Below are 57671 nucleotides of genomic sequence, written 5' to 3' on the forward strand. Positions count from 1 at the left end.
CTGGTTGTCGATCCAGAGCCCGGACTGGAACGTGGAGTGGGCCAGCCAGCTGCCGCTGCCCATCGTCGGTGAGGTGAGGAAGGCGCTGCGCGAGCCGAAGCCGGCGGCGGCCAACCGCCCCGTACCGGCGTCGAGTGCCGCACCGACCTGCGGCGCGAACTCCGGGTCCTCGACCGCGTCCCGCCCGTAGCTCTCGACGAAGACCAGCAGGACGTCCTTGCCGCGCAGGCCGGTGAGCAACTGGTCGCCGGGGACGTCCCGGAAGGCGTCCACGGTGGCCAGCCGCTCGAACTCCTGCTGGCTGTGCAGGCCGTTGCGGATCTGGTGCGCGCGCCCGTGTGCCAGGCCCGCCGTGTTCCGGGCCGCCACCGGTATGCCGGGGACGATCTGCACGCCGAGTACCGCACAGGCGAGCCAGGCCGCGCCGAGCACCACGACGGTACGCGTCGCGGCGACACTGTGCCGGGCCACCAGGCGGGTCAGCCGAAGCACCGCCAGGGTCATCAGCACGAGTACCGCGACGACGAGCAGCACGGCCACGATCGCCGTACCGATCGCGCCGACCCGGCCGAACGAGTCGGTGAGGAACGAGATCGCGTCGTCCAGCAGTACCCAGTCGAGGACCGGGTCGAACTGCCGGGCGAGTACGGCGTAGAAGCCCAGATCCACGACCTTGAGCAGGCCCAGCAGACCAAGGCCGACGCCACCGAGTACGGCCGCAGCCAGTCGCGCCCCCGGTCGCAGCACGAGGACGAGGCCGACGCCGAGGAGTGCCTCCAGCGGAATGCGGGCGAAGGTGCCGAGGGTGAGCTGGGCCGGTTTGTTCCCGGCGGTGAGGGCGACCAGCACGAGCAGGGCCGCCAGTACCGTCGTCGCCTGCGCCGCGATCCGCCGAGCGGTCGAACGCTCCGGCTCTCCGGCCACCCGCACACCGGTACCGTCGCCGTGACCTCCACCGTCGCTGTCGCTGTCGGTGTCGGTGTCGGTGTCGACGGCGGAGGCGGTGTCGCTGTCGGTGTCGGTGTCGGTGTCGACGGCGGGGGCGGGGGCGGGGGCGGTCGGGGCGTCTTCGGGGTGTCCGTCCGGCAGCGGGTCGTCCCTCGTGGTCGTCTGTTCCTGGCCCGACACCTGACGGAGGCGTGTGAAGAGTGACAACCCGAAGATCCTCTCCTGGAGGCCGTGTTGGCGAGGCGGGCCGGGCGCGCAGGGCGTGGCCGCACGTGAGCTAGAACGGGATTCCGACGCCTACGGTTCAACGAGCCTCTCCGAACACCCCTTGCGGTCCGTCGTGCCGGCAGGTGACGCGCGGGCGCGACCGCCACGCGGTCCAGGTGGGAAAGGGCTCGACCACCGCGCCGGACCTCGACCAACGGGTTGACCAACGGGTCGGCCGGCGGGGCCAACGGGTCGGCCGGCGGATTGGCCGGCGGATTGGCCGGCGGATTGGCCGGCGAGCGCTCTGGGCAGCGCGGTTGCGCAATCACGCAACCAATCGACATGGTGATCTTGTCGGCCCGAGACATCGGTGCCGTCCTGTGTTTGTATCACGACGTACCGATTCCCGGGGGGAGGGAGTTGTCCATGGCGGGCAGGGGCACGGGGGTACTGGCCGTCGGGCGGGCGGTACCGCTACTGGTCCGCTGGGGAGTCTCCGCCGATGCCGATCTGGTCTACCGCTGCCTGGTCACCTTCGGTGCCCGGAGCGCCGGCGGCATCGCGGCCAGCCTCGGTCTCGCCGTACGCCGGGTCCGGGCCGCGCTGGACGAGTTGGAGGACGCCGGCGTGGTCGAGCCGACCGCCGCGCCGTCCGGCTTCGGTGTCGACGCGGCGACCTGGCAGGCGGCCGAGGTGGACGTGGCGGTGACGACTCTGCAACGCCGCGCCCTCCGGCGGCCCGCCCCGGTGACCGAGGCCACGGCCGGCCTGTTGCGGCCGGGTATGGTCCGCCCGTTTCCGGCCCGGCGGCTGCCGGACCGCGAGGCGACCCGTCGGCGCATCGCCGAACTGGTGGCGCTGGAGCGGGTCGAGCACCTGGCGATGAATCCGGAAGCGGTCTTCAGCACCGACGCCCTGGCGATCGCCGCCCCGATGGACATCGCGCTGCTCCGGCGCCGGATCCGGCTGCGGTCGCTGGGCCGCGCACCGGCCGACGGCGACCGGTCGTCGCGGCACGCGACGGAGTTCGCCCGGTTGGGCGGGGAATACCGCGAGGCGCCCCGGCTGCCACACAAGCTGATGATCTTCGACCGCCGCGTCGCGCTGGTCGCCGTCGACCCGCACGGCCTGCACCACGGTACGTGGGAGGTCGTCGAACCCGGGGCGGTCGAGTCGTTCGTCTCGCTGTTCGTCCGGCACTGGACGGACGCGACAGATCCACGGCGGAACGGAGTACCCGAGGTCGTGCTCACACCACGAGAGAAGGCACTCGTCGGACTGCTCGCCGAGGGTCACACCGACACCAGCGCCGCGAAGGAACTCGGCATCTCCACCCGCTCGGTCACCTACGCGCTGCGGTCGCTGATGGACCGGCTCGGCGTGGAGAACCGCTTCCAACTCGGCCTCGCCCTCGGCGCGATGCAGGCGGCGAGCCCACCGAGGAACACACCGCCTGTCGAGGGAGACCATCGATGAAACGCCTGGTGGCGGCGCTGGCCGCCGCTGTGATGACCGTACTCACCGCCGGGCCGGCGATGGCCGCCGTGCCGGTGTGGGAGCGGATTGACTGCACCTCCGGCACGATCGACGTGGCGGCACTGGACGCGACGAAGGAGGGTGACTTCCTCACCCTCGCGGGTCGGCTCGACTGCGTCGAGGTGAAGACGGGCGCCGCCTTCGGGTACGCCGTCTACGAGCCCGGTTTCTCGCAGGGCATCGTGTACGGGTCGCACCTGCGGCCGTACGCGCCGGCCGGGGTCAGCCCGTTCTCGGACCGGAAGCAGGTGCCGGCCGGGCCGGTGGACTTCGCGATCTGCGTGGTCACCGACTACCTGGTCCGGATCGAGTGCGTCCGAGTGGTGTGGGACCTGTTGGACCACGAACTCGACGCCCGACCGCTGGACACCAGCGACCCGCTGGTCGACCGCATGGTCCGACTCGTCGCGCCGGACTGGGGACCCCGTCCGGTCTGCGGGACCTGCTGGTAGCGCGCTCAGCACGCTCGTGCCCGCCCCGGGTCGGACGGGGAGCATCAGCAGGCTGGCGTGGTCCTCCGGGGCGAGGAGGTTCCGGTCAGCGGGGTACCTCGTCGAAGTCGCGGATGACCTGGTCCAGGATCTGGAAGGTGTCCCTGAGCGGCGCGGCCTCGACGAACAGCCGGTTCACCGCCTCGAAGTAGCAGTCGACGTCCTCCCGCTTGTCGAGGTAGAGCGCGCTGGTCAACTGCTCGATGTAGACCAGGTCGGCCAGCTCCTGCTGCGGGAAACGCAGGATGGTGAAGGCGCCACCGGCCGCGGCGTGCCCGCCGGCGGCAAGCGGGATCACCTGTAGCTTCACGTTCGGCATCTTCGTGATGATGCCGATCAGCGCCTCGATCTGATCGCGCATCACCTGCGGGCCACCGACCGGGCGACGCAGCGCGGCCTCGTCCACCACCGCCCACAGCATCGGCGGATCCGGACGGCTGAGCAGCTGCTGTCGCTCCATCCGCAGCCGTACCCGGCGCGCGACCTCGGCCTCCCGGGCGGAACCGTGGCCGAGTCGCACCACCGCCCGGGCGTAGTCCTCCGTCTGGAGCAGCCCCGGGACGAACTGGACCTCGTAGGTCCGGATCAGCGTCGCCGTCGCCTCCAGTCCCAGATACCGCTGGAACCAGTTCGGCGTCACGTCGGCGTACGGATGCCACCAGCTCGACGTGTTGGCCTCGCGTACCCGCGCCAGCAGCGTCGCCCGCTCCTGCTCGTCGTGTACCCCGTAGAGGGACAGCAGGTCGAGCACGTCGCGTTCCTTGAAGCCGACCCGGCCCAGCTCCATCCGGCTGATCTTCGACTCGGAGGCGCGGATCGGGTCGCCCGCTTCGGCCCTGGTCAGTCCCCGTTCTTCGCGCAGTCGTCGTAGTTGGGCCCCCACCAGGATCCGTACGGCCATCGGGCCGTCGCCGGGTCCGTCCGGCTGTGCTGATCCGGTCATTCCCACACCTCCGGGTTGCTTCCCGACGCCAAGCATGCCATTGGGTCTTGGCCAGAGCTACCGGTCGGCCACTCTAGGCGATAAGGTGCCGGACGGGCTGATCTTGGGTCACCTCGGCCATTTCTCGATCTTCCGCAGGTCACGCCGTTGCCGCCGGGAGCCTGCCCGTCGCGGATGACGGGGCGGCACGGATCGAAACTTTTTCGGCGGCGGTGTCGCCATCGAGCCCGCTCCCGGTGCGTCGCAACCTAGGGGCTGTCTCGCGGATCTCTGGCGGGCTGCGGCGGGCCCAGACGGCGCCCGGCGGCGTTGGAGGTTCGTCCGGATACAACACCGGTATCCGGACAAACCTCCGCCTTGCCGGATCACCGCCTGGACTCCGCCTCGCTCCACCGAGATCCACGAGACAGCCCCCATCCCGCTCTCCGGTACCAGGTGCCGCTGCACGCCGCCCCGGTGCCATCACCGGCACGGGTCACACGGTCAGCACGATCTTGCCGCGGGCGTGCACGGTCTCGACGAGTTCGATCGCCTCGGCGGTCTCCCGCAGCGGGTACGTCCGCTCGATCACCGGCGTGATCTCTCCCGCCGCGACGAGTCGGGCGAGCTGGTCCAGGTCGTCGGCTCGGGTGGTCGCGGTCAGCACGCGCAACCGCTGGCGTACGAACGGTGCGGTCGCCACGACGGCGACGAGCAGGGGCAGCGGACCCAGCAGCGGCCCGCCGGTACCGGTCGAGCAGACGTACGTCCCGGTCGGGGTGAGCAGCCGGCGGGTGGCGGAGAGGCGCCGGCCGCCCGCGAGGTCGACGACGACGTCGAAGCGGTCCGGTCCCCGGGTGACGTCCTGGCGGGTGTAGTCGACCACGTGGTCGGCACCGAGCGAGCGGACCAGTTCGACGTTCCGGGTGCCGCACACGGCGGTCACCACCGCGCCGTGCCGCTTCGCCAGTTGCACGGTGAAGGTGCCCACGCCGCCGGAGGCGCCGTTGACCAGTATGGACTGGCCGGGGCGCAGGTCGGCCCGGCGCATCGCCTGGAGTGCGGTGGTCGCCGCGATCGGCAGCGTGGCGGCCTGCTCGTCGGTCACCCCGGCGGGTCGCCGGGCCAGCCGGTCCACGGCAACCGCCGCGTACTCGGCGAATCCGCGCTGGTTCACCTCGCCGAAGACGGCGTCGCCGACCGCGAGGCGGGTCACGCCCGGCCCGACCGCCTGGACGGTCCCGGAGATGGCCCGGCCCAGCACCGTCCGGTTCGGGCGCCGGAGCCCGGTCGCGAGGCGGGCGGCGCGGGGCAGACCGTGCAGCCAGACCCGGTCACCGTGGTTGATCGATGCCGCGTGGACCCGGACGAGTACCTCACCCTCGCCGGCGGCCGGCATGTCGACGTCGCCGTACCGCAGCACGCCGGGCGGGCCGTACTCGTCGTGGATGATCGCCTTCATGATGTCTCCCCGGTCGTCGGAGGGGTTTGCGGGCAGGGTTTGCGGGCAGGGTGCGGGTACGCGCGGGTGCGCGTGTCGAGGGTGGCGGGCGGCGGCGTACCCGATCGGTCGGAGCGCTCGCGGCGGTGTGCCGGCGGTTGCCGGTGGTGCGGGCGGTCAGCGGCGGCGGGCTTGGCCGGCGGCCTCGCCGATGGTGTGCAGGATCGTGAGGACGGCGGCGACGACGAGGCCGGTGTTGATCCATCGGGGAGCGCCGGTCGACCAGCCGGCCGCCTCGACGAAGGCCGGACTGAGTACCCGGTCGGTGCTGGCCAGCCAGATCAGCATGGCCGGGCTGGCGAGGTTGACCAGGGCTCCGGTGATGCCCAGGGCGAGGTTCCACCGCAGGTAGTACTTCACGTACGCGAAGCCGAGGCTGACGACCGCGACCGCCAGGAAGGCGTACACGACGCCGGTCTCCCACAGCCAGGGCGAGAGGATGCCGACGGGTCGGCCGGCGGCGTCCCGCTCGATGCTCAGTGCTGGCGACAGCAGGATGAAGCTGGTGAAGAGTACCAGCGCCGCGGTCTCGCCGATCAGCTCGACGTACCGGATGCGGCGGCTGGGTGGCTCCGGCAGCGCGGCGGGGGTCCACCGACCGGCCCGCCACCCGGCCGGGTGTCGCCGGTAGGCGACGCGTTCCACGATCGCGAAGGCGAGCGTCGTCCAGCAGGCGATGTGGACCGCGACGGTGACCGCCGTCCCGGCGGCGGTGCCGAGCACGCCGGCGACGGTGTCGCCCTGGACCGTCCGGAGCAGCGCCACGCCCACCACGGCGGCCGGCAGCACGGTGGCGAGCAGGATCCGCAGCAGCCGGGTGTAGTCCACGAACAGCCCGGGCCCGATCAGGTACGCCGGGCGGTCCGCGTAACCGGCGGCCAGCCGGGCCGGGTCGCCGAGTGCGGTGAGGACCGCGACCTCCGCCTCGGCCGGGTCGGCTCCGGACTCGAGCCGCTCGTCGATCGCGTCGGCGATCGAGGTACGCAGTTCCCGTTCGATGTCGGCGCGTTGCCGCCCGGGCAGCCGGCCGAGGGCCGCCGCCACGTAGCGGTCGGTGAGGGTACCGGGAGCGGTCGTGGTCATAGCTCATCTCTCAGGGTGCGGAAGGCGGCGTCCAGCGTTTCCCAGTCCTGGCTCAGCAGCTCGGCGACGTCGAGCCCCTCGCCGCTGGTGCGGTAGAACTTGCGCGGCCGGGACTCCTCGGTGTTCCAGTCGCTGGTCAGCAGTCCCTGCTTCTCCAGGCGGCGCAGCAGCGGATAGAGCGTGTTGGCGTCGACGGCGAACCCTCGCCGGCCGAGCAGTTCCAGCAGGGCGTAGCCGTAGTTGGGCTTCTTGAGGATCAGCAGGCAGGCCAGCACGACGGTGCCCCGTCGTAGCTCCTGTAGATGCGTCGAGAGAAGCTCGTCGTCCGGCATGGTTCACACGATACTGTGTGCCGCACACTAATGCTAGGCCATACAACATCGCGTGGCCGGCACCCATTACCGGCCGGGCCGACGGGTACGCGAGAATGCTCGGCGTGGGGGTATCGAGTGCGCGGTTCCTGCGGATGGTGGAGAGGCTCGCCGAGGTCGAGAGCGCCCAGACACGGGACTACACCTCGTACAGCGTCCGGGGCCGGCGCTTCGGCTACCACTGGCCCCGCACCAGCACGGTCGGGCTGAAGCAGACCCTGTCGGAGCAGGCGGCGCTGGTCGCCGAGCGGCCGGACGTCTTCGAGGTGCAGTTCACCTCCGGCGGCTTCGGCTGGGTCGTCGTGCACCTGGCCGGGATCGACGCCGACGAACTCGCCGAACTGGTCTACGAAGGCTGGTGCCTCTCCGCGCCCGAGGAACTCGTCGACCGGCATCCGCTCACCCCGGCGCCGCCACCCGGAGCGGGCCGGTAGCCGGCGACCGGCGGCTGCCCGGGGGTCAGCCCCGGCCGGGGCGCTTGCCGACCAGGGTGGTGAGCGAGCGGGGCGGAAGCTCGACCGTGGTGTGCCGGCCCCACTCCGAGACGATGTCCGGAGACTTCTCCAGGTTGTGCGTGGAGTCGGTGAGGTAGGCCGTCGGCCGCTTCAGGTCGACTCCGGTACTGACGGTCGCGTTCGTGGTGTTGAGGATCTCCACGACCTCGGTGCCGTCGGCGTTCCGGTAGGCCGACACCTTCACCCCCTCCGGTGCGCCGTCGATGCCGAGCCGGACCGCGCCGGGCCGGACGAACCGGCTGTACGCGGCGAAGGCGTAGAGCCGCGACGACACCCGGTACGCGTCGTTGGCGTCGTCGACCTGCATCAGCGCCGCCGTGCCGCCCCGGGACGAGCCGAGCCAGAAGATGAAGGCACTGCTGTTGGCGAGGGCCAGGGTGTCGTGGATGCGCTCGGCGATCGCGATGCCGTCGGTACCCTTGCCGCTGTCCCACGCCTCGTTCCAGCCGTCCGCGACGCTCGACGGGGCCCACTCCGACATCCAGGTGGTCGCCTTGGTCGGCAGCGGGCGGTCCGAGGGGCTCGCGTAGCCGTGACCGGTGAAGAGGTCGACGTAGCGGCGGGCCACCGGATCCGCCTCGATCGCCTCGACGTAGGCGTCCGACTGCTGCCAGCCGAACGAGTCGCAGCAGGCCACGTCCACGCCGGCCCGCCTGGCGATCGGGCCGAGCACCTTCACGAACTCGGCGGCCTGGGCCGGGGTGAACCGCATCGAGGCGTAGGACGCCGTCCAGTCCGGCTCGTTGGTGAAGCCCAGCTCGTCGAGCCTGATCCCCTCCTGCCGGTAGAACTTGGCGTACTGGACGAGATAGCGCGCGTACGCCTCGCGCCAGTCACCGCTGGCGCAGGTGACACCCTGTAGACCGCAGAGGGCGCCGCCGTTGGTGTCGGTGCCGTTGTCCTTCATGTAGGCCGGCGCGCTCCAGGCGTCGGCGTAGAACCGGTCGACGCCGCGCTTGCGCGCCTCCTTGGCGTACCACACCTGGGCGCCGTCCCAGCCGTCCCAGCGGTAGTTCGGGGTGGCGTCCGGCCCGCCCGGGTCGGTCGGCTGGATGGAGAGCATCGAGTCGTACTGGTCGGTCGCCGAGGAGCCGATGCCGAGCCGCAGGATGCTCGGCGCCGCGCCGGTCTCCCGGTCGAGGAGCAGGTCGAGGGCCTCCTCGCGCTTCTGCGCGGAGAGGTTGTGCACCAGCGACGAGCGCTGGAAGGCGATGGAGTAGCCGAAGCCGTCGATGACCTGGTGCCGCTCGGTCCGGTCGACGCCGATCTCGGATCGTGGGCCGGCCGCCTGCGCCGGTGCACTCGTCAGGACGGTTGCCGCCACGACGGCGGTGACCAGGGTGGTGGATCGAAGCACGAGACTCTCCTTGGCACGGTCGCGCCGCTCGCCGGCCGCCCGGACTGCCCGTCCACTCGATCGCGTCCGGCCTGAAACATTTAGCAGTATGAGTCGAAAAGGTTCGGGTGACAAGCCCATCGGCGCATCGGCCGGCTTCGGCATCCAATCGTCACGACGAATGCGGCCCTCTTGCCGTGTCCGCCAGTTCTGCGACGATCCGGCCACCACGACTCCGGCGACGTGGCAGCCCATTGGCGTATGCCGACGCGTGTGGAGCAATTCGTGGAGCTATTTGCGTCAGTCAAGGAGCCAGTTTCCGCTAGCCTGGCTCCATGTCGGACCCCTCCTCGCGGCGGCGCGCCCGTGGCGAAGTCGAGCGGCTGCCCAGCGGGTCGCTGCGGGTGCGGGTCTACGCCGGGCTCGACCCGGTCAGCAAGAAGCGGCGCTACCTGGTGGAGACGGTTCCCGCCGGGCCGACCGCCGAGCGGGACGCCGAGGCGGTCCGGGTCCGACTGCTCGCCGAGGTCGACGAACGTCGCGGCCAGCAGGGGCGGAGCAACCTCGACGGGTTCGCCGCCCAGCGGGTGGCCGCCGAGGTCGGCGGCACCGGGCGTACCGTCGCGGCTGCACCGGGCGGGCCGGCGCCCGGACGGCAGCGCGGGCGCCGGCAGGGCGAGTTGACGGTCGCCGCCATCGCGGCGCTCGCCGGGGTCTCGGCGCCCACCGTGTCGAAGGTGCTCAACGGCCGTCGGGACGTCGCGCCGGCCACCCGGGCGCGGGTGGAGACGGTACTGCGCGAGCACCCCTACCGCCGCCCGGAGAGCGCCGTCCGGGGCGCCAGCATCGAGGTGCTCTTCTACGGCATGCAGAGCCACCTGGCGGTGCAGATCATGCAGGGTGTCGAGGAGGTGGCCGGCGAACACAAGCTGGCCGTCGTCTTCGGCGACGTGTTCCACCAGGTGTCGACCGGCCGCCCCTGGGCACAGGACCTGCTGGCCCGACGCCCGACCGGCGTGATCGCCGTACACCTGGGATTCACCCCCGAACACCACGCCACGCTGGCCGCCAGCGGGATCCCGCTGGTGGCCCTCGACCCGACCGGCGAGCCGGAGCACCCGGTCCCGTCGGTCGGGGCGACCAACTGGAGCGGAGGCATCGCCGCCACCCGGCACCTGCTCGACCTCGGCCACCGGCGCATCGCCGTGATCACCGGGCCGACCGAACGCCTCTCCGCCCGGGCCCGCCTGGAAGGTGCCCGGGCCGCGACGGACGCGGCCGGGGTACCGCTGGACAGCCGGCTGATCCGCACCGGCCAGTGGTTCGCCTTCGAGGACGGGCTCAACCACGGTCGCGAACTGCTGCGGCTGCCCGAGCGACCCACCGCCATCCTCTGCGGAAACGACCTACAGGCCCTCGGCGTCTACGAGGCGGCCCGCCAGGCTCGGATCCGCATCCCGGACGACCTCAGCGTCGTCGGCTTCGACGACATCTCCTACACCCGATGGTGCGGCCCACCCATGACCACCGTCCGGCAGCCACTCGCCGAGATGGGCGCCGCCGCTGCCCGACTCGTCCTGGCGCTGGCCTCGGGCGGCGCACCGCCCGCCCAGACCCGTCTCGAACTGGCGACCACCCTCATCGTCCGGGACAGCACCGCCGCGCCGCCACGACCCTGACCACCACGTCCCTGACCGGCCCCGGTCTCCGGTCAACTGGTCGAGTTCGGCGGCCGGATCCGGGAGGCTGAGCAACCGTAGGTGTACCGTCCGAAGTGGGTGGCCCGGGGTCACGGCCCGGGCCTCCACCACCCCAGCCGTAACCTGGGAGGCCCAGATGGCCCCGACCGATGACCGCGATGCCCACGCCGCCACCCTTGGCGACAACGTCGCCCGCATCCGCCGACAGCGGCAGCTCACGCAGGAGCAGCTTGCCGAGCAAGCGGCCGTCAGTGTGGAGACGATCAGCAAGCTGGAGCGGAACCGGCGCACCACCGCGCGGATCCAGACCATCAACGCGTTGGCCCGGGCACTCGGCGTCTCCACGAGCAGCCTGTTCGGTGACGCGTCCAGCGGTGCCGCGCGAGCCGAGCCCGACCACGAGCCGCTCTCGCTGATGGACCTCCGGCGGGCGCTCACCCCGATTCGCGGCGTCGACAGCACCCCGTCCGGCGACCCGCCTACCCTGGCCCAGATCGCCGCCGAGTTGCGGGCCGTCGACCGGGCGTACCACGCCAACGAGTTCGCGGTCGCCCTCGCCGGCCTACCCCGGCTGATCGCCGACGTCCGCGCCGCCGCCAGCATGGCCACCGAGCTGGACCGGGCGGGCGCCTACGCCCTGGTCGCCCGAACGCACCACCTGACCGGGAACTTGTTGATCCAGCTTCGCGCCCTCGACCTTGCGTACTGCGCGCTGACGGGTGCCGTCGACGCCGCCGAGGATGCCGGCTCGCCGGTCATCGGGGCGGCGGCAATGCAGGGCATGACATGGCTGCTGCTGCGGCAGGGCCGGCTGGCCGACGCGGAGCGGGCCGCAGTGACGACGGCTGACCGGATCGAGCCGCGTTTCAGTCGGGCACGACCGGACGAGTTGGCGGCGTGGGGTTGGCTGCTGCTCGGTGCCGCTGCCGCTGCCGCCCGGGACAACCGGCCGGACGACGCCACCCAGATGATCGATGCCGCTGCGGCTGCCGCCGCGCGGATCGGTGAGCGTGCACCTGATCCGGGGCATCTGATGATGGTCGGCGGGTTCGGTACGGGCCAGGTGGAGAAGCAGAGGATCGAGTCGGCGGCGGTCGCCGGGGACGCGCGTCGGGTACTGACGTTGTCGGAGCGGATGCCACCCGGGCCGCGCGGCGGTGTGTCATCGGGCTACAACCGGCATCTGCTCGACGTGGCATGGGCGCACACGGACCTCGGCCAGTACTCCGACGCGAAGAGCATCCTATTCGGAATCCGGCACACCGCTCCGGCGTGGCTGCGGCACCAACGGTATGCGACGGACATCGTGGAGACGATCAACGCCGCGCGACGCCGGGCGATGTCTCAGGAGGAGGCCGAGCTGGCGGCCCTGGTCGGAGCCGACACCTGACCCGTACACAGCGTACGGGCGCACGTACGGACTGACAACAACCCGTACACCATGCACCTTCACTCACAGTGACCTCAGGCGCACGCTGAAGTCGGAACGCCGGTCGGTTGTACGACCAGGCCAGCGTCCCGGCCGGCCGGGCCGAGCCTCCCCGTGGTGTGGGCCCGGCCGGCACCGATTCGCCCACTGAGCGGCGCTCCGTGACCTGTGCTCCGGGGCGTCGTGGCGCATCAGCCGGAGGTGACCGTGTGCTGACGAATCTGCGAGGCCGGGTCCGGCGAGTCCGCGACGAATGGCGGTTGTTCCGCCAGGAGTGGCGCGAGGCCCGCCGGCCCCAGGTCCGCGACTACCGACGGGACGGCGACCGGTGGCTCTCGGTCGGCGGACCAGATCGATGAGCGTCCCGGAGAGCGCGCCCGGCCTGGCCGCCGACTGGGCGTGGGCCACGATCACCAACCACGCCGAGTCAGGCCACTGCGGCGGCTGTCGGGGCACCTGGTGCCCGACCGCCGAGTGGGCGCTGTGGGTCGTCATCACCGACCGGATCGTGCCCAAGGATCGCCGCCAGGCCGTCACGGTAGTGGCCCGGCAGGTGATGCTCGCGCACTGGCCCCGGACCGTCGACGGCTGCCGGCCATGCGGGCTGCCGGACTGCGGCCGAGTCCAACTCGCCGGGACATGGCTGGAAGTCCACGACCCGGGATGGATACCACCGTCGGTGGCAATCCTGATGCGATCGGCGACACCAACGGACGAAGAACTACGCCGGATCACGGGCATCGATCCTTGATCAGCCCATGCCCCACCAGAACCCCCGATCGGCGAACAGCGCCGGTCGGACGCTTACCGACCGAAGGAGTTAGGTGCATGTCCCTCCACGCTAACCCGCTCGCCCCGAGGCAGATCGCGGTCAACGCGGGCCCCCGCACCGTCCCGGCCACGGCGGAGATCCCGCCGCCCGTCAGCTTCGGCTTCGCCCGGACCGTGTCCGGAGGCAACCGTCAGGTCCTCGACGGCATCGCCTACGACCCGGCCCGGCAGATCGCCACCATCGGCGGCCAGCCGGCCACCGAGTCCGCGCACCCTGCGGCCACCCACTACGACACCGAGCACGACGGGCACAGCTTCCCCGACAAGGACTAGGACAACGGCCGGGGCCGGCCGCGAGACCGGCCCCGGCCGCCCCCGACAGGAGAGATCCGTGACCGTCCTCATCCTCACCCACCCACTCGACCTGACCACGGACCTCGTCGTCGCCGCACTGGTCGAGCGGGGCACGCCGGTGGCACGCTTCGACCTGGCTCAGTTCCCGCAGGATCTGACCCTCGACGCCAGGCTCGTCCACGGGCAATGGACCGGCTCCCTGGCCGACAGTCACCGACGTGTCGACCTCGATGGGGTCACTGCGGTGTACTACCGCCGGCCGTCTCCGTTCGTCCTGCCGGCCATGTCGGACCCGGAGCGGGTGTGGGCTGCCGACGAGGCCCGACACGGCATCGGCGGGGTACTGGCGTCGCTGCCCTGCCGGTGGGTGAACCACCCCGGCCGCAACGCCGCCGCATCGTACAAGCCGGTCCAGCTCACCACCGCGGTCGAGTGTGGCCTCGACGTGCCTGCCACCCTGATCACCAACGACCAAGCCGCGGCGCGGCAGTTCGTCACCGCGACGGCCGACGGCGCGGTCTACAAACCGCTCTACGGATCGCCTGCCGAGCCGGGCTGGGCCCTGTTCACCAGCCGTGTCACGGCCGATCAACTGGGTCCGTCGGTGGCAGCCACCGCCCACACCTTCCAGGCGTACGTGCCGAAGAGTCACGAGGTGCGACTGACCTTCGTCGGTGATCGGCTGTTCCCGACGCGGATCGACGCCGGGTCGGCAGCGGCCGAACTGGACTGGCGTACCGACTACGACGCACTGACCTACGAGCGGACCGAGGTCCCGCCCGATGTCGCCGCTGCCGTACGCCGACTCATGGCGGCACTCGGCCTGCGTTTCGGTGCCCTGGACTTCGTCGTTACACCGGAGAACCGGTGGATCTTCCTGGAGATCAACGCAAATGGCCAGTGGGCCTGGATCGAGCGAGCCACCGGGCTCCCCATCGCTGCGGCTGTCGCTGCGGAACTGTCAACGCCAGGAGTATCCCCATGACCGACGTCGTACGCCGCCGCGCACTCGTCGCGGACCTCGCAACCGCCGGAGCACTCACCGACCCTGCATGGACCGACGCCTTCCTCACCGTGCCCAGGCACGCCTTCACACCACGGTTCCGGGTCCATCGAGACGGAGCCGAACCCGACCGACTCAGTAGCGCAGACGGTGACGCCTGGTTGGCTGCCGTGTACTCGGACATGCCCCTGATCACGCAGGTCGACGCCGGATCCACCGCCACCAGCGCGTCATCACAGCCAATGCTGATGGCTCGCATGCTGGAGGCCCTGGACGTAGCCGACGGGCACCGCGTGCTGGAGATCGGCACCGGCACCGGCTACAACGCCGCCCTGCTCGCGCACCGGCTCGGCTCCGCCCAGGTGGTCAGCCTCGACATCGACGAGCCGATCGTCAACGCCGCCAAGAAGGCGCTCGCGGAGGCTGGCTACTCGCCCACCGTCGTAACCACCGACGGCCTCGCAGGATATCCACCAAAGGCCCCGTACGACCGGATCATCGCCACCTGTTCGGTGCCCACGGTGCCTGCGGCGTGGGTCGACCAGCTTGTCGACGGCGGTGTCCTGGTCGTCAACCTCGGGTACGCCCTGGCCAGGTTGCGTAAGCAGGGCGGCGAGTTGGCCGGCCCGTTCCTGCCCGGGTTCGCGGCGTTCATGGGCGCCCGCGGCGGCAACGAGGAGGCGGCCTTCACCTACCGCGACGCGATGGCCCTGACCGGTGCCGACAGTGGGGCGACTCGGCCGGTCCACATCCCCGGTGACATCGACGATCTCAACCTGAGAGCCTTCACCCGTCTCTTCCTGCCCGAGCTGGTCCGGTTCACCCGCACCAGCGAGGAGACCGTCGAGCACGGTGTGGCGGATCCGGTCACGCGGTCGTGGGCGCTCGCCACCGAGGGCACTGTCACCGAGGCCGGCAGCCGCCGGCTCTGGGCCGAACTAGAGCGGGTGTACGCACGCTGGCGCGCGGCGGGCCGGCCCGACCCCGGACGCCTACGGCTGGCCATCGACCGCACCGGCCAGCACATCGTCCACCCGGAAAGTGGCCACTCACGGTGGCCAATTAATTAATCAGGTCAGACTCTCGGCCGTGGCCGAGTCCTGATACCGCAATAGCGCGGATTCCATCCCCGACTGATTGGAGCTGTCGATGAAACGCGCCCTCATTCGCTTGCTGATGGTGCGTCCGCTCACGCGGGCGAGGTGCCCCCAATGCCAGGGCTCCGGCATCTACCACGGCAAGGTGTGCCCGACCTGCGGCGGCAAGGGCACCGTCTGATCTGAACCGGGACGGCACAGCAAGGCGCGGCCCCGATCTCCAAGATGGCGATCGGGGCCCTGCCACACCTGACGCATGATCAGGCCGGCGGCGTTCGGGGCGGCCCTGATCTTCGTCTCAGCCTGCGGCGCGTACGCCGGGGTGGTGTCGTACTCGGACATGCTGCTACGCGCTGACCACGAGCTCCCCGAAGAGTCGCGCCGGTTAGCCGGTTAGCCGGTTCGTCGGTCCGGCGGCAGACCGGCGCCGGCTCGGGAGTCCGGTCGTTCGACCCGTACGGGGTTGCCGCGGACGAGTTCGTCGTGGATCCGCCAGCGGGCGCTGGTGACGGCCCGACCCGCCGCCTGATCGTCATCCGCGATGCGCTGCCGGATCAGCTCCAGGGCGATCCGGCGGTTCTGGCTGAACTGCCGTTCGGTGTCGACCACCACGACGATCCCGGATGGACGGTGGGTGGCCCGCACGGCGGTACTGGCCTTGTTCCGGTGCTGCCCGCCCGGGCCACCGGTACGGCAGCCGACGATGTCGACATCCGTCTCCGTGAACGGCGTCTGCGGGGCGTCGAGCTGGCAGGAGCGGGCGATGACGTACCAGTTCTTGCGGCCGGTGCTCGCCCGGTAGGGGCTCGGCGCCTGCCAGCAGAGGGTGCCGGTCCACGAGCCGGCGAACTCCTCGGCAGCGTCCCCGGAGATCTCCACCAGGACCGACCGGTAGGTGCCGGACCGGTCGCCGGGAACGGTCTCGACCCGCGACGTGGTCAGCCTCCGCCGCCGGGCGTCCGCTTCCAACCGGTGCAGGAGTTGGGCGACCGCCCAGGCGCACTCCTGCGGGCCGCGTCCGGCCGAGATCAGCAGGTGCTGCCGGTGCCGCGCCGCACTCACGATCGCCCCCGGCCGCGACGGTGGTCCGGGCGGTCCCGTCGGCTCGCCGTCCGCGCGTTACCACCACGGTCGATCGTCTTGTACGTGACCAGCGGAACCGTCGTGGCGGCCGGCGTGGCGAGGCCGTGCTCGACCAGGTCCGCGATCACCTGCTCGATCCGCTTGTACGCCGTCGGCGCCTCCTCGAACAGCAGTTGGCGGTCGCCGCACACCACCAGCGACCCCACCGGGGTACGCCGGAGTTCCTCGACGGTGTGCTTGGCCCGGCCCCGGCGCAGCGCGTCGGCCCGGGACATCTTGCGGCCGGCGCCGTGCGCGACGGAGAAGTTGGCCTGCGGCCCGGCGTGCGCGGCCACCAGATAGGAGCAGGTGCCCCGGGTACCGGCGATCAGCACGTCCCGGCCGTCGCCCGGCGCGGCCCCCTTGCGGTGCAGGTACGCCCCGTCGCGGACCTCGACCAGGTTGTGGCACTGGTCGACGATCGGCTCGGTCGGCCTGGCGCCCAGCGCGTGCAGCACCCTGGCGGCGAGAAGTCGACGGTTGAGGGATCCCCAGCGTACGGCGGCGTCGTGCAGTGCGAGGTAGCCGGCCGGATCGGCGGCGGGGCCGGCGCCGTGCCGCTCGGTGTGTGCCCGCAGGATCCGCTCGCCCAGCCCCCGGGAGCCGCTGTGCACGATGAGGACGAGGTCGTCGGCGGCGAGCCCGAGCCGGGCGGTGTGGGCCGGGTCGAGGACGGTCTGGATCCGCGCCAGCTCCACGAAGTGGTTGCCCCGGCCCACCGTTCCCAGGCCGTCGAGGTGACCGGCCGGAATCTCGCCGTCCACCACGGCCCAGGCCGGGTCGTCGGCATCCCGGTCCGGGTCCAGGGCGATGTCGAGGTCGGGGAACCGGCGGGCGACCTGCTCGGGTACGACCCGCTTCAGCTCGACGGGGAACACCGCGATGCCGCAGCCGATGTCGGAGCCGACCAGGAACGGGTAGAGCACGGTCGACGTCATGGCGGCGCCGATCGGGGCACCCTTGCCGGGGTGCAGGTCGGGCATGCCGGCGACCGAGACCATGCCGTCGAGGGCGGCCACCTGGTGGCACTGGTCGACGGCGTTGGACTCGATCCAACTGCGGTCGGAGGCGAAGACGGTGACAGTGGCGGACCCGGCGGTCGGAGCGGACTCCGGCCGGGACATCTGCTGCGACAAGGACGCTCTCTTCTGGAAAGGTGGGACGGACGGCGCTACGGCTCACCCCCGAGCGCGACGGCGCGGCGTAGGGGCTTCGGCTCAACTGGGGTAGTGCCCGTCAGAACGTCATAGCCCCACTCTGCGGGAACCCGGCAGGTGCGGCAACCGGTTTTCGGCGCCCGAGTGGCGCTTCGACCTCGTCGACGTCCCGGCCGCCCCACTGCCGGAGCGGGTCTCCCTCGTCCGGCAGACCGTTCGCGGCCGAGCCCCTGTGCGGCAGACCGACCTGGCACAGTCGTGGTTCGACCCCGCCGCACCACGATGTCGCGAGCCCGTACGACGATGACGCGAGGCCGTAGAACGATGGGGCGGGGCCGTACGACGATGGGGCGAGCGCGCCGTCCGGCCGTCACCCGAAGAGTCGGTGGGCGTTCCGCAGCGCGTGCGCGGCGACCGTACGGCCGAGCACGACCCCGACCTCGTCGGCGGTCCGGGTGTGGATTCCGGACCAGACCCGGGCGTCGAGGTTCTCGTCGGTCAGTGGTCGCCACCGGTCGTAGCTGCGGGTGGCGCCGGGCTGGCTGGGACTGGTGATGGTGAACGGTCGCCGGGAGCGAGGTCCGATCAGGGTCGTCAACACCTGCTCGGCGGCACCGGAGTAGGTGTTGTGGCCGCTCGGGTAGTCCGGGTGGGCCGGAGTCGGGTGCAGCGGCGTCCAGGCCGGGTCGGCACCGGCCTGGATCGCGGTGACCGGCCGCCAGCGCAGGTAGGCGTACTTGGTGTCCGAGGTGGCGATCTGGGTGTCGACGAGGGCGACGTGGAACAGGGCCACGAGTCGGGCCCGCCAGGCGGCCGGTTCGGGCGACTGGGCCAGCGCCGCCCGTAGTACTCCGGTGTAGAGGATCAGGGAGGAGCCGAGCCAGAAGGTCGCGGTGTCGGTCTGCTCCTGGGTGCGTACCGTGCTGTCGGCACCGCCGTAGGCCCGGACCTCGGTGAGGTCGGCGCGGTAGCGCGCGGAGCGGAGCGCGGGCGGCGGAGCCGGCCGGTACTGGTCGGCCCGGTCCAGCAGGAACGGGGTGGCGTACCGGCTACCGGCCTGCTGTCCGGCGGTGAACGTCGGCGGGGTGGGCTGCCAGATCCCGGGTCCGGGCTCGGGGCTCGGGAACGGCGGGTTGACCGACACCGGGTCGAGCCCGTCGCCGGCCCGCCGGGCCAGCAGCGCGGTCGCCTCCCGCCGGCCGGCGGCGACACCCCGGTCCCGCTCCGCCCCGGCCGGGATCCGGGCCAGCGTGGTCGCCAGCGCGGCGTCGAGCGCCGACGCGTTCCCCGGAACCAGCGCGCTCAGCGCGGCGTGTACGCCGGACGCCAGCGCGGCGTCCTGGTACGCCCCGGCCCGGGCGGCGGGGGTGTGCCGGAGCGCGCGGGCGGCGGCCAGCCAACTGATCGCCCAGGCGCGGCTGCTGGTGACCTGCGGCAGAGAGCCGGTCGCGATCGTGGCGGCGGTGACGTCGTACCACTCCAGTGCGGTGTCCACTCTGGACCGGGCGGCGGCCGGGCCGGCGACCGTGCTGGTGACGACGAGGCCGGCAGCGGTGGCGGTGGCGGTGAGGAGATGACGTCGGGAGAGCCGAGAACTCGGCCAGTTTCGATGCATGGCCGTAAGTTAGCCAGCCGTCCCGGGCGAGGTCCATACCAAACCTATAGACTTAATAGATTTAACGGTACGGCAAGAGCCGCGGGAACGAGCGGCCAACGCCCGGCAGGGCTGCTACCTCCCGACTCAGCTCGCGTCCGCCGGCGCTCCCCTCCAGTCCTCCGCCCGGGTGTGCGGGACCGGTACCGGCCGCTCCACCGACGTCGTCAGCTCGATCCGCCGGCCCTCGGCGGCCGACCGGAGCAGCGCGGTCATCGTCTCCAGCACGTGCAGCGCGAACTCGCCGCCAGCACGCGGCGGGCGCCGATCGTCGGCCCTGACCAGGTCGACCAGGCCGAGGCCCCGGGAGCCGTCGGCATAACCCGCCTGCGGTTCGCGCGCACGCCACCCGGTACCGCCGAGCGGGAAGAGCCGGACCTCGCCGTCGAAGCGGTTCGGGTCGGGTACGGCGAGACTGCCCGTCTCGCCGTGCACCTCGATCGGCGCGGCCGTGGTCGCCACGCTGTCGAAGCTCGTCGTGATGGTGGAGAGTGCGCCGTCGACGTGTTCGAGTACACCGGTCACGTGGCTGTCCACCTCGACCGGGATCCGCTGGCCGCTGCGCGGGCCGGAGCCGATGACGCGCTCGGCGCGCAGCCGGCTGGCGGCACCGACCACCGCGCGTACCGGCCCGAGCAGGTGGACCAGGGCCGAGATGTAGTACGGCCCCATGTCCAGCAGTGGACCGCCGCCCGGGGCGTAGTAGAAGTCGGGGTGGGGATGCCAGCGCTCGTGCCCCGGCGTGACCATCACGGCCGACGCGGAGATCGGGCGCCCGATGAGGCCCCCGTCGACCGCCGCGCGGGCGGTCTGGGTACCCGTGCCCAGCACCGTGTCCGGCGCGCAGCCCAGCCGGACGCCGGCCGACGCGGCCCGGTCGACGATCGAGCGGCCCTCCGGAAACGTGACGGCGAGCGGCTTCTCGACGTAGACGTTCCGGCCCGCGTCGATCGCGGCGAGCGAGATCTCGGCGTGCGCGGCGGGGATCGTCAGGTTGAGTACCGTCCGCACCTCGGGATGGTCAAGCAGGCGATCCACACTCAGCGCCTCGGCGCCGGGCAGCGCGGCGGCGACCGCCGCCGACCGGGTGGCGTCGAGGTCGGCCACCGCGACGATGCGCAGCTCGGGATGGTCGGCCAGCGTGGCCAGGTACGCCCGGGAGATGACCCCGAGCCCTACGATGCCGACGCCGTGCGGCTCGCCCACAGCATCCCCCTCTCGATCACGGTACGCACGCTCGGATGTGCCAACACGTCGAGGCTGTGCCCCGGAGTCGTCACGACGACCCGCCCGGCACCCCAGCGACGGGTCCAGATCGCCGGCGAGGTGACCGGCCGGTGCCACGGCTGCCACTCCCTGGTCGGGTGTGTCGTGGTGGCCAGCACGTCGATCAGGTCGTCGTGCAGCACCCAGTACTGTTCGGTGACCAGGTCGAAGTCCTCGATCCCCGCGGTGATCGGATGCTCCCGGCCCAGTTCGGTGACGTGCACGGTGTGCGGCAGGAAGTTGTCCTGCTCCCCGCCGTGCCGCTCGCACGGCTCCTTGCCCGGATGGGTCGCGAACTGGCCACCCACCAGGTGCAGATAGTCGGACGAGGCCCGGAACGAGTCCGCGATACCACCGTGCCAGCCGGTGAAGCCGGTACCGGCGACGACGGCGGCACCGAGCCCGCTCACCTGCTCCCGGGTGATCTGCGACATCGTCACGCACTGCACGACGAGGTCGGTGTCGGCCAGTTCGGCGGCCTCGGCGTAGACCTCCGTCGACTCCTCGACCCGTACGGCGTAGCCGTTGCGTTCGAGGAACGGGATGAACAACTCCGTCGCCCTGACCGGCTGGTGCCCCGGCCACCCGCCGCGAACCACCAGTGCCCTGCGCTGCGCCACGCTCACTCCCTCTCCCGCCCGTCGCCGAGGCAGGCCCACGCCGACCCCGAGGCGACGTGCCGCCGACGCCCGTACTTGTCGATCACTGAAACCGTAGCCCTCGGGCGTGCGGAGGTCACGGTGATCTACGCCGGCGTACGGGAGGGTGGTGCTGGCCTACCTCGGCGGCTGACCGGTCCCGCCGGGGCACGCCGGTCGCGAGTGCACACACGTATAGTCGGGCGCCGATTGACAAAGTTTGGCATCCAAACTTAATGTCGGCTCTCCGGGGGCACCGCCGCGCCCTCGTCCGCGACGCGCCCCATCACCTTCCCGCGTGCCGGAATCCAGGCAGGAATCCAGGCAAGGAGTCCCATTGTGAGTTCGCAGAGCACGGTGCGAAGAGCCCGCTGGCGGGTCGGTCTGGTCGCGGCGAGCGCCGCCGTACTGCTGGTCTCGGGGGTGACGGTGGCGGTCAGCGCCCAGGCGGCGGCGGGCTGCCGGGTGGCCTACGCGACCTCGGCGCAGTGGTCGGGTGGCTTCACCGCCAACGTCGACATCACCAACCTCGGTGACCCGGTCAGCGGCTGGAGCCTGGTCTGGACGTTCCCGTCCGGCCAGCGGGTCACCCAGGCGTGGAACGCGAACGTCACCTCCTCGGGCAGCCAGGTGACCGCGACCAACGTCAGCTACAACGGCACGATCGCGACCAACGCGACGGTGTCGTTCGGCTTCAACGGCTCCTGGACCGGCACGAACACCGCGCCCACCTCGTTCGCGCTCAACGGTGTCGCCTGCACCGGCAACGTCGGCGGTACCCCGACCACCCGGCCGCCGACCAGCGCACCGCCGACCACTCCCCCGCCGACCACACCGCCGCCGGCCGGCAACGCGATGGCGGCGGTGGCCGCGATGCAGCCGGGCTGGAACCTCGGCAACTCGTTCGACGCGGTCGGCGCCGACGAGACCGCCTGGGGCAACCCCCGGGTCACCGAGGCGCTGCTGGACAACGTCCGGGCACAGGGCTTCAACAGCATCCGGATCCCGGTCACCTGGAGCAACCACCACGGCGCGGCCTCGAGTTACACCATCGACGCGGCCTGGCTGAACCGGGTACGCGAGGTGGTCAACTGGGCGCTCGCCGACGGCTTCTACGTGATGGTCAACATCCACCACGACTCGTGGCAGTGGATCAACACGATGCCGACCGACCGGACCAACGTGCTCAACCGGTACAACGCGCTCTGGACGCAGATCGCCGCCGCGTTCCGGGACGCCTCACCCCGGCTGACCTTGGAGAGCGTCAACGAGCCGCAGTTCACCGGCAGCTCCGGCGACGCCCAGAACGCGACCCTGCTGCACGAGCTGAACACGTCGTTCCACCGGATCGTCCGGCAGTCCGGCGGCGGCAACGCCACCCGGCTGCTGGTGCTGCCCACCCTGCACACCTCGGCCGACCAGCCCCGGGTGGACGAGCTGGTGAGCACCTTCACCACGTTGAACGACCCCAACCTGATCGCCACCGTGCACTTCTACGGGTACTGGCCGTTCAGCGTGAACGTCGCCGGCGGCACCCGGTTCGACGCCACCGTGCAGCAGGACCTGACCGGCGTCTTCGACCGGGTCTACAACGCCTTCGTGTCCCGCAACATCCCGGTGATCATCGGCGAGTACGGGCTGCTCGGCTTCGACCGGCACACCGGCACGGTCGAGCAGGGCGAGAAACTGAAGTTCTTCGAGTACCTCGGCTACTACGCCCGTGACCGGCGGATCACCACCCAACTCTGGGACAACGGGCAGCACTTCGGGCGTACCTCGTTCCAGTGGAGCGACCCGGAGCTGTCCGCGCAGATCAGGTCGAGCTGGACCACCCGCTCCGGTACCGCGTCGAGCGACCAGGTCTACGTGCCGCGTACCGGGTCGATCACCGCCAAGAGCCTGACGCTCAACCTGAACGGCAGCACCTTCCAGGGGCTGCGGCAGGGCAACACCGACCTGGCCAACGGCGCCGACTACACGGTCTCCGGCAACACGCTCACGCTCACCGCCGCCGCCGTCACCCGGCTGGTCGGCAACCGGGCGTACGGCGTCAACGCCACCATCCAGGCCCGGTTCTCCCAGGGCGTGCCGTGGCGGATCAGCATCATCACGTACGACCCGCCGGTGCTCGCCGGCGCGACCGGCGCGACCGGCTCGTTCGCCGTGCCCACCCAGTTCCGGGGCGACCAACTCGCCACCATGGAGGCGAAGTACGCCGACGGCAGCAACGCGGGTCCGCACAACTGGACCTCGTTCAAGGAGTTCGACATCGCCTTCGCCCCGAACTACGGCGCGAACTCCATCACCCTCAAGCCTGAGTTCTTCGCCGAGGTGAACGACGGGCAGCGGGTCACCCTGACCTTCCACTTCTGGAGCGGCACGACCGTCACCTACCACGTCACCGAGTCGGGTGGCAACGTCACCGGCACGACGTCCTGACCAGTGCGCAGGGTTGCCGGGGCCCGGACGGATCGAGTGACGGCTGAAAACCGTTACTTGCCGGGCTCCGGCCCCGGACCGCCGACGACGGCGGATTCCCGGCCCTCGGCCCTGCCCTCGTCCCGGGCGCGGGCGAGGAGTGCCGCCAGCCGCCGACGGCGTCGCCGGAGGACGATCCGGAACGCGATGGCGACGGCTCCGAGGACGGCGGCGAGGGCCAGTTGCGGCCAGGGCAACGTCCACACCGTCACGGTCGCCGAGGCGGGCCGGATCTCGGCGCCGGCCGGGCCGTCGCCGAGGACGGCCGGGGTCACCTCGACGGTCGTACGCAGCGGTCCCAGCGCCCAGACCCCGGCGACCCGGACGTCGACCTCGCGGGCGCCGCCCGGCAGCGTCTCCTCGGCGTCGGCCCGGACCTCGTGGTCGAGCAGGCCGAACAATTCGGTGGTGGTCACCCGGCCGGTGCCGGTCACCGCGACGTTGCCGTCGTTCGTCGTGGTGTACCTGACCCGGACGGTGCCGGCCGAGAAGGGATTCCAGGAGTGCCGGTAGCCGGCGGTGAGGTCGTCGATCGCCAGGCTCGCCGCGACCGTGCCGCTGACCCGCATCATCACCCGGAACCCGACCCGGCTCTCCACGGCCACCGTGCCGCCGGTGCTGGTGACCGTCGCCGCGATTCCGGCCGGGTGGTCGCCGGGGGTGGCGTCGCGCGGCACGGTGACGGTGAACGGCACCACCTTGGTCGCCTTGGCCCCGACGGTGACCTGTTCCTGCACCCCGATCCAGGTGCCGCCGTCCACCGACGGCTGGTGGGAGGGGAGCATGTTGAACCGACCCTTGTCGGTGAGGTAGCCGTCGGCCGCCTTCAGGGAGAAGACCACGGGGGCGTCGCTGAAGTTCCGCACCGCCAGGTGCTCGGTCACCACCTGGCCGGGGTCGAGGGTGTGCTCGATCCACCGGCGGCCGTCCGGACCCTGCTGGTTCGCCGGCTGCACCGCCCAGGTGAGCGCCGGGGTGGTCGGCTCCGCCCCGGCACCGGCGGGCGCGAACGGCACGGTGCCGAGCACCACGGCCAGCACGGCGAGCAGCCGGGGCAACGTTCGGATCATGGCGGAGCCCTTCGGTGCGGGGTGTGGTGGGAGCCGCCGGCCCGCGGCTCCCACCCGTGCGTCTATTCGAACAGGGACAGGGTCAGGGTCGAGGCGTACTCGCCGGCGGCGACGTCGGCCGGGGTGCGCAGGAAGAGGTCGGCGTCGACGGAGTACGAACCGCCGGCGACGGCACCGGACTCGAACGTCGACACCAGCAACTCCTGGTCGACCAGGCCGACGTTGTTGCCGGGCTGGGTCGGCTCGTCGAGGACCGTCACCACCTCCTCACCCTCGCTGACCAGGCCGGTCTCGCCGCCGTCGAGCAGCCTCGGCTTCCAGCCGAAGTGGTCGGCACCGATCGGCGCCTGCCCGGCGCTGCCGACGAAGTCGGTGGCGCTGCCGAGTACGGCCCAGGCGGCATCCGCGGGCACCTCCTCCGGGGTACGGGTGTCGGTGACCGTCACCGTTGGCAGGGTACCGGCGAACTGGCGGACCAGCAGGGTCGAGCCGTCCTCGGCGAGCGCGACCGAGTTGGCGGCGATCGACAGGGCGAGTACGCCCGGCTCCTCGATCTCCTCGATCTCGACCGTCACCTCGACGTCGGCGCTGTCGCCCGGCTCGGCCAGGGCCGGCGACGACAACGCCATGGCTCCGGCCAGCACGACACTGGCCGCGCCGGCCGCGACCAGCCGGCTGCGATTCGATGTGCTCATGGGATTCTCCGTTGTTCTTCGTGGTTGGTGGGGATGGCGGAGAGTTGTGGGGAGTGGCGGAGATCAGTCGGTGCAGGCGATGGCAGGGTGTTCGGCGGAGTGGACGGTGGTCACCTCCTCGCCGTGCACCGTCCCGGTGGCGCGCACGGTCACCGGACCGGCCGCGACCGAGGCCGCCCGGGTGGCGAACGACTGGTAGGCGTTGGCGCCCGGCGCGACGGCCGGGACGGACCGCTCGCCGTACGCGGTCTCCAGCACGATGCGTACCGGCGCGTCGTGGTCGTTGCGGGCCTGCACGGCGACGTACGCCTTGCCGGCGAGGCAGCGCGGCGCGACGGTGACGGTGACCGGCACCTCGGGCGGTACGCCCGGGTCGTCGGCGTTGACCCGCCACTCGGTGATCGCGACCGCGGAGTAGGTGCTGCCGTTGCCGTTGGCCCGGACCGTGGCCCGGACCCGGGGTGTGCTGACGGGGTCGAAGGTGACGGTGTTGAACGCGGTGGTGCTGGTGCCGTAGCCGGACGCCCCGGTGACGTCGCGCCAGGCGGAACCCGCCTCGTCCCAGTACTGCAACACCCAGCCGTCGGGCTCGGCGACGCCGTCGCCACTGCCCTGGTTGGCGTCCCGCCAGAACTTCAGCTCGGTGCCGGTGATCCGGATCGGGCGGGCCCAGTCGTACTGGACCCACTGGGTCGCCGGGCGGGTGCCGGACCAGGTACCCCAGAGCTGTGCTTGGGCCGGGCTGGGCGGGTCGGCGTTGTCGTTGAGCGCGGTGACGCTGTTCCAACCCGCGGTGTAGGAGGCGGTCGGGGTGCCGACCGGCCCGATGTTGCCGGTGAGCGGGCCGGACAGGTCGGCCGGGATGGTGAGGTTCTTGGCGGTCTCCAGGTTTCCGGCCGCGTCGAGCGCCCGGAACGAGACGGTGTGCTTGTTCCCGTCGGGTGCCACGATCGCACCCGTGTAGGCGGTCCACGGCCCGGTGTCGACGGCGTACTCGATCCGCGCGACCCCGGAGGTGGCGTCGCTCGCGGTCACCGTGACCTTCCGGGTGGTGCCGTCCAGGGTGCCGGTGCTGACCGGTGCCGTCGCGTCGATGCGTACCGCGAGGTCCGCCGGGGTGGAGACGTTGCCGGCGCGGTCGGTCGCGGTCGCCGTGACGGTGTGCCGGCCGTCGCCGGAGACCGTGACGTCGACCTGGCGTACGTCGGTGGCGACGCTCGGCTCGCCGTCGTCGACCCGGGACTCGATGGTCAGCCGGCCACCACGGTCGTCGACCCCGGCGGCCCGCACCCGCACCGCGGACCGGAACCAGCCGGCGGTACCGGCGCTGCCGCTCGGGGTGAGCGTCAGGGTCGGCGCGGTCTCGTCGCCCTCGGTGTCGTCCGGTGAGATGACGGTGACCTGCCCGGAGACCCGGCCGGCGGCGTAGCCGAGCACGCTGCCCTGGACGGTGAACGTGCCGGGCCGGGCGACCTGCTCCGGGGTGACCGGGTCCCAGAAGACCGGCACCCGCAGCGTCTCGGCGCCGAACGACACCGGAACGGTGCCGGGAAGTTCGGCCTCGCCGACCTCGACCGTCATCGGCGGCGCGGTGACGGAATCCGGCTGCGCGGCCAGGACCTTCCACTCCTCCACCGCGACCGCCGAATAGGTGCTGCCGTTGGTCGACGCGTCGAAGGTGGCTCGGACCTGCGTGGTGGTCACCGGGTCGAAGGTGGTGTTCTGGAAGCCCTGCGTGCCGGTCGGATAGCCGCTCGGGTTCGGTACGTCGGCCCACTGCCCGGCGCCGAGGTCCCAGTACTGGATGCGCCAGCGGGCCGGTGCGGCCACGCCCACCCCGCTGCCCTGCGGCTGGTCGTTCCAGAAGTCGATCTGCGAACCGGCGATCCGCATCGGCTGGTCCCAGGTGTACTGCACCCACTGCTGGGGCGGGTTGTTGCCGGTCCAGGTGCCCCACATGTCCGGGGGCAGCGGGTTCGACCGGACGATCTCGTCGTTGAGCGCCTTCACCCAGTACTGGGTGGGTACGGGCTCGTTGGAGACGCTGACCTTCGCCTCCTGCGCGATGTTCGGCCGGGGTGTCAGGTCGCGTCCCCGGACCGGCGTCGGCGTGACCGGCTTCATCCGGGGCGGGGTCTGGGTGTCGTCCCACTCCAGCGGGTCGATCGCCACCGACCGGCGGAAGTGGCCGCCGCCCACCGCGTCGGCGGTGTGGTAGGCGAGATACCACTGACCGTTGAACTCCAGGATGCCGGGATGGCTCGTGGTCGAGGAGACCGGCTTGAGGATGGTCCCCCGGTAGGTCCACGGTCCGGCCGGGGAGGACGCCGTCGCGTAGCCGATGCAGGCGTGGTAGTTCGCCGGGGTGCACTGCGAGGTCGGGCCGGCGTTGTTCCCGGCGTACGCGAAGTAGTAGGTGCCGTCGCGCTGGAAGATCCAGGGCGCCTCGAAGAAGCCGGTCAATCCGGTGACGGTGCGCGGAGTGCCGATCGGGGTCTTCATGTCCTGCTGGAACTCCAGCATCCGGAGCTGGCTGAACGAGCCCCAGTAGACGTACACCCGCTGGTTGGGGGCCTGGCCGTCGACCAGGATCGTCGGGTCGATGTTGTGGATGGTGTTGGCCGTCGGTACCCGCTGGGAGATGATCGGGCCGCCCGCGTGGTCGGTCCACGGGCCGGTCGGGCTCTCCGAGACGGCCACCCCGATCGCGAACTTGTCGGACGCCGGGCTGTCCCGTTCGTGGATCGGGACATACCAGTAGTAGCGCCCGTCGACGCCCCGGATCACCTGACCGGCGTACGCCCGGCCCGGCGTCGCCCAGCCGAAGACCTGCTCCGGCCGCATCAGCGACGGGTAGTGGGTCCACTGCCCCGCCGCGACGTCGGTGGTCCGGAACGCGCCCCACTCGTTCATGATGAAGTCGTTTGTGGACGGTCCGGCCTCGTCGTGACCGGTGTAGATGTAGAGCTGGTCGCGGTCGCTGTCGTTGCCGGGGGCGCCGGCCGGCACCACCATCGGGGCCGGGTCGGCCGAATAGTAGCTGCCGTCGCCGAGGATCGGGTTGACGGTGTTGGTGAAGGTGGTCGGCTCGGCGGCCTGGGCCGGCGCGCCGACCCCGACCAGGCCGCCGGCGAGGAGCCCGGCGACCACCAGCGCGGCGGCGGTGCTGCGGATCCGGCGTGCCCGCCGGAGGGGTGGTGGAGCGGTGCCGCGCCCCACGGTGCTGTTCACGGTGTCGATCTCCTCGTTCTCGGGGCGGGGGTGGTGGTGGCTTCCGAGCTGAGCGGAGTGATAGCTCTCCGAGGGTGAGCGGGGTGGCGGCGCCGGTACGGGCGCCGCCACCCCTGCGGGGCTAGCCGCAGTCGAGCGCGCCGAACGGCGCCGGGAACTGCGCGGTCACCGGTTGGCCGTCGACCGTTCCGGTGGCCTTCACCGTCGCCGTCCCGGCCTGCACCGCCGTGGTGCGGGTGTTGAACGCCTGGTAGGCGGCCTTTCCGGGCGCCACGTCGGCAACCGTGCGCGAGCCGTACGGGGTGACCAGCTCGATCGTCAGCGGCACCTGCTCGGCGTTGACGGCGTTGACCGAGACGTAGACGTTGCGGCCGATGCACTGGGTGCGGGTCTGCACCCGGACGTCCCACGCCGGCTCCTCCGGGGGGTCGCCCACGGTGAGGGTCAGGGTGGTCCGGGTGGTACCGGCCTCGCTGACGTAGTCCGGCAGGACCAGGTTTCCGATCACGGTGTACCGGCCGGGGGTGTCGACGATGCTCTCGTCGAAGTCCCAGTCGACCCCGATCGCCTGGTTGTCCCGCGATCCGTCGTTGTAGGAGACCTCCACCCTGCCCGGCAGGTAGGGCAGTTCGCCCACCTCGACGCTCTGCTGGAACGTCTCGGCACCCTGGATCGAGATGCCGCCCGGTGCCGTCTCCGGCCGTACGTAGACCCGGGCCTCGGCGATCAGCCCGTACGCGTCGTTCGTGCCGTAGACCACGAACGGCTCGACGTTGGTCTCGGCGACCATCTCCGGGGTGATCTGCTGCCAGGTGAACCCGACCGTGCCGCGGGCACCACTGGCGTAGATCCCGTCGAGTTCGGCCGGCAGGGTCGGTACCTGGCCGACGGGGGTCCGGATCAGCACCGGCGACCGTACCGACTCGACCGTCTCGCCGTTGGCGCGCCAGCGCAGCACGCCGGTACCGGCCCCGCTGCCCTGCACGCCCCAGATGCGGATCCGCAACTGGCTGGTGGTGATCGGCGCGAAGTCGAGGTGGTTGTAGGCGTTGGTGGCCAGCGCGCCGGCGTACGTGGACCCGTTGGTGAGGGTGACCGGGGTCCAGGTCGTGCCGTCGGTGGACGACTCGACCGCGTACGTGGTGGCGTTGGGCCGGCGGGTGCCGCCGTTGTCGTCGTACCAGTAGATGTCGGTCGAGGAGAGCCGGACCGGCGAGGTCCACCGGTACTGGATCCACGCCGCCCGCTCGACGCTGGTGCCGTTCTGCGGCTGGCCCCAGTTGCCCCAGCCGTTCCCGGCACCCGGGTTCGAGTTGGCCGGCGTGCTGGCCTCGCTGACCCGCTGGTGGTTCTCCCACGACGCGGTACCGCTGGTGGTGATCGCCGCCGACGCGCCGAACTCCGCGGTGACCTCCCGCTCGGTGAGCGTCACCGCCACCGTCGCCGTCGACCGCTGCTCGCCGTCGTCGGCGAAGAACCGGAACACGTAGTCCCCCGCGACCGTGCCGGTGACCCGGGTCGCCAGCGCCTTCGAGTCGGCGAAGATGACGCCCGCGCCCTGCGGCGCCGAGACGGTCTCCCAGCCGAAGGTCAGCTCGTCGTCGTACGGGATGCCGTCGTCGGAGGCCGTGCCGACCAGCCGGGTGGAGAGGTTCCCGTCCGCCGATCCGTCCCGGGCGGCGGTGACCACCGGCGCCTGGTTGGTCACGTCCGGCACGTCCCGCCCCGAGTCGAAGACCTGGATCTCGGAGATCGCGGTGAAGAACGTCGGGTTGTTGGTGAACGCGATGCGCAGCTTGTTCGAGGTCACGGTCTCGAAGAGCGCCTCGTTGAACTTCGCCGAGGGTACCGTCGGGTTCTTGAACTGGCCCGGCACCTCGCGCCACCCGCCGTTGCCGTCGGGCACCTGGATCCACCAGCGCGCCGGCTCGCGATAGCCGCCGGCCTGCCGGTCGCTGACGAAGAACACCTGCACGTTGTCGAAGGACTTCGCCGACCCCAGGTCGAGTTCGACGTAGCCGTTCTTGTCGGTGCTGCCGTAGTTGCCCCAGTACGGCTCGTTCGCGGTGACGCCGTCGGTCACCGCGGCCAGCGACACCGGCCGCTCGGTCTCCTTGATCGCCCCCGGGGTGTGGTTCATCGAGGTGCTGCTCCAGCCGGGCGTGTGGAACTGCCGCCACGGCGTCGGCCGGACACCCTGCTGGGTGTACGAGGAGCCGAGCTGGGCGCCCGAGGCCAGGTTCGGCGCGTCCTCGGTGAGGTCGATGCCGGCCGTCTTGAGGTAACCGACGACCCGGTCGTCCTGCACCGGAGTCTCCACCGCGCTCGGGAAGTCGGTCCCGGTGCTGGCGGTGAAGGTGACGCTCACGCCCTCCTCGGCCTGCACCTGGTTGGTGTTCGGGTCGTAGGTCAGCTTGCCGAGCTTGTCGGTGCTGACCTTCTTCTCGCCGTTCAGGAACAGGCTGTAGCCGGCGCCGAGGCCGTACTTCGTGCCGTCCGGGTCCCAGACGACCGTGACGTCCTGCCCGTGGTAGCGCAGGTTGTTGACCATGAAGTGGTCGTAGCCGAACTTGATCGGCCACAGCTCGATCTTGTCGTCGGAGCGCGGCTGGAGCCCCGCCATGTCCTCGACGAAGATGTAGCTCATGTTGCCGAGCATCACGTGGTTCGGGTTGTTCCGGTTGTAGGTCTTCGCGGTCGGGTTCCAGTTGGAGTAGTACTCGGCCTGGTTCGGCGCGCGTACGTCCGCGCCGGGGTAGATGCTCCAGGCCATCCAGTCCAGCAGCCGCTTGGCGTACTCCGGGGTGATGTACTTCTGCTCCGGGTCGTAGTGCCGAAGCGCGGAGCGGACACCGCGATACTGCACGGTGAAGTTGATGTTCGAGAAGTTGTTGGAGCCGCCGATCCCGTACGCCGCCCGGTCGTACTGGTTGGCGGTGTAGAACGGGAAGATCGGGAAGTTGTCGCCGTAGGTGAGGAAGCGGTACCCGTCGACGTACTTCTGCCACTGGTCGAACGGGATGAGGTTCTCGGCGTAGACGTCGTAGAGGTTCGACTCCTTCGCCGGGATCAGGGTGCGGGCCGACTCCGGCAGCGGATTGGGCCTGCCGTTGGAGCTGGCCGCGCTGGTGGCGCCGTGCGACGTGCCGGCCAGGAACATCCGCATGTCCGGGCTCCAGAGCCGGTTCAGGATCGCGTCCCGGACCGCGTCCGCGCTGCCTGCCATCTCGTCGACCTTGGCCTGGTCGCTGCCGGCGATCTGGTGCAGTTGCCGGGCCGCGTCGAGCGCACCCCAGACGTACGCCGACTCGGGACGCTCGATCGTGCGCGCTCCGGGTGCCCCGGCGTTCGTCTTCGGGAAGCCGAAGGAGATCGCGTCGGCGTCGTTGCCCGGCATGTAGTTGGTGTCGTAGGCGATCAGCTTGTCGTCGTTGCCGTCGTAGTGTTCGAGCTGCCCGACGCCGTCGCCCTCGAAGTAGCCCGCGAACTTCCGGGCGATCTCCGGGCCGCCGCCGTGCACGTTGTACGCCTCCAGCCCGGCGGTCCCGAGATACTGCGAGTAGTGGTTGTTCCAGCTCGTGTGGCCGGGGCTGTCCAGGAACGCCGAGGAGCCGGAGAGTTCACCGATGTTGAGGATCTGCCCGTACGGCAGATAGGGGGTACGCAGCCACTTGGTGTCCTGGAGGTGCATCGGCTGGGTCAGCGCCACCGAGTTCTGGTAGAGGTTCACCCCCTCGATCGTCGTCGGGTACTGGTAGACGTGGCCGGGGGCGTTCGCGTCCAGGCTGTTGTAGCGCTCGCCCCACCACCGGTAGACGATCGCCTTCTCCAGGGCCGGATCGGGGACGTCGACGTACGGGACGTCCTGGGCCCAGCGCCGGTTGAACTCGGTGATCCCGGTCCGGACGGCCTCCGCCGACAGCATCGCGGCGTACTGGCGGTAGCTGGCGACGGTCTCCGGCAGGGTCGCCGAGGAGACCGCGCCGACGACCGAGAGCGAGACCCGGCCGCCGGCCGGCACCGTGACCTCCCGGTCGAGGTTGCTGCCGCTGCGGGTGAACCCGGCACCGGTGAGACCGACCCGGACGGTGTTCCAGGCGGTGTCGACGAGGCCGTTGTTGGAGCCGCTGGTGATCGTGCGGGTACCGGTGAGTTCGGCGCTCCCCTCGCCGGCCTGGGTCGCCAACGGCGAGGCGGCGCGGACGGTGAAGGTGGCCGCCTCCCCACCCGGGTTGTCCAGCTCGATCGCGGTGACCGCGACGTTGTCGTAGGTGATGAACTTCGTCAGGTCTGCGGTGACCCCGGTACTGCCGATCGTGTACCGGCCCTTGGCGTGGCTCGGCGCGTTGAACCGGTTGGCGCCGACCTCGGTGACCGTCTGCCCGGGCACCGTGACCGTGTAGAGGTTGCCGAGGTTGTTGGGGCCGCCGACGAAGGTACTGCCGGCGAAGCCCATCACGGTGAAGTTGTTGTTGCTGGCACCGCGCATGTAGAGCGAACGGCCCCGGGTCATCAGCACCGCCGAGCCGAGCGTGCCGCGCACGCCGAGCACCCGGTCGAGGTAGTAGTCCGTGCCGCCGGCCGCGAGGTCCTTGTCGAAAATGGACTGGTACATGCTCGACGCGGTGAACGGCACGCCCGGCTTGAGCTGCTCGGCCACCTCGGCGACGTTGGTGTAGGTCGGGTCACCGATCTCCATCACGTGGTGCTGGCCATCGGTGTAGACGCCCACGTCGCCCTCGTTGCCCGGCAGGACCGGAGGTGCGGCGTACGCGGCCGAGGGGACGCCGACCACCCCTCCCGCCACGAGCGCGGCGAGAGCCGCCCAGGTGGGCGCCCTCCTGATCCGTCTATTTCTCATTCGATCCTCCTGGTGCCGAGTGGTGGGGTGGGAAAGTCAGCTCGTCGGGATCCAGACCCGCATGGTGGACGGCCCCCGGTTGGCCCAGTCGTGGTACGCGATCAGCGGGACCTCGACGAGGTCCTCCGCCGCCGCAGTCGCCGGCCCGGCCCCGCCCCCGCGGTAGGGCCAGTCCCGGTCCGGCGGGTCGAGGCGCCGGCAGTGCACCAGCACCCGGTTGCCGGCCGGGGTGGGCGGCCGGCCCAGGTCGACCCGGAGTCCGTCGATGTTCCCGCCCTCCGGCAGGTCCACCGACTCCACCGCGAAGACCAGCGGGCCGCGCTCCACCGCGACGCAGCCGCGGACCGCGTCGATGCGTGGGTCCGGGTGGCTGAACCGGGGCGCCATCGGCAGGCTCAGCACCACCTCGTCGCCGGCTCGCCAGACCCGCCGCTCGGTGGCGTAGCCGGGGCGCACCGGCCGGGTCTCGGTGCCGACGGTCAGCGTCGCGCCCTGCTCCGCCCAGCCCGGCACCCGCAACGACAGCGTCCACGGGCGGTCGTCGTCGCCGTCGACCCGCACCCGGATCTCCCCGTCGACGGGGTAGCCGGTGCTGACGGTGATCCGTCGCTCGGCCCCGTCCACCGGACGGTGCACGATCGTCCCCGGCACGTACTGGTGGATCTGGAGGCCCTCGTCGTCCGTGCTGGCGACGTAGGCGGCGAGGCTGGCCAGGGTACGGGCCACGTTGGTCGGGCAGCACGACACCTCGTACCAGGGCGCCCGTTGCGCGGCGGCGGCCCGGATGCTGGGCCGGTCGTCGTCCGGGACGGTGCCGGGCTCCCGGCGGTGCAGGGTGTTGGTGTAGAAGAAGCTCCGACCGTCGGCCGCCGGTGACGTCGACACCACGTTGAAGAGCGTCCGCTCGATCAGGTCGGCGTACCCGGAGTCGCCGCAGGCGAGCAGCAGCCGCCACGCCAGCATCACCGAGCCGACCCCGGCACAGGTCTCCGAGTAGGCACGGTCGGGCGGCAGTACCCAGTCCTCGCCGAACGCCTCGTCCTGGTGCCGCGAGCCCTGCCCACCGGTGACGTACGTGCGCCGCGCGACCGTGCTCCGCCACTGGTCCCGTACCGCCTTCAGCAGTCCGGGGTCGTCCGTCTCGGCGGCGACGTCGACGGCACCGGCGGCGAGGTAGTTCGCCCGTACCGCGTGCCCGCGCAGCACCGTCGCCTGCCGCACCGGGATCTCGTCCTGGAAGTACTCCCGCCGCCACTCCAGGTCGCCGAGCCGGCCGTGGCCGCGCCGTTCGACGAAGAGCGCCGCCTGGTCGAGGTAGCGGTCGTCACCGGTGACCCGGGCGAACTCCACGAGTGCCGGTTCGATCTCCGGGTGTCCACAGAGGCCGTCGATGCCGTCCGGTCCGAAGGTCTCGCAGATGTTGTCGGCGGCCCGCCGGGCGACCGCCACCAGGCCGTCGTCCGCGTCCGGGCGGGTACGGGCCCGCGCGACGGCGGCCTGGAGGAGATGGCCGACGCAGTAGAGTTCGTGGCCCCATTGCAGGTCGGACCAGCGCGCCGGCTGGCCGGCATGGCCGAACCTGGTGTTGAGGTAGCCGTCGACGTCCTGTGCCCCGGCCACCCGGTGCACGACCGCGCGGAACGTCGCCTCCAGGCCCGGGTCGCCGGTCCGGCCGATCTCCCAGGCCATCGCCTCCAGGAACTTGTAGACCTCCGAGTCGGAGAACTCGCGCCCCCGGCGTTCCCCGGCCACACCGCCGGCCGCCACCAGGTCGAAGTTGCGGATCCAGCCCTCCCGTTCGAGCCAGTGTGCGATGTGCGCGAGACTGGCCGTCGCGTTCACGGACTGGCGTTCGGCCCAGAAGCCGCCGGTGATGCGGACCTCGTCCAGTCCGAGCGGCCGGAGCCGCCCGCGGCTCGGCAGGACGGGTGCCGCCGTGGAGGCGCTGGGTGTCATGGTCATCCCTTCAGCGCGCCGGACATGAATCCGCGCACGTAGTGTCGTTGGAGCAGCAGGAACAGCACGACGCACGGCAGCGCGAGGACGACGACGCCCGCTTCCGTGGCGCCGTAGTCGACGACGCCCTGCACCTGGCCGCGGAGGTTGGAGACGGCGAGCGGCAGCGTCATCCGCTCGGAGTCGTTGATCAGGATCAGCGGCGCCATGAAGTCGTTCCACGCGGCGAGGAACGCGAACAGCCCCACGGTGATCAGGCCCGGCTTGACCGCGGGGACGAGTACCCGCCACAGCGCGGTGAACGACGAACAGCCGTCGACCTTCGCCGCCTCGTCGAGTTCGCGCGGCACCGCCTCGAAGGAGATCCGCATCAGGAAGGTAGAGAACGGCAACTGGAACATGGTGAGCACCAGGGCGACACCGACCAGCGAGTTCTGTAGCCCGACCTCGTTGAGCAGGACGTAGAGCGGGATGAGCAGGGTCGCGTACGGGACCATCAGGATGGCCAGGGTGAGCAGGAACAGGATGTTCCGGCCGGGGAAGCGGAACCGCGCGAAGGCGTACCCGCCGAGCAGCGAGATCAGCAGCGTGAGGGCGACCGTCAGCAGGGACACGAACGCCGAGTTGGCAAGGTAGCGCCAGACGCCGGCCTGGTAGTGGGCGAGGGTCGTGTAGTTGCCGAAGCCCCATCCGGTCACCTGGTTCGTGCCCGCCTGCGGGGAGACCGAGGCGACGGCGGTCCAGACCAGCGGGAAGAGGAAGACCACCGCCACCGCTCCGGTGAAGACCCAGTACGGCGTCCGGTACGCGACACCGGCGATGGTGAGGCCGCGTGACCCCGGTCTGGTCGGCGCCCTCTCCGCTGGCCGGCGTGATCCGGCGTCGGCGGCCCGGGTGGGGCTGGAGTCCACGGTCATGGGGTCAGTTCTCCTCGGACCGGAAGGCGCGCAGTTGCAGCGCGTTGATGAGGACCAGGGCCGCCAGCACGATGACCGAGAGCGCCGCCGCGACGCCGAGGTCGTTCTGCCCCTGGAACGCGATCATGTAGATGAGCTGGACCACCGTGATGGTGCTGTTGTCCGGGCCGCCCTTGGTGAGGATGTAGAACTGCTCGAAGGCGAGCAGCGAGCCGGTCACGCAGAGCACGGTGGTCAACGCCAGCGTCGGGCGGAGCAGCGGCAGCGTGACGCTGCGGAAGGTCTGCCAGCGGCTGGCCCCGTCCGACCGCGCCGCCTCGAAGACGTCCGCCGGGATGCTCTGGAGCCCGACCAGCATCAGCACCATGTAGAAGCCGGCGTAGCGCCAGACGATGAGGAACACCGTCGAGAAGAGCGCCGCGTTCGGCGAGCCGAGGAAGGTGATGCCGAGCCGCTCCACCACCGGCGCCAGCGGGCTCGCGTACGGCGAGTAGAGCACGTAGAAGAGCAGCGACGCCGAGGCCAGCCCGAGTGCGCTGGGCACCAGGAAGGACGCCCGGAGCAGGTTGTTCCACCGGCTGGACTCCTGCACCAGCAGGGCCATCCCGAGGCCGAGGGCCAGCAGCAGCACGGTCGCGATCACCGTGTACTTGACGGTGAAGACGACCGAGTCGGTGAAGAACCGGTGGTCGACCGCCTTGGTGAAGTTGTCCGGTGCGTTGAGCCCCTGGTCGCCGGTGAGCAGCGGCCATCGAGACACCGACATCTTGACCACGAGCAGCAGCGGCAGCACGAACAGCGCCGCGACGAATACCGCGGTCGGGGTGGCGTAGATCCAGCCGAACAGGGCCTGCCGGCGGCTGGGACGGGCCCGGCCCCGCACCGCCGCACTGGGCGGGCGTGCCGGTGCGCTGACGTTCATGACGACTCCTCGTTCGATCGGCGACGGGCCGGACCGGCGACGCGTTGCGGTGCCGCGTGGCGGGCGTATGCCGGTCCGGGAAGCGGTGGCGGCCGGCATACGCCCGCGGCGACTCCGACCTACTGCTTGAGTACCGCCGTGATCTCGCTGTTGTCCTTCTGGAGGTCGCCATCGCCGTCGAGCACCTGGTTGCGCACCAGGGTCAGCCACGGGCTGCTCGGCGCGTTGAACGCCTGCTGGAAGTTGAGCGCGACCGGGGTGTCACCCTTGCCGGCCACCTCGTTGATGGTGACCAGTCGGGGATCCTGAGCGGCGTACTTGTTGTTGGCCAGGTCGGAGCGGGACACCACGTCCTTGTTCTTGGCCAGCACCTCCACCTGGGCTTCCTCGGACATCATCCAGCTCAGGAAGTTCCATGCCTGCGCGGCCTTCTTCGAGTCCTTCGACACGCCGATGCCGTCGCCGCCGACGAAGGTCGAGGCACCGCCGTCGGGACCGGGGATGCCGGCGACCCCGACGTCGAACGGGGTCGACGACAGCAGCGTCGCCGGGTAGAACATCAGGCCGACCTTGCCCTCGGTGAACGCCGCCGTCCAGGTCGGTCCGGTCTCACCGGCCGAGGCCGGCAGCACGGCGCCGGACTTCCACAGGTCGGCCCAGGTGCCGTACATCTTCTGTGCGGTCTCGTCGGCCAGCTTGGCCTCGGTGCCGTCCTCGCTGAGCACCTCGCCGCCGCCGGCCCAGATGGACGGGAACCAGGTGAAGACGAGGCATCCGCCGCAGTTCAGCCCGGCCGCGGTGCCGTAGACACCGGGCTTCTTCGTGGCCTGGACGGCCTTCGCCGCCGCGGCGTACTCCGCCAGGTTCGCCGGTGCCTTCTCCGGGTCCAGCCCGGCGTCCTTGAAGAGCTGCTTGTTCCAGAACAGCATCGACAGGTCGAGTACGAAGGGCAGCACGTGCGCCTTGCCGTCCCGGGTACCCGCCGAGAGGTGGCCCTTGTTGATGGTGTCCTTGAAGCCGAGGCCGTCGATGTTCGAGCTGAGATCCTGGAACAGTCCCTGGTTGACCCAGTTCGGCACGTAGACGATGTCGGCGGCGAAGAGGTCCGGCAGGCCACCGGAGCCGGCCGCCGCGCCCACCTTCGCGACGTAGTCGTCGTTGGGTACGACGGTCAGCTTCACCTTGTTCTGGTGCCCCGCGTTGTACGCCTCGACGAGCAGCTTCGCCTGCTTCTCCAGCGGCGCCCGGGTCCAGAGCGTCAGCTCGCTGCCGTCGTCGACTCCGGTGGGGCCGGCCTCGGCCACGCCGCCCTGGTCGCCCTGGTCGTCGTCACCGCAGGCCGCCGAACTGAGGATCAGCGTCGCCGCGAGGACGCCGGCCAACGACCGCAGGACGGTCCGCCCGCCCGATCTTCTTTTCATGATTCTCCTCGGTTTGGATGAGATGTGAGCCGTTCTCCCTGTTGTTGCGGTAGAGGGCGACTACAGCCGCTGTGCCAGGCGGTGGTAGCCGCTGTTCCAGCGAACGTGGTTGGCGAACGACCGGTAGTCGGTCGCGGCGTCGATCATCAGCAGCTCGACGCCGGACATGTCGGCGAAGTCGGCGAGTGCCTCCCCGCCGACCGCCGTACTCAGCACGGTGTGGTGCGGGCCGCCGGCGAGCAGCCAGCACTCGGCGGAGGTGGCGAGGTCGGGACGCGGAATCCAGACCGCGCGGGCGACCGGCAGCCGTGGCAGCGGCTCGTCCGGCTCGACCACGTCGATCTCGTTGGCGGTCAGGCGCAGCCGTCCGCCCAGGTCGGCGATGCCGACGACGAGAGCCGGACCGGGCGCGGCGGTGAAGACCAGCCGGACCGGATCCTCCCGGCCGCCGATCGACAGCGGATGGATCTCCAGGCTCGGCCGGGTGGCGGCGATGCTGGGACAGACTTCGAGCATGTGCGCGCCGAGGATCTTCGGCACCCCCGGGCCCCAGTGGTAGGTGTAGTCCTCCATGAACGAGGTCCCACCCGGCCGGTCATCGGCGACCACCTTGAGGATCCGCAGCAGCGCGGCCGTCTTCCAGTCGCCCTCGCCGCCGAACCCGTAGCCGTCGGCCATCAGGTTCTGCACGGCGAGGCCGGGAAGCTGCCGCAGCCCGCCCAGGTCCTCGAAGTTGGTGGTGAAGGCGTCGAAGTCGCCCGCCTCGAGAAACTGGCGCAGCCCCAGCTCGATCCGGGCGCCGTAGCGCAGCGACTCGTGGCGCTCGCCGCCCCGCCGCAGCTCCGGTACGACGTCGTAGCGGTCCTGGTAGTCGGCGACCAGCCCGGTGACGTCCGAGTCCGGGACCTCGTCGACCGCCGCGACGAGCGCGTTGACCCCGTAGGCGTTCACCGAGACGCCCAACGTCGCCTGGGCGCCGACCTTGTCACCGTCGGTGACGGCGACGTCCCGCATGTTGTCGCCGAAGCGGGCCATCCGCAGCGACCGCGCCGCGCGCCAGCCGGTCGCCGCGCGGGCCCAGTCGCTGACCCTCTCGTGTACCTGCGGATCGCCGGCGAAGCCCGCCACCGTCTTGCGGGCCACCCCCAACCGCGACTGGACGTACCCGAACTCGCGGTCACCGTGTGCCGCCTGGTTCAGGTTCATGAAGTCCATGTCGAGGTCGGCCCAGGGCAGCGACCGGTTGGCCTGGGTGTGCAGGTGCAGCAGTGGCTTGCCGAGTGCGGAGAGGCCGGCGATCCACATCTTCGCCGGCGAGAACGTGTGCATCCACGCGACGACACCGACCACCCGGTCGTCGGCGGTGGCGTCCAGACACGTCCGGCGGATCGCGTCGGCGGTGGTCAGCACCGGCTTCCAGACGAGGCGCGGATGCGCCCGCAGCCCCTCGGCGAGCCGCTGGCACACCTCGCGGGACTGTGCCGCGACCTGTTCGAGCACCTCTTCGCCGTACAGCGACTGGCTTCCCGTCAGGAACCAGATCTCCGCCGGCTCGTTCGCCATGCCCACCTGCGTCACTCCGTTCCACCCGATCGGCCGGATCCGCACCCGTGGCGCGGACGGGGCCGGTCAAGGTCGCTGGCGGCTGGGGACAGCCGCGGGCCAACCGGGCGCGGTGCTCCGCGCCGGGGCGCGTCGAGGCGCCGAGTCGTCGTCGTGGTCACCGGCCCTCCCTCATCGCGCCGAAAACCTTTTCGGAGGATTCTGGCGGCCCGGTTACGGTCATGTCAACAGTGGATTTCGACGCCTGCCTGCGGATCATCGACCAGGATCAAATGCACCATGCCCGGCCGTCGATGCCCACCGAAATGCTTTCGGGGACGCCCCGAAGACGGTGGTGCCGAGAGTCCGCCGAACCGCGCGGCGCGCCAGGGTCCCGGCCACGACCACGCCGAGGCTCGGCCGGACGGCGTCGGGCCGGGCAACGCCCTTCGAGGAAGCGGAAACCGACGGCCGGGCCAGCCAGGCCCTGAGCCTTGAATTCGACCTACGACCCACGAGCTACGAGCTATTTCCGAGCACGTCCCGGGCGCGGCGGGCCGGTGAACGGTTGAGTCGGGTCCGACCGGCCGGGCCGGGTCGAGGTGGCTGGCGGGTTGCCCTGTCCACCTGTGGACGGGCGTCGGCTCCCGCCCGGCGGGGCCGGCCAGCGCCGACGCCCGCCGGGCTCAGTGCACGGGGGCGGTCGAGTCGCGCATGACGACACGACCGGGGAACTGCTCCGACGTGGGCGGGGCGTCGCCGTCGATGGCCGCGAAGAGGTGTCGGCCGGCGGCGGCACCGAGCCGTTCGAGGTTCATGTCGATGCTGGTCAGCCGTGGCCGGGAGTGCGCGGCCACCGCCTCCCAGTTGTCGAAGCCGATCACGGAGATGCCACCCGGGACGTCGCGCCCGAGGTCGCGCAGGGTCTCCAGGACCCCCCGGGCGATCTGGTCGCTCCCACAGAAGACCGCGTCGACCCCCGGGTGCTGCTCGAGGACGATCCGCGCCGCGGCCCGCCCCCAGGTCTCGTCCCACGAACCGTAGTACGGCTTGCCGCCCAGCATGCTCAGGCCCGCGTCCGCGAGCGCGGCTTCCGCCCCGTCGGCACGGTCCCGGGCCGCCTGGAAACCGACCTCGCCGGTGATGTGCGCGATGTTGCGCCGGCCGCACGACAGCAGGTGTTCGACCGCGAGCCGCCCGCCGCCCACGTTGTCGACCGTGATCGAGATGTCGTCCGGGTTCGCGGAGGGGGCGTAGGCGTATACCACCGGCACGGGAATGCTGCCGGCCAGTGGTGGCCGGGCGTCGGTGCGGGAGCCCACCACGATCAGACCGTCGACGCGCCGGGACAGCAGCGCTCGGACGTGGTATCTCTCCCGGATCGCGTCGCCGCGCGCGTCGCAGAGGAAGACGGAGACCTGCCCCGCCCCGAAGGCGTCCTCCGCACCCATCAGGATGGGGATCGAGAAGCGCCCCTCCAGGTCGCTGGTCAGCAGGCCGACCGTGCCGGTACGCCCCCTGAGCAGTCCCCGGGCGAGCGCGTTCGGCGCGAAGGACAGCAGTTCGGCGGCCTCCAGTACCCGCTTCCGGGTCGCCGCCCTGACCTCGTCCCGGCCGTTGATGGCCTTGGAGGCGGTGGCCACCGAGACCCCGGCGAGCTTCGCCACGTCGGTCAGCGTGGGAACCCGGTTGGCGGAACCCTCCGGCCCAGTGCTCATCTGGCGCTCCCCCCTCGGCGACCGGCACCTGCGAATTCGCTGCGACAGGCCGCCACCGGAAGCGTCCGGCGAGCACCCCTTACCGCAGTACGGCGCTGAAAGCCTTTTCGGCTGGTTTTCAGTACCATCGTGATCCCGAAGGATCCCCTCTTGCCCCTTCCCCGCACCGAAGAGTACACGGGAGGGCCGCGCCGCCACGCGGCGCGGCAGGGGACCGCAGCGCCGCCACGAAACCGGGCTCGAAAAGATCAACAAACCGGCCGGCTGGGCGGAGATTCGACACACCCCTGCCGCACCGCTCCGATGCGATCCGGCGACGGCACCGTCGGCGCCCGAACACACCGGTTGCGCGGGTAAGGACCGGAGGAGATCACCGACGGCCCTCCCCCGGTTGCCGGTACCTCGGCGTCGGCTCGCTGCTGCCCGACCGACGCACCCGCCCGACGGCGCCTCCTCGCCGGGTCAGGGGCACGGTAGGGGTAACCGTCGGTCGAAAGGAGGGGGCAGCGTCAGTGCGTTCGCGGGGTCGCGCGGCACAGACTCGATCGACCGATCTGATCGAGTGGCAGTCGCGCTCTTGTGGGAGGGACCATGTCGAACTCGGAGAAGCCCGTCGTCAGTCGACGCGCGGTGCTCGGTGGCGCCGCCGCCGTCGCCGTACTGGGGGCCGGGCTGGCGCCGGCGCGGGCGGCCCACGCCGACGGTGCAACACCCCGCCTCGACCGGTCGGCGCCCCGGCCGCTGGACTGGGAGTCGGTGGACGCCGTGGCATCCCGGCTGGACCGAGACCTTGTCGCGCTGCGCCGCGACATCCACCGGCACCCCGAAACGGCGGGTACGGAACGGCGGACCGCCGCAGTGGTGGCGCGGCGACTTCGCGCGGCCGGGCTCGATGTCCGCACGGGTGTCGGCGGGCACGGGGTGGTGGGAGTCCTCACCGGCGCCCGCCCCGGCCGGACGGTCGCCTACCGGGCGGACATGGACGCGGTACCGCCGGACGAACAGTTCGGCGGCGGCAGCCAGCCGGCCCACCTCTGTGGACACGACGTGCACACCACCGTGGGTGTGGGCGTCGCGGAGGTCCTGGCCCGGCTGCGCAACCGGCTCACCGGCTCGGTGGTGTTCGTCTTCCAGCCCGCCGAGGAGGCGCTCGCCGGTGCCGCCGCGATGCTCGACGCCGACGTCTTCGCCCAGGCCCAGCCGGTGGAGATCCATGCCCTGCACTGCGGCCCCTTCCCGGTCGGCCAGTTCGTGGTCACGCCCGGCTCCGGGCTCCCCGGTCAGGACCGTGGCGTCGTGACGCTGACCGGTCCGGATGCGATGGCCCGGGCACACCGGCTCGCCGCCGAGATCAACGCCCTCGGCACGGTCTCTCCGCCGTCCACGCCCGCGGACCTCGAACGGCTCGTGGCGGACATCCAGACCCCGGACGGGCCGTTGGCCGAGTTCGTCTTCATGGGGGCGCAGGCACCCGACCCCGAGGGCCCGGCCGAGGTCCGGATCTCCTACCGCTGCTGGCCGGAGCATCGGTACACCGAGGTCCGCGAGGATGTCCGCCGACTCGCGGGAACCTACGGAGGGGCGTCGGTGAGCTTCCCGAACGACCCGTTCCCGGCCATGCACTGTCCGGAGCGGGAGGGCCGGGCATTGCAGCGCTACCTGCACCGGACGGTCGGCCGGGCCCGGGTCGGCACGCTGCACGCCCCGGTTCCGTTCAACGGTGAGGACTTCGCGTTGTTCCTCGACCGGCTTCCCGGCACCTACACCTTCCTCGGCGTCCGGGCGCCCGGGACCGGCATCGAGACCAGCGCTCCGCACTTCGGCACCTTCGACCCCGACGAGCGGGCCATCGGGTACGGCGTCCGCGCGATGGCCGGCTGGCTGGCCGAGCGCACCCGCGGCTAGGCACGTCACCGCCCGGCCCGCCGACAATCGACCAGGGGGTCCCCGTAGCGGCGGGGACCCCCTGGTCTCGACCGTCGACCCGCGCAGGCTCGCCGGTGACCGGATCGAGCTGCGTGGCCGGAAGCTGGCCCGCAGCTCCGTCAGGAACGCCGATGCTGGGTCGGCACGGGTGCGGCGGAGGCGTAGCCGAGGACCCGGGCGAGCCAGTCGCTCCGGGTACGGCGCGCGGCGGCCGACAGCCGCGCCTTCGGGTACAGGGTGTCGAATCCGTGGAAGCCACCGGCCCAGACGTGCAGTTCCGCCTGGCCGCCGGCCGCCCAGATCCGGCTGGCGTACTCGACGTCCTCGTCGCGGAAGACCTCGGCAGTGCCGGCGTCGAGGTAGGTGGTCGGCAGGCCCGAGAGGTCGTCGGCCACCGCCGGTGAGACGTAACCGGGCACGTCGTCGTCGGCGAGATCGCGGAGAACCGACCGCCATCCGAACTGGTTCATCTCCCGGGTCCACGGCCCGGGCACGCCGGCGTACTGCCGGCTGGAGGTGCTGTCGTTGCGGTGGTCGAGCATGGGGCAGATCAGTACCTGGGCGGCGATCGCCGGAGTACCCCGATCGCGGGCCATCAGGGTGACCCCGGCGGCGAGGCCACCTCCGGCGCTGATGCCCGCGACGACGATCCGGGCAGGGTCGATGCCCAGCTCGTCGGCGTGCTCGGCGACCCAGAGCAGTCCGTGGTAGCAGTCGTCGACCAGGGTCGTACCGGTGGCCTCCGGCGCCAGCCGGTGGTCCACGGAGACCACCACGGCGCCGAACAGGTCGAGCCAGTCGAGCGGAATGTCGAGCTGCGAGAACCGGTCGCCCATGACCATGCCGCCGCCGTGGATCCAGTAGACGCAGGGTGCCGCCACGGCACGATCGGTGCCGGCGGGACTGAAGACGGACAGCGGGATCTCCGCCCCGTCCGGGCTCGGTACGGTGACCTCGCGCCGGTCGACCGTGTGCCCTTCGAGGAGGGTCTCGACCGGCGGCGTCGGGAACTGGCGCAGTTGCGCGAGCACCTCGGGGCTCAGCGCGGACACGAGCGGAAGATCGGCGAGCAACGCGCGCAGCTCAGGGTCGGTGTCCGGTCGGGTACGTGTCATGGTGGGTTCCTTCGGTGGGGGTTCGGCGGGTACAGCCAAGGGTCAGCACGACCAGGGGAAGGGGAGGACCGACAGCTCGGCGGGGCTCAGATGGCCGCCTTGCCGCCGACCGGCACCTCGTCGGTGTACTCGGACTCGGCGGCGAGCAGCGGCTGAAGCTTCGCGACCAGCGCCTGCGCCTCCGCGGTCGCGAAGAACTCGCCGTGGGCCGCTTCGCTGGTCCAGCCTTCGGTGACCGAGACGACGTCCCGGTTGCCGGCCGAGCGGCTGACCAGGAAGACGACGCAGTCGTCGTGGGACAGGGACGGCGCGCCGAGCAGAAGCTCCACGAGTTCGTCGCCCTTTCCGGGCCGGGCGGTCATGGTGGCGTGGAAACCGTGCGTGACGGGCATGGTCGGGCCAATCTCTTCGTTAGTTGAGCAGTCGTACGCTCCTGGGATATCGACCAACCCATCAAAGCATCATGAGCAGCAGGAATGTTAGAACGATGCTCGTGGGCTCTTGCCTGATCCTCCCGATGTGGCGAGTATCGGGTCGTGGTTGAATCAGCTCGTGAGCCTTGACGAGCTGTCCGCGTTGATCGCCCGGCACGCCCGACCCGATCAACGCACCCCGATCGACGGTGTCCTGGTCTCGAAGGTCGAGCGGCCCCATCCGCCGTCGCCGTCGATGTCCGGCACGGTGCTGGCGCTCATCGTCCAGGGCGCGAAACGGATCGCGCTGGGCGAGCGCGTCTACGAGTACCGCGCCGGCCAGTACCTCGTCGCCTCGGTCGACCTGCCGATCACCGGTCACTTCACCGAGGCCAGCCCCGAACGGCCCGCACTGGGCTTCGGCCTGACCCTGCACCCGGCCAGCATCGCCGAGCTGCTGTTGCAGGCGGCCCCTGGAGACCTGCCACCACCCGGCGGTGGGACGCCGTCCGGCATGGCCGTCAGCTCCGCACCCGACGAGCTGCTCGACGCGGCGGTCCGGCTGCTGCGCCTGCTCGACCGGCCGCGCGACCTGACGGTGCTCGCCCCGCTGGTCAAACGGGAGATCCTCTGGCGGGTCGTCGCCGGCGAGCAGGGCGCCGTGGTCCGCCAGCTCGGCCTCGCCGACAGCAGCCTCAGCCACATCGCCCGGGCGGTCCGGTGGATCCGCGACCACTACACGCAGTCGTTCCGGGTCGACGACGTGGCGCAGTTGGCGGGCATGAGCGCGTCCGCCTTCTACCGCAATTTCCAGGCCGTCACCGCGATGAGCCCGATCCAGTTCCAGAAACAGATCCGACTCCAGCAGGCCCGACTCCTCCTCGCCACCCACCCCAACGACGTCACCGGGGTGGGCCAGCGGGTCGGTTACGACAGCCCGTCGCAGTTCAGTCGCGAGTACCGTCGCCAGTTCGGCACGCCCCCCAGCCAGGACGCGGCCCGGCTGCGCGGCAGCACGTCCGACACCGCACCTGCCGCCCTGGTGTGACCGGCCCGCCCTGGCCGCCGAGTCGGCGCCTCCGGAACCGGCGGCGATGCGGGGCGCGGCCGAGGCGGTGGGCAGCACGAAGCCATTCGCCACGCACGCACACGAAGCCATTCGTCTCGCACGCATAGGTCGCGATCGAAATCATCGCGGTCGAGGCGGTTCCGGATCGAGCTGGTTTGCCCTATCGTGATGATCACGTAGTCCCGCTGTCCGCCCCGGCTGGACCGGCCGGACAGCCCTGGCGCGAACCACGACCACCGTCGACGCCACAGCCGGGAGCAACGCGTTCGCCGGCCCGCGGATTCCGCTCACCGAACCGGGCGATCCCCGGACCCCGAGAAGGGTGGACCACCTCATGAACCAAGGGCTGAGCAGGCGCCGCGTCCTCGGCGAAGCGGTCGGACTGGCTGCCGGAGCCGCGGCCGTCGCGACCGGACTGCCCTCCGGTGGGGTGTCCGCCGCTCCCCCACGGACCGGCTCCGAACTCGCCCGCTGGCGCAGGCAGGCGACGCAGGTGACGATCACCCGCGACGACTGGGGCATTCCGCACGTACGGGGCAAGACCGATGCCGACGCCGTGTTCGGAATGATGTACGCCCAGGCCGAGGACGACTTCAACCGGATCGAACGGAACTATCTGGTCAGTCTCGGCCGTCTCGCCGAGGCCGAGGGCGAGACCGCGATCTGGCAGGACCTCCGTCAGCGGCTCTTCGTCGATCCCGAGGTGTTGAGGAGGGACTACCCGAAAACCCCGTCCTGGCTACGCAAGCTGATGCGGGCCTGGGCGGACGGGCTCAACTACTACCTTGCGACGCACCCGGAGGTACGTCCGCGGGTGCTCCAGCGGTTCGAGCCGTGGATGGCGCTGAGCTTCTCCGAAGGCAGCATCGGCGGGGACATCGAGCGGGTGCCGCTCACCCAGCTCGAAGCCTTCTACGGCGGGCGCGCGGTGCCGATGACCGACGAGGAACTCGGGCTGCTGTTCCGGGAGCCACGGGGCTCGAACGGCATGGCGATCGCGCCGAGCCACACCCGGGACGGCCACGCACTGCTGCTGATCAACCCGCACACCAGCTTCTTCTTCCGCTCCGAGCAGCACGTGACGAGCGACGAGGGGCTGGACGCGTACGGCGCGGCCACCTGGGGGCAGTTCTTCATCTACCAGGGCTTCAACGCGAACACGGGTTGGATGCACACCTCGAGCGGGGTCGACAACGTCGACGAGTTCGCGGAGACGATCGTGACCGGGCCGGACGGCAGCCGCTGCTACCGGTACGGCAACGCGCTGCGGCGGGTGGAGACGAAGACGATCACGCTCTCGTACCGTACGGCGGACGGCGGGCGGGCGCAGCGTACCTTCCCCACCTTCGCCACCCACCACGGACCGATCGTCCGTGAGGTCGACGGCAAATGGATCGCCTTCGCGCTGATGAACCGGCCCGTCGAGGCGCTACAGCAGAGTTTCCTGCGCACCAAGACGCGGGATTACCGGGACTTCATCCGGGTGGCGGATCTCAAGGCCAACAGCTCGAACAACACGCTGTTCGCGGACTCGAAGGGCGAGATCGCCTTCCTGATGCCGCAGTTCATGCCGGTCCGCAATGATCGCTTCGACTATCGCAGGCCCGTCGACGGCAGCGACCCGGCGACCGACTGGCGCGGGCTGCACACTCTCGGCAGCCTGCCACAGGCGGTGAATCCGAGGAATGGCTGGGCGTTCAACACGAACAACTGGCCCTGGACCGCGGCGGGCGCGGACAGCCCTGATGCGGCCGACTATCCGCGCTACTTCGACCAGGCCGGCGAGAACCCGCGCGGGCCGCAGGCGATCCGGGTACTCACCGCGCGGAGCAGGTTCACCCCGCAGACCCTGATCCAGGCCGCCTTCGACCGCTACCTGACCGCCTTCGCCCGGCTGGTGCCGGGGCTCGTGGCGGCCTGGGAGAAGCTGCCCGAGGGCGACCAGCGGAAGGCGAGGCTCGCCGGCCCGGTCGACCTGCTGCGTGGCTGGGACTGGCAGTGGAGCGCCGGATCGACCGCGACGTCGCTGGCCGTGTTCTGGGGCGAGGCGCTCTGGGCACCCCTGGCGCAGGCGGCGCGAGACGCGGGCATGTCGATGTGGGACTACCTGGCCGAGCGCGCCACCGACGCGCAACGGATCGAGGCGCTCGACGCCGCGGCGGAACGGCTGACCCAGGACTTCGGTAGCTGGCAGGTGCCGTGGGGCGAGATCAACCGCTTTCAGCGTAACGACGGCGCGATCGTCCAGACGTTCGACGACGCCAAGCCGAGCATCCCGGTACCCTTCACCTCCGCGCAGTGGGGTTCGCTCGCCTCGTTCGGTGCGCGGCGCTGGCCGGGGACGAAGCGCTACTACGGCACCAGCGGCAACAGCTTCGTGGCGGTCGTGGAGTTCGGGCCGAGGCTGCGCGCCTGGGCGGTGACGGCCGGCGGCGCCAGCGGGCACCCTGACTCGCCGCACTTCGACGACCAGGCCGAACGCTACGCGAGCGGCGACCTCCGGCCCGTCTATTTCTATCCGGAGGACCTCGATGGCCATGTCGAGCGGAGCTACCGGCCGGGCACCTGATCGGTCGGGTCCGACGTGCGCGACGATCGGCTTGCCGCCCCGCCGGTCACGGTAGTGGTCGTGACCGGGCCCGAACTCGTCCTGAGAGCAGCGACTTGCGTGGTGCGGAGACAATTGGGGGTGTGGTCGCACAAGCCGGTCTGACCCTGGTGGGCACCCTCGGTAGGGCATACCGGTGGGCGGCGCGCAGCCGTCTTCCCGTTGTCCACACCGACCTGGTGCTGCGGAGTGCGACCCGGTACCGGGTGGGCATTCCCAGGGCGACGGCGCAGTGGCCCGTGCCGGGCAGCCGCGACTGGCGTCGGCTGGGCCGGACCGGGTTGGCGGATCCGCACCCACCGTCGAGGATCGTTGCCCTTCCGCCGCTCGACGACGAGATCATGATGGCCGCTGACGCGGCGCTTCGCCTCGCCGCATACCGCGGCGCGTACCGGGTTTGGCGTGGCCGTCGCCGACACCCCGGAGCGTTGCCGACCTTCTCACCCTCGGTACGTCAGGCAGTCTACGAGGCACTCCACGAGGCCAGCCGCGACGGGCTGCGGTGGGTCGGTTCCGAGCACCTGCTGGTCGCGGTGCTGTCTCTGCCTGACAGCGCTGCCGCCAGATTTCTCACCAACTGGTCACAGGTCGATCTCGACTGGTTGGTCGGGCGGCTGCGCGACGAGCCGGCCTATCAGGGTGACTCGGCGCCGCCTCTCCCGTCGGCGCTGGCGTGGCTGAAGTTCCTGCGTGTCCTGCCAGCCACCGCGCCGGTACCCCTGCGCTGGCCGTGGCGGACGGCGGTCTGGGTTCTGACCCGCTTCGTTCGTCGCGGGTACCGCCGACACGGTGCTCGGTACGGGCACCCGATGCTGGCAGGCTGCGTGTCGGCGGCCGAGCAGAAGGCGGTAGAACTCGGCCGTCCCTACGTCACCGGAGCCGAGGTTCTGCTCGCCGTCCTAGACCTGCACGAGCAGCTCACGGCTGCCGGCAGCATCCTGCCCGCCGAGTTCGCCCGGTTCAGCGAAGCGGGTGAGATTCTGCGTACAGGTGGCGTGACCCTACGGGCCGCGACCAAGGCGGCCACGCGTCTGACGACGTTGCCGACCGATGCCGAAGCCGATCTGGGGCAGATACCCACCAGGGGATGGCGAACGGTACGGCGCAGAGTGGCTGCTCCGCCGTACGGTCGCACCTCCCTCGCGGCGCTACGCTCGGCCAGCGTCGCGGCCCGCGACGCCGGTCACTCGCACGCCGGCACGACCCACCTCCTCGCGGCCGTCCTGGTCGAGGCCGACGGTCCGGCCGCACGACTGCTGCACAGTCTCGGCGCCGACCCCGCAGCCATCCGGGCCCAAGCCGTCGCCCGCCTCGCCACGTCTTCGGCCTGACCCGTCGGCCGGCCCGCCCGCCATCGAGCACAGGCCGGCGGGACAGGAAGGCGTATTGGGCGTCGCCCAGCAGTGGTTCGTCCTTCCGGTTCGTACCGTCCCTCGCCCTGTGGGTTCCACCCGCGCTAAGAGGACGCCGAACCTGATCATCCATCGCATTCCGGGCACGATCTTGCCTTATTGATAGATGCTTCCCTATCCTCGCAGTGGAAAGCGCTTTCCACCGACGTCGGTGGCCTCGGGGACCGGTGCTGACCGCCGCGACGGTCCGGGCCGAGGCGGAACGCAACCCGATCCAGGCACGGAAGAGAACGGGAGAGCACGCCCATCACGGTCTTGACGGCGACGGGCGACAGCTCGGCAGCCTCGGCGGGCCGCCGAGATGACCACGGAATGTATCGACAACATCCAGCAGTCGGAGACGAAGTGAGGCGAAGATGAGACGACGATCAGTCCGGTTGCGACTCCACGCGGCGCTGGCCACGGCGGCCGTCGCGGTCGCGGTCGGTGTCGCGCTGCCGATGACGCAGGCAACGGCGGCGGTCGGCAACGCCACCGGCTACGCGACCCAGAACGGCGGGACGACCGGCGGGGCCGGCGGGCAGACGGTGCGGGCCAGCACGGGGACCGCGATCCACACGGCCCTGTGCGGCCGGGCCAGCAGCAGTACCCCGATCGTCATCGAGGTCTCGGGGACGATCAACCACGGCAACACCAGCAAGGTGTCGGGCGACAGTTGCAACACCGCCGCCGACAAGATCGAACTCAAGGAAATCAGCAACGTCACGATCATCGGGGTCGGCGGCGGAGCCGTCTTCGACCAACTCGGCATCCACATTCGTGACGCCAGCAACATCATCATCCAGAACGTGACCGTCCGGAACGTCAAGAAGTCGGGCTCACCCACGTCCAACGGTGGTGACGCTATCGGCATGGAGAGCACCGTCCGCAACGTCTGGGTCGATCACGTCACCCTGGAGGCGTCGGGTGGGGAGTCGGAGGGCTTCGACGGCCTTTTCGACATGAAGGACAATACGCAGTACGTCACCCTCTCCTACAGCATTCTGCGCAACTCCGGCCGTGGTGGCCTCGTCGGGTCCAGCGAGAGCGACCGCTCGAACGGCTTCATCACGTACCACCACAACCTGTACGAGAACATCGACTCCCGTACGCCCCTGCTCCGTGGCGGCATAGCCCACATCTACAACAACCACTACGTGAGCCTCCACGAGTCCGGTATCAACTCCCGGGCCGGGGCTCGGGCCAAGGTGGACAACAACTACTTCCGGAACTCCAAGGACGTACTCGGCACCTTCTACACCAGCGAGGCCGGCTACTGGCAGGTCAGCGGCAACATCTTCGACAACGTGACCTGGTCCAGCCCGGGCAGTGACACCAACCCCGCCGGCCCCAACCCGCAGTCGAACACCACCGTCAGCATCCCGTACTCCTACAGCCTCGACGGAGCCAGCTGCGTACCCGATGTCGTCCGCCAGACGGCGGGCGCCAACACGGGCCTGCGGGTCTCGGACGGAAGCTGCTCGCCGCAGGGTCCGACACCGACACCGACGAGGCCGACCCCGACGCCGACGCGACCCACGCCGACGCCGACCACCCCCACGCCGACGCCGACGCAGCCCAGCGGGACCAACCTCAGCATCGGGGCCGGCTCCGACGGCTCCAGCAAGGCCGACGGGACGGGCTACGGCAACGTGCGGGACGGTGACATGGGCACCTACTGGTCGCCGGCCGGCTCGACCGGGTCCATCTCGATCAAGTGGGGTTCGGCCACCACGGTGTCCAGGATCAACATCCGTGAGGCGTCGGGCTCCGCCGGCACCATCGGGTCTTGGCGGGTACTCAACCACGACACCGGCGCCGTCCTGACCTCCGGCAGCGGAGCGGGCGTCATCACCTTCGCCGCGACCTCGCTACGCAAGATCACCTTTGAGATCACCGGCTCGACCGGCACACCGAGAGTCGCCGAGTTCGAGACCTACGCCGGGTAGCAGGGGCTCCCGGTGTCCTCCGGGTCCGGCGTCCCCGGACCCGGAGGACAAGATTCCGTTGGACGCCGTTGTCGCCGCCGATGGTGGACGCCCGGGCCTGACCTGGACAACAGATGCGCTACAGCTCCCGGTAGCACATCTGTTGTCCAGGTCAGCGCCACCATTCCGGGGTCCGGATGGCAACCCGCCCGAGCCGTTGCCTTCCGGTGACGGCGTGCAGCCGCCCACCAATTACCCGGGACGGGGCGGGATCGACGACCAGTGGTATTTATGTGCTTCAATGGAATTCATCCTGGCGAAATCGCGCTCGACGAATCCGGTGGCGTCACCGTACGAGTTGCTGGATTATCTCTCGGGACAGTTGTCTCACTCGACGCAATGACGGCGATGTCCCCGTCCTGCGACTCTCGGGTTTCACCTCTGAAACGGTCTCCGGCGCGGTTGCGAGAACCGTCGCGCGATACACTCTCTCGCACCCCGGGGTCAAGCGGATGCGATTAGGCTCTCGCCCTTCTGACGGGTCTCCCCGCCCAGGGCCCCCGGATGCCCACCCTCGCGGGACGGGGACGTTGTCGGCACCAGGTCGACCGCCCGCGCCGGCAGCGCGACGTCCCCGCACCGCGACCGGGTCGCCACCCCGGGCGGGGACCAGCACGTCGTCCGCCGCACCCGGCAGGATCGGAGGGCCGACGCACCGATCAGGACGGAGCCACGGCGCGCGGCCGACGGCGTCGACCCTGCCCAGCACCCTCCTCGGCGCCAGCATCTCCGGGGGATCTTGCTCGCTCAGGGTGATCGACTCGACCGGGGCAGTCATTACCACCGGCGAGCGAAAGTGGCATGTCCGCACTTCACAGAAAGGCCAACAGTCACGCTCAGAATAATCCGAGTTTGTCAATGTTACGCTGTGCAATATTCGCCGTGGCTTGTACTGCTGTTCTGTCGACGGAAGCTGCCTGCTCACCCGCTTGAAAGCGTCTTCTGTCGCATTGACACCCCGGGGTTTATTGGGTCACTCTATGCCGCATGAACTCGGACGATCGGCCGGACCGGACGGTGACCGTCCCGTGGTCCGAGGGCTCCCGCGTGCGGGATCTGCGGTTCGGCGAGTTCCTGTCTGGATTGTGGGCCGGCGCGTGCGATGCGCTCGCGGTGCCCGCCGGAGAGGCCACCCGTACCACCCAGGAGTTGCAAGCGACGCTTCCCGCCTGGGCCGGCGAACGGATCGGGGACGCACCGTGCGAGCCGTCCTTCGTCGCCGCTGACGGGTTCCCGGCCGAGATGTCCCTCAACTGGTCGGGAGGGCGGCCCGAGCTTCGGATGCTGGTCGACTGCCTCTCCGACGCGGACGCCCTGCGGTCCACCCTGACCGCGAGTTCGCGTCGCTTCCGCGAGGTGAACGAGATCTTCGCCGCCGCCCCCCTGTGGTATTCGCTGGCGTGGCGTCCACCGGACCGGGTGGCCTACAAGGCGTACTTCGGGTTGTACACCTGGCCGGCCGAGCGGCGCTTCGCGGTACTGGGCCAGGCCATGCGGCGGCTGGGCATGGCGGAGGCGTGGGACGACGCCCGTCGACGGGTGGACGAGGACGGCCGGAGCGACCGGCGTGAGGTCGAGTTCCTCGGGCTCGACCTCACCGACACGGCCGAGTCCCGAGCCAAGATCTACTACCGGAACCACGGGGTCGACATCCACGAACTGAACCGGATGGCGTCGGTGGCACTGGACCACAACGCCGAAGGGGCGCTGGCCGCGTACCGGACGTTGGTGGGCGGGCACGCCGACGCTGGGCGGGAGGCGCTGACCTGCCTCGCGTTCCGTTCCGGGCTGGGCCGGGCCGCCGAGTCCACGACCTACCTGCGGATGTCGAGTCTGGCCTCCGGCGACCAGGAGGCGGTGGACCGCGCCGCAGACCTGCTGCGTCGGCAGGGCGTGGACCCCCGGCCGTTGTACGCCGTCACCGCCGCGCTGGGCCCGGCCAGCCGGGCGGAGGGTCAGGGCCTCCTGGAGCTGATCAGCTACCGGGCCGCACGACGTCAGGGCGACCTCACCACCTACTTCCGCTTCCCCGTCTATCCACAGCCCGCGCCCCTGCCGGTCGCACCCGTCGACCTCGCCGAGAGGAACCCCACCGTGAGCCACCCCGACCTCCAGCGCGTCGCCGACCACAACGCCGCACGGCAAGCGGAGTACGAAGCGTCCCAGCTCATCCGACTGTTGGCGGACGAGGCGACGCCGGAGACCACCAAGAAGGCCGTACTGACCTACCTACAGCCGTGGTCGAACGCCTTCCAGCGCATGATCAGCGCCCGCGTCACGTACGAGTCCGACCTGGCTCTCCGGACGATCGCCCTGGAACACCAGAAGGAGGAGATCGGCCACGACGAGATCCTGGCCCGGACCCGGGCCGAGGACCAACGCGTGGTCTGGGATCCGGTCATCGAAGCGGGCGCGTCCTGGTTCGTCGACCAGTTCGCGACGCTCCCGGGGGTACAGCGGGCGATCCTCGCACACCTGGCCCTGGAGGCCGGCAGCCTCTCCCTGAGCAAGGCCGGCGTCCGCGCCTTCCCCAACGACCCGTACTTCTCGCTGCACGACGAGGCCGACGTCGAGCACCTCGAGATGGGCTACCAGATCCTCCGGCAGCGCACCGACTGGACCGCGGACGAGATCGTGACCGTACTCGATCGGGCCTGGCAGGTCATCACCGTGGTCTCCGACCGCATCGCCGAGTGCGCCCTCCGCGACACCGCCGCGTGAGCGCTGTCCCCGGGTCCGACCCGGCGGCCTCGGCCCGGGCGGCCGTGCTGGAGGCCGCCCACGCCTACCAGGAGGTCTTCGCCGACCGCTTCGTCGCCGCCTACGCGCTGGGCAGTCTCGCGCACGGCGGCTACGCCCCGGCGGTCAGCGACATCGACCTGGCCGTCGTCCTCACCGACACCCAGGGCGGGGACGCCGACACCATCGCGGAGACGGGCCAGGCCCTGCGTGAGCGTGCCGAACTGCACCGCAAGCTCTCGGTGTTCTGGGGCTCGCTGGCCGCGCTGCGCCAGGGCCGCAACGACGGGCGGTTCCCCGCCATCGACCGTCTCGACCTGGCCGACCACGGGCTGCTCCTGCTCGGCTCCGACGTGGCCCGCCAGGTCGCCGTTCCCACCGCCGGCGAGCTGCTCGTCAACAGCGCGCAGTTCGCCGTCGACGTCCTGGCCACCGACGAGGTGATCGCCGAGATCCACCGGCCCCGCCGGCTGCTGGCCGACCCCGTGTGGTTCACGAAGGCCGTACTCTTCCCGGTCCGGTTCTTCTACAGCAGCGCCATGACCATGGGGCGCGCCGCCACCAACGACGAGGCCATCATCTGGTATCTGGCCCAACCCGGGGCCGTCGCGGCACCGCTGGTCCGGCTGGCCGCCAGGGTCAGGGCAGGAGAGCCGTTGGACCCGGCAGCGGCCGCGCCCCTCCTGGCGGCGGGCCTCAGCCAGCTCTACCAGCGCTATGCCGAAGACCAGGCACGGCGTCTGCGCCAGGCGGGCGCACCCGCCGGCCTGGTGGCCGCGCTCACCCGCTGGCGCGGACAACTCGGCGACTGAGTCCGATCCCTGGGGCGCCGTCGAAGAGCCGTCGCGGACAGCGAGGGAACCGTCCGCGCCGCGCCGACCGGATCACGGTGGCGGCCGGCGCGGTCACTTGGCGACCGGCATCCGGGCAAGCGCGTGCCGGACCAGTCCGATCAGTGCCTGCTTGCTGGACTCCCGGTCCCGGGCATCGCACCAGAGGAGCGGAACCGTGTCGTCGAGCTTCAGCGCGGCCCGGATCTCCGCCTCGGTGTACAGACACTCGCCGAAGAACCGGTTCACGGCGGCAACGAACGGGATCCCGCGCCGTTCGAAGTAGTCGACGGCGGGGAAACTCGAATCCAGCCGCCGGGTGTCGATCAGCACGACCGCGCCGACCGCGCCCTGCGCGAGTTCGTCCCAGATGAACCAGAACCGGTCCTGCCCGGGTGTGCCGAACAGATAGAGCACCACGTCGTTGGAGATGGTGATCCGTCCGAAGTCGAGCGCGACCGTCGTACGCGTCTTGCCCTCCACCCCCGTGACGTCATCCACGCCGACGCTGGCCTGGGTCAACACCTCCTCGGTGGTCAGCGGCGGAATCTCGCTGACCGCACCGACCAGGGTGGTCTTGCCCGTACCGAAGCCGCCCGCCACGACGACCTTGACCGACTTGCGATCCACGTTCCAGTCCCTTTGCCTAGAGTCTTTCGAGACCAGCGAGAACCGTCTCCAGAAGCCGCCTGTCCGCGATCTTCTGCTGTGCCGGGACGCCGACGCGTAGGTAGCCCTGCTCGAGCAGTACGTCCACCATGACCTTCGTGATGGTGAGCGGCCGGTGCAGGTAGGCGCCGATCTCGGCAATCGATACCCAGCGGGCGCAGCGGTCGAGAATCTCCCGGTACTCCAGCTCCAGTCGACTCGGGTCGACCGGGAGGGCGATGACCTGGGTGGCCAGGTCGAGGTTCGTGTTGCGCGGACTCGTCCGCCCGTTGACGAGGATGTAGAGCGGTACTAGCCGCCCGGCCTGCGCCTCGTCGTCGCCGTCCCACACGTCATACGCCATAACCCCTGCCCTGCTGGCCGTTGACGGCCGTCGCGGTCCGGCGTACCTCGGCGCCGAGGTGCTCGCCGATCCGGGTCACCAGCCGGCTCATCTCGTACGCGACCGTTCCCATGTCGACGGTCTGCTCACAGAGTACGGCCAGCCGGGCGTTCTGACCGGCGGCGGCGACGAACAGGGTCCGGCCGTCGTACTCGATGATGACCTGCAGTACCTGCCCGCTGTCGAACCGTCGGCCCATCCCGGCGGCGACGCTGTGCAGCGAGGAGGCGCCGGCGGCCAGGAGTTCCGCCGCGTCCTGGGTCAGTGAGGTGGATTTCTGGACGATCAGCCCGTCCGTCGACAGGACGACGGCGTAGACAACGTCGGGAACTTCTACTAGCTCGTCCAGCATCCAGGTGAGGTCATTCCCGGGGGTCGAGTTGGTGGTCACGCTTTGCCGCCTTGGTTGTTGTCGCTGGTTGGCGCTTCGTCGGTGCCGTCCGTCTTACCGGCGGCCCACGCCCGCTGGTATTTGGTGAACCGGTCCCGGGCCTCCTCCGGAGACCTCGCCGACCCGGCGGCCGGCGAGGCGCCGCCCGGGGCCGTGGCGTCCTCCCGTAGTTCGGGCGCGATGTGCTGTTGCGGCTGCCGGCTCGGCAGGGGCGGACGGGCGATCTTCCGGGGCGCAC

At 70.9% G+C, this 57671-nt stretch carries 45 protein-coding genes (2 of these 45 cut by a window edge); 17 read left to right on the plus strand and 28 right to left on the minus strand.

Annotation, left to right across the window (positions count from 1 at the left end; all coding sequences use genetic code 11):
* Positions 1-1155 carry the 5' portion of an alkaline phosphatase family protein gene (locus Pma05_RS04110; RefSeq protein WP_239311642.1) on the minus strand. It extends 723 nt beyond the left edge of the window, so only the first 1155 of its 1878 coding nucleotides appear in the window; the start codon lies at positions 1153-1155; its stop codon lies beyond the left edge, outside the window.
* A 426-nt stretch (positions 1156-1581) separates the two neighbouring features.
* Between Pma05_RS04110 and Pma05_RS42285 the strand changes: the two genes are divergently transcribed.
* Both Pma05_RS42285 and Pma05_RS04120 read left to right on the plus strand, forming a co-directional pair.
* Entirely contained in the window at positions 1582-2631 is a 1050-nt protein-coding gene (locus tag Pma05_RS42285; protein ID WP_239311644.1) for a helix-turn-helix transcriptional regulator, read from the plus strand.
* A complete protein-coding gene (locus tag Pma05_RS04120) occupies positions 2628-3143 on the plus strand; it encodes a hypothetical protein (protein ID WP_203855922.1) in 516 nt (171 codons plus the stop codon). The genes Pma05_RS42285 and Pma05_RS04120 overlap by 4 nt, the downstream gene beginning before the upstream one ends.
* A gap of 85 nt (positions 3144-3228) precedes the next feature.
* On the opposite strand, the gene Pma05_RS04125 is transcribed toward Pma05_RS04120, so the two are convergent.
* The 4 genes from Pma05_RS04125 to Pma05_RS04140 form a co-directional block, all read right to left on the minus strand.
* Entirely contained in the window at positions 3229-4125 is an 897-nt protein-coding gene (locus Pma05_RS04125) for a Sco1979 family transcriptional regulator (protein WP_203855923.1), read from the minus strand.
* 475 nt (positions 4126-4600) lie between these two features.
* A complete protein-coding gene (locus Pma05_RS04130; RefSeq protein ID WP_203855924.1) occupies positions 4601-5566 on the minus strand; it encodes an NAD(P)-dependent alcohol dehydrogenase in 966 nt (321 codons plus the stop codon).
* Between the two features lie 156 nt (positions 5567-5722).
* Positions 5723-6688, minus strand: a complete 966-nt coding sequence (locus tag Pma05_RS04135; RefSeq protein ID WP_203855925.1) for a permease prefix domain 1-containing protein — start codon at positions 6686-6688, stop codon at positions 5723-5725.
* Positions 6685-7020, minus strand: coding sequence for a PadR family transcriptional regulator (locus Pma05_RS04140; protein ID WP_101370860.1), 336 nt, complete (start codon positions 7018-7020; stop codon positions 6685-6687). The genes Pma05_RS04135 and Pma05_RS04140 overlap by 4 nt, the downstream gene beginning before the upstream one ends.
* A gap of 104 nt (positions 7021-7124) precedes the next feature.
* Here Pma05_RS04140 and Pma05_RS04145 point away from each other — a divergent pair, with 104 nt between their 5' ends.
* A complete protein-coding gene (locus tag Pma05_RS04145) occupies positions 7125-7493 on the plus strand; it encodes an MmcQ/YjbR family DNA-binding protein (protein ID WP_239311646.1) in 369 nt (122 codons plus the stop codon).
* A gap of 25 nt (positions 7494-7518) precedes the next feature.
* Here the strand turns inward: Pma05_RS04145 and Pma05_RS04150 are convergent, their stop codons facing one another.
* Complete coding sequence (locus Pma05_RS04150) at positions 7519-8931, minus strand: glycoside hydrolase family 30 protein (RefSeq protein ID WP_203855927.1); 1413 nt, start codon at positions 8929-8931, stop codon at positions 7519-7521.
* Positions 8932-9245: 314 nt separating this feature from the next.
* Here Pma05_RS04150 and Pma05_RS04155 point away from each other — a divergent pair, with 314 nt between their 5' ends.
* From Pma05_RS04155 to Pma05_RS04180, 6 genes are all read left to right on the plus strand, one after another.
* Positions 9246-10589: a LacI family DNA-binding transcriptional regulator gene (locus tag Pma05_RS04155; RefSeq protein WP_203855928.1), complete on the plus strand. Its 1344-nt coding sequence runs from the start codon at positions 9246-9248 to the stop codon at positions 10587-10589.
* Between the two features lie 157 nt (positions 10590-10746).
* A complete protein-coding gene (locus Pma05_RS04160; RefSeq protein ID WP_203855929.1) occupies positions 10747-12000 on the plus strand; it encodes a helix-turn-helix domain-containing protein in 1254 nt (417 codons plus the stop codon).
* Positions 12001-12394: 394 nt separating this feature from the next.
* A complete protein-coding gene (locus Pma05_RS04165; protein ID WP_203855930.1) occupies positions 12395-12790 on the plus strand; it encodes a hypothetical protein in 396 nt (131 codons plus the stop codon).
* 77 nt (positions 12791-12867) lie between these two features.
* The gene (locus Pma05_RS04170; protein ID WP_203855931.1) at positions 12868-13143 is read left to right on the plus strand and encodes a hypothetical protein; all 276 of its coding nucleotides are present in this window, start codon (positions 12868-12870) and stop codon (positions 13141-13143) included.
* Between the two features lie 58 nt (positions 13144-13201).
* Positions 13202-14149, plus strand: coding sequence for an ATP-grasp ribosomal peptide maturase (gene tgmB / locus Pma05_RS04175; RefSeq protein ID WP_203855932.1), 948 nt, complete (start codon positions 13202-13204; stop codon positions 14147-14149).
* Positions 14146-15237, plus strand: coding sequence for a methyltransferase domain-containing protein (locus Pma05_RS04180; protein WP_203855933.1), 1092 nt, complete (start codon positions 14146-14148; stop codon positions 15235-15237). The genes tgmB and Pma05_RS04180 overlap by 4 nt, the downstream gene beginning before the upstream one ends.
* A 159-nt stretch (positions 15238-15396) precedes the next feature.
* On the opposite strand, the gene Pma05_RS04185 is transcribed toward Pma05_RS04180, so the two are convergent.
* The 6 genes from Pma05_RS04185 to Pma05_RS04210 form a co-directional block, all read right to left on the minus strand.
* Positions 15397-15606, minus strand: coding sequence for a hypothetical protein (locus Pma05_RS04185; protein ID WP_203855934.1), 210 nt, complete (start codon positions 15604-15606; stop codon positions 15397-15399).
* Positions 15607-15657: 51 nt separating this feature from the next.
* Positions 15658-16326, minus strand: a complete 669-nt coding sequence (prfH, locus tag Pma05_RS04190; protein ID WP_203855935.1) for a peptide chain release factor H — start codon at positions 16324-16326, stop codon at positions 15658-15660.
* Complete coding sequence (locus Pma05_RS04195; protein ID WP_203856138.1) at positions 16323-17510, minus strand: RNA ligase RtcB family protein; 1188 nt, start codon at positions 17508-17510, stop codon at positions 16323-16325. Before Pma05_RS04195 ends, prfH begins: the two co-directional genes overlap by 4 nt.
* A gap of 403 nt (positions 17511-17913) precedes the next feature.
* The gene (locus Pma05_RS04200; protein WP_203855936.1) at positions 17914-19158 is read right to left on the minus strand and encodes a vanadium-dependent haloperoxidase; all 1245 of its coding nucleotides are present in this window, start codon (positions 19156-19158) and stop codon (positions 17914-17916) included.
* A gap of 126 nt (positions 19159-19284) precedes the next feature.
* The gene (locus Pma05_RS04205; RefSeq protein ID WP_203855937.1) at positions 19285-20403 is read right to left on the minus strand and encodes a Gfo/Idh/MocA family protein; all 1119 of its coding nucleotides are present in this window, start codon (positions 20401-20403) and stop codon (positions 19285-19287) included.
* The gene (locus Pma05_RS04210) at positions 20373-21083 is read right to left on the minus strand and encodes a ThuA domain-containing protein (protein ID WP_203855938.1); all 711 of its coding nucleotides are present in this window, start codon (positions 21081-21083) and stop codon (positions 20373-20375) included. Before Pma05_RS04210 ends, Pma05_RS04205 begins: the two co-directional genes overlap by 31 nt.
* Before the next feature lie 357 nt (positions 21084-21440).
* Between Pma05_RS04210 and Pma05_RS04215 the strand changes: the two genes are divergently transcribed.
* Entirely contained in the window at positions 21441-23540 is a 2100-nt protein-coding gene (locus Pma05_RS04215) for a cellulase family glycosylhydrolase (RefSeq protein WP_239311648.1), read from the plus strand.
* A gap of 53 nt (positions 23541-23593) precedes the next feature.
* On the opposite strand, the gene Pma05_RS04220 is transcribed toward Pma05_RS04215, so the two are convergent.
* From Pma05_RS04220 to Pma05_RS04265, 10 genes are all read right to left on the minus strand, one after another.
* Positions 23594-24649 carry a hypothetical protein gene (locus tag Pma05_RS04220; RefSeq protein ID WP_203855939.1) on the minus strand — a complete coding sequence of 352 codons (1056 nt, stop codon included), beginning with the start codon at positions 24647-24649 and terminating at the stop codon, positions 23594-23596.
* Between the two features lie 62 nt (positions 24650-24711).
* Positions 24712-25344 carry a hypothetical protein gene (locus Pma05_RS04225; RefSeq protein WP_203855940.1) on the minus strand — a complete coding sequence of 211 codons (633 nt, stop codon included), beginning with the start codon at positions 25342-25344 and terminating at the stop codon, positions 24712-24714.
* A gap of 63 nt (positions 25345-25407) precedes the next feature.
* Complete coding sequence (locus tag Pma05_RS04230) at positions 25408-28584, minus strand: family 43 glycosylhydrolase (RefSeq protein ID WP_203856140.1); 3177 nt, start codon at positions 28582-28584, stop codon at positions 25408-25410.
* Positions 28585-28696: 112 nt separating this feature from the next.
* Positions 28697-33436, minus strand: a complete 4740-nt coding sequence (locus Pma05_RS04235) for a discoidin domain-containing protein (RefSeq protein WP_239311650.1) — start codon at positions 33434-33436, stop codon at positions 28697-28699.
* Positions 33437-33472: 36 nt separating this feature from the next.
* Positions 33473-35392, minus strand: a complete 1920-nt coding sequence (locus Pma05_RS04240; protein ID WP_203855941.1) for a glycoside hydrolase family 127 protein — start codon at positions 35390-35392, stop codon at positions 33473-33475.
* A 2-nt stretch (positions 35393-35394) separates the two neighbouring features.
* Positions 35395-36309 carry a carbohydrate ABC transporter permease gene (locus tag Pma05_RS04245; RefSeq protein WP_239311652.1) on the minus strand — a complete coding sequence of 305 codons (915 nt, stop codon included), beginning with the start codon at positions 36307-36309 and terminating at the stop codon, positions 35395-35397.
* A 4-nt stretch (positions 36310-36313) separates the two neighbouring features.
* Positions 36314-37231 carry a carbohydrate ABC transporter permease gene (locus Pma05_RS04250; RefSeq protein WP_203855942.1) on the minus strand — a complete coding sequence of 306 codons (918 nt, stop codon included), beginning with the start codon at positions 37229-37231 and terminating at the stop codon, positions 36314-36316.
* A gap of 119 nt (positions 37232-37350) precedes the next feature.
* Positions 37351-38652 carry an ABC transporter substrate-binding protein gene (locus Pma05_RS04255; protein ID WP_203855943.1) on the minus strand — a complete coding sequence of 434 codons (1302 nt, stop codon included), beginning with the start codon at positions 38650-38652 and terminating at the stop codon, positions 37351-37353.
* A 60-nt stretch (positions 38653-38712) separates the two neighbouring features.
* Positions 38713-40215, minus strand: coding sequence for an L-arabinose isomerase (gene araA, locus Pma05_RS04260; protein WP_203855944.1), 1503 nt, complete (start codon positions 40213-40215; stop codon positions 38713-38715).
* Positions 40216-40880: 665 nt separating this feature from the next.
* On the minus strand, positions 40881-41912 hold the full coding sequence (locus Pma05_RS04265; protein WP_203855945.1) for a LacI family DNA-binding transcriptional regulator: 1032 nt from the start codon (positions 41910-41912) through the stop codon (positions 40881-40883).
* A 591-nt stretch (positions 41913-42503) separates the two neighbouring features.
* Between Pma05_RS04265 and Pma05_RS04270 the strand changes: the two genes are divergently transcribed.
* Positions 42504-43817: a M20/M25/M40 family metallo-hydrolase gene (locus tag Pma05_RS04270; protein ID WP_203855946.1), complete on the plus strand. Its 1314-nt coding sequence runs from the start codon at positions 42504-42506 to the stop codon at positions 43815-43817.
* A 140-nt stretch (positions 43818-43957) separates the two neighbouring features.
* Here the strand turns inward: Pma05_RS04270 and Pma05_RS04275 are convergent, their stop codons facing one another.
* Both Pma05_RS04275 and Pma05_RS04280 read right to left on the minus strand, forming a co-directional pair.
* Positions 43958-44953, minus strand: a complete 996-nt coding sequence (locus Pma05_RS04275) for an alpha/beta hydrolase (RefSeq protein ID WP_203855947.1) — start codon at positions 44951-44953, stop codon at positions 43958-43960.
* Between the two features lie 86 nt (positions 44954-45039).
* Entirely contained in the window at positions 45040-45345 is a 306-nt protein-coding gene (locus Pma05_RS04280; protein ID WP_203855948.1) for a putative quinol monooxygenase, read from the minus strand.
* A 160-nt stretch (positions 45346-45505) separates the two neighbouring features.
* Here Pma05_RS04280 and Pma05_RS04285 point away from each other — a divergent pair, with 160 nt between their 5' ends.
* From Pma05_RS04285 to Pma05_RS04310, 6 genes are all read left to right on the plus strand, one after another.
* Complete coding sequence (locus Pma05_RS04285; protein ID WP_203855949.1) at positions 45506-46414, plus strand: AraC family transcriptional regulator; 909 nt, start codon at positions 45506-45508, stop codon at positions 46412-46414.
* Between the two features lie 355 nt (positions 46415-46769).
* Positions 46770-49004 (plus strand): penicillin acylase family protein, encoded by a 2235-nt coding sequence (locus tag Pma05_RS04290; RefSeq protein ID WP_203855950.1) that lies wholly within the window; start codon positions 46770-46772, stop codon positions 49002-49004.
* Between the two features lie 320 nt (positions 49005-49324).
* Positions 49325-50374, plus strand: a complete 1050-nt coding sequence (locus tag Pma05_RS04295; RefSeq protein ID WP_203855951.1) for a Clp protease N-terminal domain-containing protein — start codon at positions 49325-49327, stop codon at positions 50372-50374.
* Between the two features lie 437 nt (positions 50375-50811).
* On the plus strand, positions 50812-52383 hold the full coding sequence (locus tag Pma05_RS04300; protein ID WP_203855952.1) for a pectate lyase family protein: 1572 nt from the start codon (positions 50812-50814) through the stop codon (positions 52381-52383).
* A gap of 1026 nt (positions 52384-53409) precedes the next feature.
* Positions 53410-55143 (plus strand): hypothetical protein, encoded by a 1734-nt coding sequence (locus Pma05_RS04305; RefSeq protein WP_203855953.1) that lies wholly within the window; start codon positions 53410-53412, stop codon positions 55141-55143.
* Positions 55140-55973 carry a nucleotidyltransferase domain-containing protein gene (locus Pma05_RS04310; protein ID WP_203855954.1) on the plus strand — a complete coding sequence of 278 codons (834 nt, stop codon included), beginning with the start codon at positions 55140-55142 and terminating at the stop codon, positions 55971-55973. The genes Pma05_RS04305 and Pma05_RS04310 overlap by 4 nt, the downstream gene beginning before the upstream one ends.
* 93 nt (positions 55974-56066) lie before the next feature.
* On the opposite strand, the gene Pma05_RS04315 is transcribed toward Pma05_RS04310, so the two are convergent.
* The 4 genes in view from Pma05_RS04315 to Pma05_RS04330 are tightly spaced (at most 16 nt apart) and all read right to left on the minus strand, a layout consistent with a single transcriptional unit that may run on beyond the window.
* Positions 56067-56621 (minus strand): GTP-binding protein, encoded by a 555-nt coding sequence (locus tag Pma05_RS04315; protein ID WP_203855955.1) that lies wholly within the window; start codon positions 56619-56621, stop codon positions 56067-56069.
* A gap of 16 nt (positions 56622-56637) precedes the next feature.
* Complete coding sequence (locus tag Pma05_RS04320; RefSeq protein ID WP_203855956.1) at positions 56638-57003, minus strand: DUF742 domain-containing protein; 366 nt, start codon at positions 57001-57003, stop codon at positions 56638-56640.
* On the minus strand, positions 56993-57433 hold the full coding sequence (locus Pma05_RS04325; protein ID WP_307836836.1) for a roadblock/LC7 domain-containing protein: 441 nt from the start codon (positions 57431-57433) through the stop codon (positions 56993-56995). Before Pma05_RS04325 ends, Pma05_RS04320 begins: the two co-directional genes overlap by 11 nt.
* Positions 57430-57671, minus strand: the 3' portion of a protein-coding gene (locus Pma05_RS04330) for a sensor histidine kinase (RefSeq protein ID WP_239311654.1). Its footprint extends 1996 nt past the window's final position; only the last 242 of its 2238 coding nucleotides appear in the window; its start codon lies beyond the right edge, outside the window; its stop codon occupies positions 57430-57432. Before Pma05_RS04330 ends, Pma05_RS04325 begins: the two co-directional genes overlap by 4 nt.

It is taken from the genome of Plantactinospora mayteni (genome assembly GCF_016862935.1).
In the GTDB taxonomy this organism is placed as follows: Bacteria; Actinomycetota; Actinomycetes; order Mycobacteriales; family Micromonosporaceae; genus Plantactinospora; species Plantactinospora mayteni.

What these genes read in the sequence shown, in the direction of transcription:
- Pma05_RS04245 (WP_239311652.1), bottom strand. Translation starts at nt 36,309, where the DNA reads ATGACCGTGGACTCCAGCCCCACCCGGGCCGCCGACGCCGGATCACGC.
- Pma05_RS04275 (WP_203855947.1), bottom strand. Translation starts at nt 44,953, where the DNA reads ATGACACGTACCCGACCGGACACCGACCCTGAGCTGCGCGCGTTGCTC.
- Pma05_RS04130 (WP_203855924.1), bottom strand. Translation starts at nt 5,566, where the DNA reads ATGAAGGCGATCATCCACGACGAGTACGGCCCGCCCGGCGTGCTGCGG.
- Pma05_RS42285 (WP_239311644.1), top strand. Translation starts at nt 1,582, where the DNA reads ATGGCGGGCAGGGGCACGGGGGTACTGGCCGTCGGGCGGGCGGTACCG.
- Pma05_RS04125 (WP_203855923.1), bottom strand. Translation starts at nt 4,125, where the DNA reads ATGACCGGATCAGCACAGCCGGACGGACCCGGCGACGGCCCGATGGCC.
- Pma05_RS04185 (WP_203855934.1), bottom strand. Translation starts at nt 15,606, where the DNA reads ATGTCCGAGTACGACACCACCCCGGCGTACGCGCCGCAGGCTGAGACG.
- Pma05_RS04305 (WP_203855953.1), top strand. Translation starts at nt 53,410, where the DNA reads ATGAACTCGGACGATCGGCCGGACCGGACGGTGACCGTCCCGTGGTCC.
- Pma05_RS04160 (WP_203855929.1), top strand. Translation starts at nt 10,747, where the DNA reads ATGGCCCCGACCGATGACCGCGATGCCCACGCCGCCACCCTTGGCGAC.
- Pma05_RS04250 (WP_203855942.1), bottom strand. Translation starts at nt 37,231, where the DNA reads ATGAACGTCAGCGCACCGGCACGCCCGCCCAGTGCGGCGGTGCGGGGC.
- Pma05_RS04165 (WP_203855930.1), top strand. Translation starts at nt 12,395, where the DNA reads ATGAGCGTCCCGGAGAGCGCGCCCGGCCTGGCCGCCGACTGGGCGTGG.
- Pma05_RS04280 (WP_203855948.1), bottom strand. Translation starts at nt 45,345, where the DNA reads ATGCCCGTCACGCACGGTTTCCACGCCACCATGACCGCCCGGCCCGGA.
- Pma05_RS04300 (WP_203855952.1), top strand. Translation starts at nt 50,812, where the DNA reads ATGAGACGACGATCAGTCCGGTTGCGACTCCACGCGGCGCTGGCCACG.
- Pma05_RS04290 (WP_203855950.1), top strand. Translation starts at nt 46,770, where the DNA reads ATGAACCAAGGGCTGAGCAGGCGCCGCGTCCTCGGCGAAGCGGTCGGA.
- Pma05_RS04135 (WP_203855925.1), bottom strand. Translation starts at nt 6,688, where the DNA reads ATGACCACGACCGCTCCCGGTACCCTCACCGACCGCTACGTGGCGGCG.
- Pma05_RS04155 (WP_203855928.1), top strand. Translation starts at nt 9,246, where the DNA reads ATGTCGGACCCCTCCTCGCGGCGGCGCGCCCGTGGCGAAGTCGAGCGG.
- Pma05_RS04170 (WP_203855931.1), top strand. Translation starts at nt 12,868, where the DNA reads ATGTCCCTCCACGCTAACCCGCTCGCCCCGAGGCAGATCGCGGTCAAC.
- Pma05_RS04240 (WP_203855941.1), bottom strand. Translation starts at nt 35,392, where the DNA reads ATGACACCCAGCGCCTCCACGGCGGCACCCGTCCTGCCGAGCCGCGGG.
- Pma05_RS04200 (WP_203855936.1), bottom strand. Translation starts at nt 19,158, where the DNA reads ATGCATCGAAACTGGCCGAGTTCTCGGCTCTCCCGACGTCATCTCCTC.
- araA (WP_203855944.1), bottom strand. Translation starts at nt 40,215, where the DNA reads ATGGCGAACGAGCCGGCGGAGATCTGGTTCCTGACGGGAAGCCAGTCG.
- Pma05_RS04220 (WP_203855939.1), bottom strand. Translation starts at nt 24,649, where the DNA reads ATGATCCGAACGTTGCCCCGGCTGCTCGCCGTGCTGGCCGTGGTGCTC.
- Pma05_RS04140 (WP_101370860.1), bottom strand. Translation starts at nt 7,020, where the DNA reads ATGCCGGACGACGAGCTTCTCTCGACGCATCTACAGGAGCTACGACGG.
- Pma05_RS04120 (WP_203855922.1), top strand. Translation starts at nt 2,628, where the DNA reads ATGAAACGCCTGGTGGCGGCGCTGGCCGCCGCTGTGATGACCGTACTC.
- Pma05_RS04235 (WP_239311650.1), bottom strand. Translation starts at nt 33,436, where the DNA reads ATGAGAAATAGACGGATCAGGAGGGCGCCCACCTGGGCGGCTCTCGCC.
- Pma05_RS04255 (WP_203855943.1), bottom strand. Translation starts at nt 38,652, where the DNA reads ATGAAAAGAAGATCGGGCGGGCGGACCGTCCTGCGGTCGTTGGCCGGC.
- Pma05_RS04195 (WP_203856138.1), bottom strand. Translation starts at nt 17,510, where the DNA reads ATGTCCCGGCCGGAGTCCGCTCCGACCGCCGGGTCCGCCACTGTCACC.
- Pma05_RS04320 (WP_203855956.1), bottom strand. Translation starts at nt 57,003, where the DNA reads ATGGCGTATGACGTGTGGGACGGCGACGACGAGGCGCAGGCCGGGCGG.
- Pma05_RS04225 (WP_203855940.1), bottom strand. Translation starts at nt 25,344, where the DNA reads ATGAGCACATCGAATCGCAGCCGGCTGGTCGCGGCCGGCGCGGCCAGT.
- Pma05_RS04180 (WP_203855933.1), top strand. Translation starts at nt 14,146, where the DNA reads ATGACCGACGTCGTACGCCGCCGCGCACTCGTCGCGGACCTCGCAACC.
- Pma05_RS04270 (WP_203855946.1), top strand. Translation starts at nt 42,504, where the DNA reads ATGTCGAACTCGGAGAAGCCCGTCGTCAGTCGACGCGCGGTGCTCGGT.
- Pma05_RS04265 (WP_203855945.1), bottom strand. Translation starts at nt 41,912, where the DNA reads ATGAGCACTGGGCCGGAGGGTTCCGCCAACCGGGTTCCCACGCTGACC.